47 protein-coding genes are annotated in these 57,277 nt (G+C 67.8%); 22 read left to right on the forward strand and 25 right to left on the reverse strand.

Features of this window, described 5'->3' with window-relative positions; genetic code table 11:
• Positions 1 to 137 precede the first annotated feature (137 nt).
• From ACMZ91_RS10265 to ACMZ91_RS10275, 3 genes are all read left to right on the forward strand, one after another.
• Positions 138 to 2,363 carry a S9 family peptidase gene (locus ACMZ91_RS10265; RefSeq protein WP_032129127.1) on the forward strand — a complete coding sequence of 742 codons (2,226 nt, stop codon included), beginning with the start codon at positions 138 to 140 and terminating at the stop codon, positions 2,361 to 2,363.
• A gap of 25 nt (positions 2,364 to 2,388) precedes the next feature.
• Positions 2,389 to 2,904 (forward strand): cytochrome c oxidase assembly factor Coa1 family protein, encoded by a 516-nt coding sequence (locus ACMZ91_RS10270; RefSeq protein ID WP_277778711.1) that lies wholly within the window; start codon positions 2,389 to 2,391, stop codon positions 2,902 to 2,904.
• Between the two features lie 206 nt (positions 2,905 to 3,110).
• Positions 3,111 to 4,910, forward strand: coding sequence for a DUF885 domain-containing protein (locus tag ACMZ91_RS10275; RefSeq protein ID WP_414576994.1), 1,800 nt, complete (start codon positions 3,111 to 3,113; stop codon positions 4,908 to 4,910).
• Between the two features lie 307 nt (positions 4,911 to 5,217).
• On the opposite strand, the gene ACMZ91_RS10280 is transcribed toward ACMZ91_RS10275, so the two are convergent.
• A complete protein-coding gene (locus tag ACMZ91_RS10280) occupies positions 5,218 to 5,682 on the reverse strand; it encodes a hypothetical protein (RefSeq protein ID WP_014038879.1) in 465 nt (154 codons plus the stop codon).
• Between the two features lie 184 nt (positions 5,683 to 5,866).
• Between ACMZ91_RS10280 and ACMZ91_RS10285 the strand changes: the two genes are divergently transcribed.
• The 4 genes from ACMZ91_RS10285 (at position 5,867) to ACMZ91_RS10300 (ending at position 8,466) form a co-directional block, all read left to right on the forward strand.
• Positions 5,867 to 6,115 carry a hypothetical protein gene (locus ACMZ91_RS10285; protein ID WP_006475755.1) on the forward strand — a complete coding sequence of 83 codons (249 nt, stop codon included), beginning with the start codon at positions 5,867 to 5,869 and terminating at the stop codon, positions 6,113 to 6,115.
• A gap of 122 nt (positions 6,116 to 6,237) precedes the next feature.
• Positions 6,238 to 7,155: a bestrophin family protein gene (locus ACMZ91_RS10290; RefSeq protein WP_010482217.1), complete on the forward strand. Its 918-nt coding sequence runs from the start codon at positions 6,238 to 6,240 to the stop codon at positions 7,153 to 7,155.
• Between the two features lie 19 nt (positions 7,156 to 7,174).
• Positions 7,175 to 8,164 carry a porphobilinogen synthase gene (hemB, locus tag ACMZ91_RS10295; RefSeq protein ID WP_049461677.1) on the forward strand — a complete coding sequence of 330 codons (990 nt, stop codon included), beginning with the start codon at positions 7,175 to 7,177 and terminating at the stop codon, positions 8,162 to 8,164.
• A gap of 32 nt (positions 8,165 to 8,196) precedes the next feature.
• The gene (locus ACMZ91_RS10300; protein ID WP_049461678.1) at positions 8,197 to 8,466 is read left to right on the forward strand and encodes a hypothetical protein; all 270 of its coding nucleotides are present in this window, start codon (positions 8,197 to 8,199) and stop codon (positions 8,464 to 8,466) included.
• A 160-nt stretch (positions 8,467 to 8,626) separates the two neighbouring features.
• On the opposite strand, the gene ACMZ91_RS10305 is transcribed toward ACMZ91_RS10300, so the two are convergent.
• A complete protein-coding gene (locus tag ACMZ91_RS10305; RefSeq protein ID WP_049461679.1) occupies positions 8,627 to 9,499 on the reverse strand; it encodes a TolB-like translocation protein in 873 nt (290 codons plus the stop codon).
• A gap of 48 nt (positions 9,500 to 9,547) precedes the next feature.
• Between ACMZ91_RS10305 and aroE the strand changes: the two genes are divergently transcribed.
• From aroE to dinG, 3 genes are all read left to right on the forward strand, one after another.
• Complete coding sequence (gene aroE, locus ACMZ91_RS10310; RefSeq protein ID WP_049461680.1) at positions 9,548 to 10,393, forward strand: shikimate dehydrogenase; 846 nt, start codon at positions 9,548 to 9,550, stop codon at positions 10,391 to 10,393.
• Positions 10,394 to 10,396: 3 nt separating this feature from the next.
• Positions 10,397 to 10,750, forward strand: coding sequence for a hypothetical protein (locus ACMZ91_RS10315; protein ID WP_005411542.1), 354 nt, complete (start codon positions 10,397 to 10,399; stop codon positions 10,748 to 10,750).
• A gap of 167 nt (positions 10,751 to 10,917) precedes the next feature.
• On the forward strand, positions 10,918 to 13,020 hold the full coding sequence (gene dinG, locus ACMZ91_RS10320) for an ATP-dependent DNA helicase DinG (RefSeq protein ID WP_049461681.1): 2,103 nt from the start codon (positions 10,918 to 10,920) through the stop codon (positions 13,018 to 13,020).
• A gap of 151 nt (positions 13,021 to 13,171) precedes the next feature.
• On the opposite strand, the gene ACMZ91_RS10325 is transcribed toward dinG, so the two are convergent.
• Positions 13,172 to 13,789, reverse strand: coding sequence for a hypothetical protein (locus ACMZ91_RS10325; protein WP_049461717.1), 618 nt, complete (start codon positions 13,787 to 13,789; stop codon positions 13,172 to 13,174).
• 138 nt (positions 13,790 to 13,927) lie between these two features.
• Positions 13,928 to 15,766: a dihydroxy-acid dehydratase gene (gene ilvD / locus ACMZ91_RS10330; protein WP_049461718.1), complete on the reverse strand. Its 1,839-nt coding sequence runs from the start codon at positions 15,764 to 15,766 to the stop codon at positions 13,928 to 13,930.
• A 312-nt stretch (positions 15,767 to 16,078) separates the two neighbouring features.
• On the opposite strand from ilvD, the gene ACMZ91_RS10335 reads away from it, so the two are divergent.
• Together ACMZ91_RS10335 and ACMZ91_RS10340 are read left to right on the forward strand one after the other, a co-directional pair.
• Entirely contained in the window at positions 16,079 to 16,651 is a 573-nt protein-coding gene (locus tag ACMZ91_RS10335; protein ID WP_014038869.1) for a DUF1190 domain-containing protein, read from the forward strand.
• Positions 16,652 to 16,658: 7 nt separating this feature from the next.
• Positions 16,659 to 17,837 (forward strand): glutathionylspermidine synthase family protein, encoded by a 1,179-nt coding sequence (locus ACMZ91_RS10340; RefSeq protein ID WP_049461682.1) that lies wholly within the window; start codon positions 16,659 to 16,661, stop codon positions 17,835 to 17,837.
• A gap of 559 nt (positions 17,838 to 18,396) precedes the next feature.
• Here the strand turns inward: ACMZ91_RS10340 and ACMZ91_RS10345 are convergent.
• The 9 genes from ACMZ91_RS10345 to ACMZ91_RS10385 all read right to left on the reverse strand — a co-directional run bounded on the left by ACMZ91_RS10345 (position 18,397) and on the right by ACMZ91_RS10385 (position 28,973).
• Positions 18,397 to 19,695 carry a DUF58 domain-containing protein gene (locus ACMZ91_RS10345; RefSeq protein WP_049461683.1) on the reverse strand — a complete coding sequence of 433 codons (1,299 nt, stop codon included), beginning with the start codon at positions 19,693 to 19,695 and terminating at the stop codon, positions 18,397 to 18,399.
• Positions 19,692 to 20,678, reverse strand: coding sequence for an AAA family ATPase (locus tag ACMZ91_RS10350; RefSeq protein WP_005411535.1), 987 nt, complete (start codon positions 20,676 to 20,678; stop codon positions 19,692 to 19,694). The genes ACMZ91_RS10345 and ACMZ91_RS10350 overlap by 4 nt, the downstream gene beginning before the upstream one ends.
• A complete protein-coding gene (locus ACMZ91_RS10355) occupies positions 20,675 to 21,859 on the reverse strand; it encodes a DUF4350 domain-containing protein (RefSeq protein WP_049461684.1) in 1,185 nt (394 codons plus the stop codon). Before ACMZ91_RS10355 ends, ACMZ91_RS10350 begins: the two co-directional genes overlap by 4 nt.
• Positions 21,856 to 23,475, reverse strand: coding sequence for a DUF4129 domain-containing protein (locus ACMZ91_RS10360; RefSeq protein WP_414576995.1), 1,620 nt, complete (start codon positions 23,473 to 23,475; stop codon positions 21,856 to 21,858). The genes ACMZ91_RS10355 and ACMZ91_RS10360 overlap by 4 nt, the downstream gene beginning before the upstream one ends.
• Complete coding sequence (locus ACMZ91_RS10365; protein ID WP_032129115.1) at positions 23,465 to 24,457, reverse strand: stage II sporulation protein M; 993 nt, start codon at positions 24,455 to 24,457, stop codon at positions 23,465 to 23,467. The genes ACMZ91_RS10360 and ACMZ91_RS10365 overlap by 11 nt, the downstream gene beginning before the upstream one ends.
• On the reverse strand, positions 24,454 to 25,143 hold the full coding sequence (locus ACMZ91_RS10370) for an RDD family protein (RefSeq protein WP_049461685.1): 690 nt from the start codon (positions 25,141 to 25,143) through the stop codon (positions 24,454 to 24,456). The genes ACMZ91_RS10365 and ACMZ91_RS10370 overlap by 4 nt, the downstream gene beginning before the upstream one ends.
• Positions 25,144 to 25,266: 123 nt before the next feature.
• Complete coding sequence (locus ACMZ91_RS10375; protein ID WP_032129113.1) at positions 25,267 to 25,797, reverse strand: gamma carbonic anhydrase family protein; 531 nt, start codon at positions 25,795 to 25,797, stop codon at positions 25,267 to 25,269.
• A gap of 255 nt (positions 25,798 to 26,052) precedes the next feature.
• Complete coding sequence (gene mnmG / locus ACMZ91_RS10380; protein WP_277778700.1) at positions 26,053 to 27,942, reverse strand: tRNA uridine-5-carboxymethylaminomethyl(34) synthesis enzyme MnmG; 1,890 nt, start codon at positions 27,940 to 27,942, stop codon at positions 26,053 to 26,055.
• Positions 27,943 to 28,490: 548 nt separating this feature from the next.
• Entirely contained in the window at positions 28,491 to 28,973 is a 483-nt protein-coding gene (locus tag ACMZ91_RS10385; RefSeq protein ID WP_049435791.1) for a hypothetical protein, read from the reverse strand.
• Between the two features lie 159 nt (positions 28,974 to 29,132).
• Here ACMZ91_RS10385 and ACMZ91_RS10390 point away from each other — a divergent pair, with 159 nt between their 5' ends.
• Positions 29,133 to 30,095, forward strand: a complete 963-nt coding sequence (locus tag ACMZ91_RS10390) for a pyridoxal-phosphate dependent enzyme (RefSeq protein WP_414576998.1) — start codon at positions 29,133 to 29,135, stop codon at positions 30,093 to 30,095.
• The gene (locus tag ACMZ91_RS10395; protein WP_032127185.1) at positions 30,080 to 30,724 is read left to right on the forward strand and encodes a YdcF family protein; all 645 of its coding nucleotides are present in this window, start codon (positions 30,080 to 30,082) and stop codon (positions 30,722 to 30,724) included. The genes ACMZ91_RS10390 and ACMZ91_RS10395 overlap by 16 nt, the downstream gene beginning before the upstream one ends.
• A 256-nt stretch (positions 30,725 to 30,980) precedes the next feature.
• Here ACMZ91_RS10395 and bioC read toward each other — a convergent pair whose 3' ends face one another.
• From bioC to ACMZ91_RS10425, 6 genes are all read right to left on the reverse strand, one after another.
• Positions 30,981 to 31,865 (reverse strand): malonyl-ACP O-methyltransferase BioC, encoded by an 885-nt coding sequence (gene bioC / locus ACMZ91_RS10400; RefSeq protein ID WP_049461689.1) that lies wholly within the window; start codon positions 31,863 to 31,865, stop codon positions 30,981 to 30,983.
• Between the two features lie 12 nt (positions 31,866 to 31,877).
• Entirely contained in the window at positions 31,878 to 32,657 is a 780-nt protein-coding gene (locus ACMZ91_RS10405) for an SDR family oxidoreductase (RefSeq protein ID WP_049461690.1), read from the reverse strand.
• Positions 32,658 to 32,686: 29 nt separating this feature from the next.
• The gene (bioH, locus tag ACMZ91_RS10410) at positions 32,687 to 33,466 is read right to left on the reverse strand and encodes a pimeloyl-ACP methyl ester esterase BioH (protein ID WP_414577000.1); all 780 of its coding nucleotides are present in this window, start codon (positions 33,464 to 33,466) and stop codon (positions 32,687 to 32,689) included.
• A 17-nt stretch (positions 33,467 to 33,483) separates the two neighbouring features.
• The gene (gene bioF / locus ACMZ91_RS10415) at positions 33,484 to 34,707 is read right to left on the reverse strand and encodes an 8-amino-7-oxononanoate synthase (RefSeq protein WP_414577002.1); all 1,224 of its coding nucleotides are present in this window, start codon (positions 34,705 to 34,707) and stop codon (positions 33,484 to 33,486) included.
• 67 nt (positions 34,708 to 34,774) lie between these two features.
• Positions 34,775 to 35,818, reverse strand: coding sequence for a biotin synthase BioB (gene bioB, locus ACMZ91_RS10420; RefSeq protein WP_201117597.1), 1,044 nt, complete (start codon positions 35,816 to 35,818; stop codon positions 34,775 to 34,777).
• Positions 35,819 to 35,976: 158 nt separating this feature from the next.
• Positions 35,977 to 37,383, reverse strand: coding sequence for a hypothetical protein (locus ACMZ91_RS10425; RefSeq protein ID WP_414577004.1), 1,407 nt, complete (start codon positions 37,381 to 37,383; stop codon positions 35,977 to 35,979).
• Between the two features lie 342 nt (positions 37,384 to 37,725).
• On the opposite strand from ACMZ91_RS10425, the gene ACMZ91_RS10430 reads away from it, so the two are divergent.
• The 5 genes from ACMZ91_RS10430 (at position 37,726) to ACMZ91_RS10450 (ending at position 41,598) form a co-directional block, all read left to right on the forward strand.
• On the forward strand, positions 37,726 to 39,069 hold the full coding sequence (locus ACMZ91_RS10430; RefSeq protein WP_414577006.1) for a chloride channel protein: 1,344 nt from the start codon (positions 37,726 to 37,728) through the stop codon (positions 39,067 to 39,069).
• Entirely contained in the window at positions 39,066 to 39,728 is a 663-nt protein-coding gene (locus ACMZ91_RS10435) for a hypothetical protein (RefSeq protein WP_414577008.1), read from the forward strand. Before ACMZ91_RS10430 ends, ACMZ91_RS10435 begins: the two co-directional genes overlap by 4 nt.
• 97 nt (positions 39,729 to 39,825) lie before the next feature.
• Positions 39,826 to 40,521: a ComFC family protein gene (locus ACMZ91_RS10440; RefSeq protein WP_032127079.1), complete on the forward strand. Its 696-nt coding sequence runs from the start codon at positions 39,826 to 39,828 to the stop codon at positions 40,519 to 40,521.
• Between the two features lie 58 nt (positions 40,522 to 40,579).
• The gene (locus ACMZ91_RS10445) at positions 40,580 to 41,131 is read left to right on the forward strand and encodes an HdeD family acid-resistance protein (RefSeq protein ID WP_049461697.1); all 552 of its coding nucleotides are present in this window, start codon (positions 40,580 to 40,582) and stop codon (positions 41,129 to 41,131) included.
• Entirely contained in the window at positions 41,128 to 41,598 is a 471-nt protein-coding gene (locus tag ACMZ91_RS10450) for a SecDF P1 head subdomain-containing protein (protein ID WP_121504185.1), read from the forward strand. Before ACMZ91_RS10445 ends, ACMZ91_RS10450 begins: the two co-directional genes overlap by 4 nt.
• A 51-nt stretch (positions 41,599 to 41,649) precedes the next feature.
• Here the strand turns inward: ACMZ91_RS10450 and ACMZ91_RS10455 are convergent, their stop codons facing one another.
• The 6 genes from ACMZ91_RS10455 to ACMZ91_RS10480 form a co-directional block, all read right to left on the reverse strand.
• Positions 41,650 to 43,428: an MFS transporter gene (locus ACMZ91_RS10455; RefSeq protein ID WP_414577010.1), complete on the reverse strand. Its 1,779-nt coding sequence runs from the start codon at positions 43,426 to 43,428 to the stop codon at positions 41,650 to 41,652.
• A 152-nt stretch (positions 43,429 to 43,580) separates the two neighbouring features.
• Complete coding sequence (gene nagA, locus ACMZ91_RS10460; protein WP_414577012.1) at positions 43,581 to 44,708, reverse strand: N-acetylglucosamine-6-phosphate deacetylase; 1,128 nt, start codon at positions 44,706 to 44,708, stop codon at positions 43,581 to 43,583.
• A complete protein-coding gene (locus tag ACMZ91_RS10465; protein WP_014038836.1) occupies positions 44,705 to 45,481 on the reverse strand; it encodes a DeoR family transcriptional regulator in 777 nt (258 codons plus the stop codon). The genes nagA and ACMZ91_RS10465 overlap by 4 nt, the downstream gene beginning before the upstream one ends.
• Before the next feature lie 33 nt (positions 45,482 to 45,514).
• A complete protein-coding gene (locus ACMZ91_RS10470) occupies positions 45,515 to 46,849 on the reverse strand; it encodes a D-tagatose-bisphosphate aldolase, class II, non-catalytic subunit (RefSeq protein WP_414577014.1) in 1,335 nt (444 codons plus the stop codon).
• A gap of 16 nt (positions 46,850 to 46,865) precedes the next feature.
• Positions 46,866 to 47,804: an ROK family protein gene (locus ACMZ91_RS10475; protein WP_414577016.1), complete on the reverse strand. Its 939-nt coding sequence runs from the start codon at positions 47,802 to 47,804 to the stop codon at positions 46,866 to 46,868.
• Entirely contained in the window at positions 47,797 to 48,951 is a 1,155-nt protein-coding gene (locus tag ACMZ91_RS10480; protein WP_005411499.1) for an SIS domain-containing protein, read from the reverse strand. Before ACMZ91_RS10480 ends, ACMZ91_RS10475 begins: the two co-directional genes overlap by 8 nt.
• Before the next feature lie 322 nt (positions 48,952 to 49,273).
• On the opposite strand from ACMZ91_RS10480, the gene ACMZ91_RS10485 reads away from it, so the two are divergent.
• The 3 genes from ACMZ91_RS10485 (at position 49,274) to ACMZ91_RS10495 (ending at position 57,163) form a co-directional block, all read left to right on the forward strand.
• The gene (locus ACMZ91_RS10485; protein ID WP_414577019.1) at positions 49,274 to 52,633 is read left to right on the forward strand and encodes a TIM-barrel domain-containing protein; all 3,360 of its coding nucleotides are present in this window, start codon (positions 49,274 to 49,276) and stop codon (positions 52,631 to 52,633) included.
• Positions 52,634 to 52,766: 133 nt separating this feature from the next.
• Positions 52,767 to 55,742, forward strand: a complete 2,976-nt coding sequence (locus ACMZ91_RS10490) for a TonB-dependent receptor domain-containing protein (RefSeq protein WP_414577021.1) — start codon at positions 52,767 to 52,769, stop codon at positions 55,740 to 55,742.
• Between the two features lie 65 nt (positions 55,743 to 55,807).
• On the forward strand, positions 55,808 to 57,163 hold the full coding sequence (locus ACMZ91_RS10495; RefSeq protein ID WP_106469419.1) for a Gfo/Idh/MocA family protein: 1,356 nt from the start codon (positions 55,808 to 55,810) through the stop codon (positions 57,161 to 57,163).
• The last annotated feature ends 114 nt before the right edge of the window (positions 57,164 to 57,277 follow it).

The raw sequence follows: 57,277 nt of genomic DNA on the forward strand, positions 1-57,277 counted from the left end.
GGGGGGGGGCGGCGGGTGGGCCGCCACGCCTCATGGGCAGAAGGTCATGCTGCCTTCCCGCACCGGCTTGGTTAGGATGGAGGCTGACCGCCCCGCGTCCATCGCGGTGGCGGACCTGCCGTTTGCCGGGATCCTCCATGCGCCACCTGTTCGCTTCGCTCGCCCTCATGCTCGCCACCAGTACCGCCGCCCACGCTGAAAAGCTGACCCTGGAAGCCATCACCGGCCCGCTGCCGCTTTCCGGCCCGACCCTGATGAAGCCGAAGGTCGCCCCCGATGGTTCGCAGGTCAGTTTCCTGCGCGGCAAGGACAGCGACCGCAACCAGCTGGACCTGTGGACCTATGACATCGGCAGCGGCCAGACCCGCCTGCTGGTGGATTCCAAGGTGGTGCTGCCCGGCACCGAGACCCTCAGCGATGAGGAAAAGGCCCGCCGCGAGCGCCAGCGCATCGCCGCGATGACCGGCATCGTCGATTACCAGTGGTCGCCGGACGCGCAGCGCCTGCTGTTCCCGTTGGGCGGCGAGCTGTACCTGTACGACCTCAAGCAGCAGGGCCAGGCCGCAGTGCGCCAGCTGACCCACGGCGAGGGCTTCGCTACCGACGCCAAGCTGTCGCCCAAGGGCGGTTTCGTCAGCTTCATCCGTGGCCGCAACCTGTGGGTGATCGACCTGGCCAGCGGCAAGCAGCTGCAGCTCACCCGCGACGGCAGCACCACCATCGGCAACGGCGTGGCCGAGTTCGTCGCCGACGAGGAAATGGACCGACACACCGGCTACTGGTGGGCGCCGGATGATTCGGCCATCGCCTTCGCGCGCATCGATGAAGCACCGGTGCCGGTGCAGAAGCGCTACGAGGTCTACGCCGACCGCACCGACGTGATCGAGCAGCGTTACCCGGCCGCCGGCGACGCCAACGTGCGCGTGCAGCTGGGCGTGATCGCACCGGCCGCCGATGCGCAGCCGCGCTGGGTCGACCTCGGCAAGGAACAGGACATCTATCTGGCCCGCGTCGACTGGCGCGATGCGCAGCACCTGAGCTTCCAGCGCCAGTCGCGCGACCAGAAGCAGCTGGACCTGGTGGAAGTGGCGCTCGATTCCAACCGCCAGCGCGTGCTCGCCCACGAGACCAGCCCGACCTGGGTGCCGTTGCACAACAGCCTGCGTTTCCTCGATGACGGCAGCGTGCTGTGGTCGTCCGAGCGCACCGGTTTCCAGCATCTGTACCGCATCGACAGCAAGGGCAAGGCCACCGCGTTGACCCACGGCAACTGGCCGGTGGACGAACTGCTGGCGGTCGATGAGAAGGCTGGCAAGGCCTACTTCCGCGCCGGCATCGAGACCTCGCGCGAAAGCCAGATCTACGCGGTGTCGCTGCAGGGCGGTGAGCCGCAGCGCCTGTCGAAGGCACCGGGCATGCACAGCGCCAGCTTCGCCCGCAATGCCAGCGTCTATGTCGACAGCTGGTCCAACAGCACCACGCCGCCGCAGATCGAACTGTTCCGCGCCAATGGCGAGAAGATCGCCACCCTGCTCGAGAACGATCTGGCGGACCCGAAGCATCCGTATGCGCGTTACCGCGATGCACAGCGCCCGATCGAGTTCGGCACGCTGACCGCGGCCGACGGCAAGACCCCGCTCAACTACAGCCTGATCAAGCCGGCCGGCTTCGATCCGTCCAAGCGTTACCCGGTGGCGGTGTACGTCTACGGTGGCCCGGCCAGCCAGACCGTCACCGACAGCTGGCCCGGCCGTGGCGACCACCTGTTCAACCAGTACCTGGCCCAGCAGGGCTACGTGGTGTTCTCGCTGGACAACCGCGGCACCCCGCGCCGTGGCCGTGACTTCGGTGGCGCGTTGTACGGCAAGCAGGGCACGGTGGAAGTGACCGACCAGCTGCGCGGCGTGACCTGGCTGAAGCAGCAATCGTGGGTGGACCCGGCGCGCATCGGCGTGCAGGGCTGGTCCAACGGTGGCTATATGACCCTGATGCTGCTGGCCAAGGCCTCGAACCAGTACGCCTGTGGCGTGGCCGGTGCGCCGGTGACCGACTGGGGCCTGTACGACAGCCACTACACCGAACGCTACATGGACCTGCCGGCGCGCAACGAAGCGGGTTACCGCGAAGCGCGCGTGCTGACCCATATCGACGGCCTGCGCTCGCCGCTGCTGCTGATCCACGGCATGGCCGACGACAACGTCTTGTTCACCAATTCGACCAGCCTGATGAGCGCGTTGCAGAAGCGTGCACAGCCGTTCGAGCTGATGACCTACCCGGGTGCCAAGCATGGCCTGTCCGGCGCCGATGCCCTGCATCGCTACCGCGTGGCCGAAGCCTTCCTGGGACGCTGCCTGAAACCCTGATCCACAGCCGGGAAGGAGCCCGCCGATGACCCTGCCACCACCGATTCCCGCCCATCGACAGACGTCCGCCGGTTGGTGGTACCGTCATTGGCGCTGGGCGATGCCGTTGACGGTGGTGCTGGTGCTGGGCGGCGCCGGTGGCGTGGTGACCTGGAGCGTGCTGCGCTGGAGCGAGGCGGCACGCGAGAGCCCGCCGATGCGCGAAGCGTTGCGCCGCGCGGGCTGCAGCATCGAACTGGTGGAAGCCTTTGGCGAGCCGCTGCATATCGAATCGATGCCGCTGGGCAGCATGCAGACCGCGATGAACGGCCAGCGCGACGTCGGCCTGACCGTTGCGCTGGAAGGACCGCATGCGCACGGCCGGCTGTTCGTGCAGGGCAGCCGTCGCGATGAAGTCTGGGATTACCCGGTGATGTATGTACTGGCCGAAGACAAGCAGACCTTCGACCTGACTGCACTGGATGACGACGAGGCTGCGGGGGAGTGCGAGCTGCAGGCCTGCCGTGAGCGTGGCGAATGCCCGCTGACCGCCGCGCTGTGACCGCAGGTCGCGCGGCCGGGTAAGGGCGGCCATGTAGAGTCGACTGTTAGTCGACTGCTTTCCACAAGACGCCTGAAAAACCCCGCGCTGCGCGCGATAGTCGACTGACAGTCGACTCTACCCATCAGCCGCGCCGTGACCTCCAGCCGATTGTCGCCATCGCCGTGAGCGCGTAAGTTGCGGGCAACCCTTTGCTGGAGTGTCCCATGAAGCCGATTGCGCTCGCTGTTGCCCTGGCCCTGACTGCCGCCCCGTTGCTGTCCGCACCGCCGGCGCTGGCTGCACCCGCCGCCAAGGCCGCCACTCCTGCCAGCCCTGCCTGGGTCGCCCGCAGCAATGCACTGGCGCAGATCCTGCTTGATGCACAGGGTCCGTTCCAGCCGGAGGAAACCGGCTTCTTCGGTGTTCCCGGCTACGACGACAAGGTGGCCGACCTCGGCCCGGACAACGGCAAGCGCTACCGCGCCGCGATGGCCAAGGCCCGCGACGAACTGAAGGCGAAGCTGGCCACCGAGCAGGATCCCAATGTCCGCCAGGACCTCGAGATCATGATCCACGCCGCCAGCCAGAACATCGAAGGCAGCGAGCTCAACGAGAAGTACCTGTTGCCGTGGAGCGATGCGCCGCAGACCGTGTTCAGCGGCCTCAACCTGCTGCTGTCCGACCAGGTGCCGGCGGAGCGTCGGGCCAAGGCGCTCGACCGCCTCAAGGCCTACGCCGGCCTGCAGCCGGGCGGCACCGCCTTCACCACGCTGGCGCGCCAGCGCTATGAAGAGCGCTTGAAGGACAGCAGCCTGCTGCAGCCGACAAAGATCGAAGTGCAGCAGTCGCTGGACAACGTCGAGACCTACATCACCGGTATCGAGTCGCTGCTGAAGAAGTACCAGATCGCCGGTGCCGATGAAGCAATGAAGGCGCTGGCCGGGCAGATGAAGGACTACGCCGCCTGGACGCGCACGACCGTGCTGCCGAAGGCTCGCACCGACGCACGCCTGCCGGCACCGTTGTACGCGTACCAGCTCAAGCAGGTCGGCATCGACATCGACCCGAAGCTGTTGATGCAGCGCGCGCAGCTGGAGTTCATGGAAACCCGCTCGGCGATGCAGCAGCTGGCGCCGCTGGTGGCGAAGGACAAGGGCCTGAAGGTGGCCGACCCGAGCGACCCGGTGGCGGTGATCCGCGCGCTGAAGGCTGACAAGATCGCCGACGATCATCTGGAAGGCCACTACCGCAAGGTGATCGACGCGATCGATCCGCTGATCCGCGAGCACGCCATCGTCGACGTGCCCAAGCGTGCCATGCAGATGCGACTGGGTTCGGCCGCCGAGAGCGCCGCCAGCCCGGCGCCGCACTTCCTGCCGGCGCCGCTGGTCAACAACACCGGGCAGCAGGGCACCTTCGTGCTGCCGCTGGGCAATCCGGCCGCCGGTCCGGGTGCGCAGTACGACGACTTCAACTTCGGTGCGGCGGCGTGGACGCTGAGCGCGCATGAGGGCCGCCCGGGTCACGAGCTGCAGTTCACCGCCATGGTCGAGCGCGGCGTGTCGCTGGCACGCACCATGTTCGCGTTCAATTCGGTGAACGTGGAGGGCTGGGCGCTGTATGCCGAGGCCGAGATGGTGCCGTACGAGCCGCTGGACGGGCAGATGATCGCCCTGCAGTTCCGCCTGCTGCGGGCTGCGCGCGCGATGCTGGACCCGATGCTCAACCTCGGCCTGACCGATCGCGCCAACGGCGAGCGTGTGCTGATCGAGCAGGTCGGCCTGTCCAAGGCGATGGCCACCCAGGAACTGGACCGCTACATGGTGCGCATGCCGGGTCAGGCCGGCAGCTACTTCTACGGCTACACCCGCATCCTGGAACTGCGCATGCAGACCGAGCTGGCACTGGGCGCGAAGTTCGACCGCCTGGCGTTCAACAACTTCCTGCTCGACCAGGGCCTGCTGCCGCCGGACCAGCTGGCCGATGCGGTGAACAAGGTGTTCGTGCCGAAGTACAAGCGCTGAGCATCACCGGTAGTGCCGGCCACTGGCCGGCGCTGCGGGTTTCGTGCCAACCAAGGTTGGCACCTACCAGAGCGATGCGTCGGTTATTGCAGGGGTAGTGCCGGCCGCTGGCCGGCAATTGCCGTTGGTAGATGCCGACCTTGGTCGGCGCTGTGGGTTTCGTGCCAACCAAGGTTGGCACCTACCAGAGCGATGCGTCGGTTGTTGCAGGGGTAGTGCCGGCCGCTGGCCGGCATTTCCCTTGGGCGAAGAGGATTTCTGAGGTTGCCGGCCAGCGGCCGGCACTACCCACGGTGACGCCGCCGCGTCACCGCTGCGGTTGCGGCGTAATCACCTGTGTCGGCAACCGCGCGGGCGGTGCCGGATTCGGCACCCAGATCGCGACGCCGGCGGCGCGCTTCTGCGTGGTCGGAATACCGATGCCGACGCCGCCACCGACGTGCGAGCCGAACGTGCCGGCGCCGACCGACATGCCCACCGGCGAGCCACTGCTGCCCACGCCCATCAACACCACGCCATTGGCGCCGAGCGCGGCGGCCTCACGCTTCAGGCGTGCCACGGCGGCATCGGTCTGGCCCTGGGTGCCGAAGCCGACGGCGGACGCCGATTCCAGCTGGGCGATTTCCTGTGAACCGGCCGGTGGCGTCGAATAGATCTGCACCAGCGCCGGATCGATCGGTGCGCGGGCGCGGCCCAGCATCACCTTGGAGGTACTGGCACAGCCAGCGGCGACCAGCAGGATGGCCGCCAACGCGGCCCAACGGATGTTCATGGCACGACCCCTGTAGGACTGGTTGCGATCATCGGCGGGCCACTCTGAATCGGCGCCAACACCCGGGCCAGGGCACGCACGGCAGCACGCTAGCACGGCGGGGGTGACAGCCCCGCCAATGGCAGTAGGCGGCGGCAGCGGGAACGTCTATGGTTGGGGCAGGAACCAACTGCGGGAGAGCGGCATGGGTGTGATCAGTCTGTTGTGGGGCGTACTGGCGCTGTTGTGGATGATCCTGGCGCTGATTCCACTGCTGGGCTGGGGCAACTGGTTCCTGATCCCGTTCGCTGCGGTGGGCGCGGTCATCGCCGCGCTCGGCATCCTGTTCACCCACCCGAGCAAGCGCGGCCGGGCCTGGGCCGGCCTGGTCCTGAACGGCATCGTGGTGGTGGTCGGCATCCTGCGCCTGGGCCTGGGTGGCGGCGTGATCTGAGCCCGCACCCGGGTGCGACAGGGCGTCGCAGGCGCACGGCCCATGGCCGGGCAGGGGCGTACAATGAATGGCTGCGCGAGCCCCCCGCGTGCCTGTGAATCCGCGCCCGGCGCGGCTGCCCCATGATCATCCGACCCCGTCCCCACGGCTGGCAACTGCTTTACATCCTGCGCGGTTCGATCGTCAAAGCGATCGCGCCCAAGGTGCTGGCCATCCTGATCCTGTCCATTGCCGTGGCTGCGGTGGTGGAACTGGCGCCGCCCACCGGCATCGAACGCGTTTCCGTCACGCCGTTCACCCTGCTCGGCCTGGTCCTGTCGATCTTCCTCAGCTTCCGCAACAGCGCCTGCTACGAGCGCTGGTGGGAAGGCCGCAAGCTGTGGGGCCAGCTGGTCTACGAATCGCGCTCGCTGGCCCGCCAGGTCAACCTGCTGCTGGCCGATGACACCGGCCGCCGCCGCCGCATCGCCTACCTCACCACCGCCTTCGCCCATGCACTGGCCGGTCGCCTGCGCGGGCGCATCGTGGCGCTGATGGCCCTGCCGTGGCTGGACAAGCGCCAGCGCGAACAGCTGGGCCAGCGCGAGAACGTGCCCGACGCGCTGTTGTCGATGATCGCCGCCGAGCTGGCCCAGGCCCTGCGTGCCGGTGACCTCGACCCGATCCTCTACACCCAGCTGGAAGAACGCCTGCACGCGATGTCGTCGATCCAGGCCGGCTGCGAGCGCATTCTCACCACACCGCTGCCGTTCGCCTACACCCTGCTGCTGCACCGCTGCGCGTGGATGTTCTGCGTGCTGCTGCCGTTCGGCCTGGCCAGTTCGCTGGGCTGGGGCACGCCGGTGCTGTCGGCGGTGCTGGCCTATGCCTTCTTCGGCCTGGACCAGCTGGGCGAAGAAATGGAAGACCCGTTCGGCCTGGAGCCGAATGACCTGCCGCTGGACGCGCTGGTGCGCACGATCGAGATCGACCAGCTCGATGCGCTCGGCGAACGCCCGTTGCCCGAACCCCTGCTGCCGCAGGGCTACCTGTTGCAATAGCCACTCTTCGGAGCCTGCCATGTCCCATCCGCTTTACCGCCCGCGCCGCATGCGCCACGACGAGTTCTCGCGCCGCCTGATGCGCGAGAACACGCTGACCACCGACGACCTGATCTACCCGGTGTTCGTGCACGAACTGGCCGGCCGCACCGCAGTGCCGTCGATGCCGGGCGTGGAGCGGCTGTCGATCGAAGAACTGCTGAAGGTGGCCGAAGAGGCGCTGGAGCTGGGCATTCCGGTGATCGACCTGTTCCCGGTGATCGACCCGTCGCTGAAATCGCTGGATGCATCGGCGGCGTGGGCCGAGGACGGCCTGGCGCAACGCGCGATCCGCGCGCTGAAGTCGCGCTTCCCGGAACTGGGGGTGATGACCGATGTGGCGCTGGACCCGTACACCACCCACGGCCAGGACGGCATCATCGACGACAAGGGCTATGTGCTGAACGACATCACTGTCGAAGCGCTGGTCAAGCAGTCGGTATCGCATGCCGAAGCCGGCGTCGACATCGTTTCGCCGTCGGACATGATGGACGGCCGCATCGGCGCGATCCGCCGTGCGCTGGATGCCGACAACCACGTCAACGTGCGCATCATGGCTTACTCGGCCAAGTACGCCTCGGCATTCTACGGTCCGTTCCGTGATGCGGTGGGCAGCGCCGCCAGCCTCGGCAAGGCCGACAAGAAGACCTACCAGATGGACCCGGCCAACGGCGACGAGGCCCTGCGCGAGATCGCGCTGGACCTGGAAGAGGGCGCCGACATGGTGATGGTCAAGCCGGGCATGCCCTACCTGGACCTGGTGCGCCGGGTGAAGGACACGTTCGGCGTACCGACCTTCGCTTACCAGGTGAGCGGCGAGTACGCGATGATGAAGGCGGCCTTCGCCAACGGCTGGCTGGACGAGCGCGCCTGCGTGCTGGAGTCGCTGCTGGGCTTCAAGCGCGCCGGCGCCGACGGCGTCCTGACCTATTTCGCGCCGCAGGTGGCGCGATGGCTGCGCGAGCGCTGACAATAGCGCCACGATAGACGGAGGAATGCGCGATGGGACCCGAACTGGGATGGATGCAATGGCTGATCTGGGGCATCGGTACGCTGGTGTTCGGCGCCATCATCGTCGGTGTCTTCATCGCCGCCTGGCGGGCCGGCAAGCGCCCGCCGGAGCAGCTCTCCGCCGCCCGCCACGTGGCCCGTGAGCAGGCCCTGCCGGACAGCGTGCAGGCCGAGCTGGCCGCGCTCAACCAGCGCAAGGACAACGGCCAGCTGAGCGAGTTGGAGTACGAGCAGCAGCGCGCCAAGGTGTTGTCGCGCTGACCCTCACGTTCTGGTAGCCGCCAACCTTGGTTGGCACTTTCCCGCATGCCAACCAAGGTTGGCATCTACCAAACGGCCATTCACGCACGGTGTGGATCTACCGCACGCACCTGGCGCATCCATCGCCCTGGTAGTCGCCAACCTTGGTTGGCGTTTGCCGTCACCGTGCGCCCGGCACGCACCCCGCAACCGCCGCCACCTTCGGCACCGCCAACCGGTACACGTCCACGCCACCGGCACGCGGTGCCCTGGCCGCGCTGCTGGCCACCATCATTTCGCCTGGCTTGGCGTTGTCGATCACCGGCGCGCCGGTCCAGCCGCCGGTCTGGTTGAACGACAGTCCCAACGGTTGCAGGGCCGCGCCACTCCACGCGCAGCCGCTGCTCCACACCTGTGCGGTCGTGCCGTTGCCGCGGCTGAACACCACCGCGCCATCGTTGCCCAGCCAGTCGCCGTCGGTCTCGTCATCGGCGCTGTTCAACGCTGTCAATGCGGTGGCAGGGCCGCGCATGCCCTGCGCATCCAGCGTCGCCACGAACAGGTTCCAGCCGGCGCCACGGCCCTGTTGGCGGGCAAACAGCAGCCGCGTGCCGTCCGCGCTCAGGGCCGGCCCGCGCTCTTCGTGGCGTCCACCGTCGCCGGCCATGGGGTGCGCCTTGCCCAGCCGGCCATCGGCTTCCACCGCGGCCCGGTACAGCGCCAGCGCGCCTTCGCGGCCGGCGGCGAACAACAGCCAGCGGCCGTCGCGGCTGAAGTACGGATCGCGGGCCTCGCCGGCCACGCCCACCGCCAGGGCCTGCGCCTGCTGCCAGCGGCCATCGACCACGCGCGCCTCCCACAGGCCCCAGCCGGCTTCGCGGCGGCGGGCGAAGACGATGCGCCGGCCATCGGCACTGATCGTGGCGCGGCCCTCGTCGGCGCGGGTCGAGACCATGCCCATGCCTTCGATGCCGTACTCGTTCAACGCCATCGCCACGGGGGCAGAGAGTAGACTGGCGGCAAGCACCAGCAGGGGCGGGGTGATGCGCATCATCCGGGTCCGTGCACGAAAGAGCATCAGTCTAGCCAGCTTGAGGATTCCATGACCGACCGTTACGCCGTCTTCGGACACCCCGTTGCCCACTCGAAGTCGCCGCAGATCCACGCGACGTTCGGTCGCCAGGAAGGCATCGCGGTGGATTACCGCGCGATCGACCTGGCCCCGGAGGCGTTCCTGGCCGGCCTGGAGGCCTTCGCCGCCGACGGCGGTGTCGGCGCCAACGTCACCTCGCCGCACAAGGAGGCCGCGTTCTCGGTGTGCACCACCCTGACCGCACGCGCGCGCCGCGCCGGTTCGGTCAACACGCTGCTGCGCAAGGGCGACCGCTGGCATGGCGACACCACCGACGGCATCGGCCTGGTGCGTGACCTGACCGACCGCCATGGCCTGGACCTGCGTGGCCGCCGCATGTTGCTGATCGGTGCCGGTGGCTCCGCGCGCAGCGTCGCCCCGGCGCTGCTTGATGCCGGCATCACCGAGCTGGTGGTGGTCAACCGCACGCCGGAACGCGCCGATGAACTGATCGATGCGATGGGTGAGCCGGGTCGCGCGATCAGCCGCTACTGGGAAGACCTGCGTGATCTGGGTGACTTCGAACTGATCGTCAACGCCACCTCGGCCGGCCGCGACCGTGACGTCGAGTTCAAGCTGCCGCTGTCGCTGGTCAACTCGATGACCACCGCCGTCGACCTCAACTACGGCGAAGCGGCGATCGCCTTCCTGGCCTGGGCGCGCGCCGCGGAGTGCCGCAATACGGTCGATGGCCTGGGCATGCTGGTCGAGCAGGCCGCTGAGAGTTTCCTGCAGTGGCACGGTGTGCGCCCGCAGACCGACGAGGTCTACCAGTCGCTGCGCCGGGGCTCGGCCGTGCTGGCCGGCGAGGACTGATCGATGGACGGCACAACCCTGCTGGTCACGGTGCTGAGCATGGTGGGCGTGCGCCTGCCGGTGCTGATCGCGCTGTGCGTGGGCCTGGTCTGGGTGGTCGGCGCACCGCGCGATGCCACCCGCACCGGTGCCCTGGTCGGCCTGCTGCTGTTGCTGCTGGCCAGCCTCGGCGGCATGGCGGCGGGCATCCTGCCGATGTGGATGGTCCGCAGCGGTGATTTCAGTGCCGTGTCGAGCTTGAGTGCCATCCTCGGCGTACTGCATTTCGCGCTGGCGATGGTCGAGGCCATCGGTGTGGTGCTGGTGGTGTGGGCGCTGGTGCGCCTGCTGCGTACCCGTACGCTCCCGGCCGCCTGACCGGTCGCGCCGGGCCATGCCCGGCGTATCTGCCCCTGGGATGGTCCGGTCATTGGACCGGGACCGCCAGCGGGCGTCGTCGCTGGCCCGTTCAGGGTCCCAGCGGCGGTGAATGCGGCCGGCCATGCGACAATGCCCGGCCTGATCCAGCTACGGCAATTCCCGGCGTGACCGAAACCGTCGCCGCTCCGCGCACCCTCGATGACACCTTGAAGGACGCGATCCGCAAGGCGTACACGACGCTGCAGGCCAATACCCCCGGCTTCTCCACCCGTCGCTCGCAGAGCCAGATGATCGGCGTGGTGTCGCGTGCGCTGTCGAAAAGTGGTGGCGTCGGCGTGGTCGAGGCGCCCACCGGCGTCGGCAAGAGCCTGGGCTACCTCACCGCAGGCGTGCCGATCGCATTGGCCAGCAAGAAGAAGCTGGTGATCAGCACCGGCACCGTGGCGCTGCAGTCGCAGCTGGTCGAGCGCGATATCCCGAATTTCCTGAAAGCCACCGGCCTGGAGGCGACCGTGGCGCTGGCCAAGGGCCGTACCCGCTACCTGTGCACGCGCAATGCCGCCGAGGCGCAGGGCGAGGGCTCGCAGGGCGGCATGTTCGAGGATGACGCGCCGCTGTTCGACCGGCCGCTGGCGCCGATCGAAATGGACATCGCCAAGCGCCTGACCGACGCCTTCACCAGCGGCAGCTGGGATGGCGATATCGACAACGCGCCGGAGACCATCAGCCCCGGCCTGCGCAGCCGCATCACCACGCCGGCTTCGGGTTGCGCCGGGCGCCGTTGTGCGCACTCGGCACAGTGCGCGGTGCTGCGTTCGCGCAACACCGTGCGTGATGCGCAGATCGTGGTCACCAATCACGCGCTGCTGCTGTCGGCGCTGTCGATCGGCGACAGCGACAACGGCCAGCCGTTGATCGCACCGCCGTCGGACATGCTGCTGGTGCTGGACGAAGGCCATCACATCGGCAACGTGGCGATCGACCAGGGTGCGGCCAGCCTCGCGCTGGACGAGATGGCCAAGCGCACCGGTCGCCTGCAGATCCTGATCGCCGGCGCCTACCGCGCGGTCGACAAGGATCGCCTCGGCAACCTGCTGCCGAATGAAGCGATCGAGGTGGCCAGCAACGTGGCCAAGCAGCTGCGCGCGTTCCGCGATCATATCGAGCGCGTGTGGATGCCGGCGCCGGCGGACGAAGAGCCGATGTGGCGCGCCGCCAATGGACGCCTGCCCGAGGCCTGGCGCGAGCCGATCGAAGCACTGGCCGACGATACCCGCAGTCTCTACAACTGGGCGCATGCCGCTACCGCGCAGGTGGCCAAGGGCAAGCCGGACGATGCCGCGCGCGAGCGCCTGCAGCGCAACCTGGGCATGGCGCTGGAAATGATCGAGCAGCAGTACAACCTGTGGCAGGCCTGGCGTCGCGAAGACAAGGACGGTGCGCCGCCGATGGCGCGCTGGGTCACCGCCACCCGCGACGGCGACCTGGTGCTGCACGGCTCGCCGGTTTCGGCCGCGCACGTGCTGCGCAAGCTGCTGTGGGATGAAGTGGACTCGGTGGTGATGACCTCGGCGACGCTGACCGGCGGTGGCGACTTCCAGTCGCTGGCGATCGACAACGGCATTCCGGAAGAGGCCGAGATGGTCTCGCTGTCGTCACCGTTCGACCTGCCCAACCAGGCCGAGCTGATCGTGCCGAAGTTCCCGGTCACCCCGGACGACCGCGAAGGCCACCCGCGCGAAGTGGCGCGCTACCTGGACACCGAACTGGACTGGGCCAAGGGCTCGATGGTGCTGTTCACCTCGCGCTGGAAGATGGAGAAGGTGGCCGGGCTGATGTCGGCCGCGCGCCGCAAGCAGGTGCTGGTGCAGGGCGAGATGTCCAAGACCCGGCTGATCGACGAGCATCTGCGGCGCGTGGCGGCAGGCGAAGGCTCGGTGCTGTTCGGGCTGAATTCGTTCGGCGAAGGCCTCGACCTGCCCGGCGAAGCCTGCACCACAGTGGTGATCACCCAGGTGCCGTTCGCGGTGCCGACCGATCCGCAGACCGCCACGCTCAGTGAATGGTTCGAGGGACGTGGGCTCAATGCCTTCAACCTGATCGCCATTCCGCACGCGCTGCGCACGCTGACCCAGTTCGCCGGCCGCCTGATCCGCACCTCCACCGACACCGGCCGCGTGGTCATTCTTGATTCGCGACTGCTGACCCGCCGTTACGGCAAGCGCATCATCGACGCGCTGCCACCGTTCAAGCGCGTGATCGGCTGACCGGTAGCAAAAAGGGGACGGAGGGAATTAAGTCGTTTATGGCAAAAACGACTTAATTCCCTCCGTCCCCTTTTTTGCGAGCACTGTACAGATGCCGGCCAGGGGCCGGCACTACCGCACGGGCTGACGATCGGACAGCGGCGCTTGGTGGTTACCGGGTGCCTGTTTCAGGCGTCCGGCAGCCTGGCCCATAGGCCTCCATGTAGGGTTTGCCGAAGCAGCGCAGTAGCCCATCAAGCACATCCAGGTTGGGCGGCCACGGCATCTGCACCTGCTGCCCGCCTTCGGTGGTGAACTGGTAGCGACCGTCCTTGATGTTCTCCGCCATCGCGGTGGGCGTCGGTATCGCGACCAGCCTCGCACGAGCCTTCTCCAGGGCGCTGCGGTCCTGGCGCAGGAACGCGACCATGCCGTCCACGTAGGCATTCCAGTAACCCGGGTCGCCCGCGTTCACGGGTTTGTGGCTGCGTTCCATCAGCGTGATCGCCTGCGCGGTCTGCCCCAGCTCCGCGCGCAGCTGGCCCTCGTGCCAGGTGATGATGACGTTGCCTTCTGCCTTGGGCAGAGCGCCGTAGGCGGACAGCAGGTCGGCCGCTTCGCGGGTACAGCCACGGTCGGCCAGCGGGCGCCAGCCACCTGCCAGATCCTGATCGAATCGGCCAGGTTCCATCGCCAGCATCGCGGCACGGTCGTAGCTGCAGTCCGGGGCTTTGGGCGGTTCGGCTGACGTGCCCATGGCAGCGGCCAGCGCTAAGGAAAGCAACATCATCTCAACCTCCGTGTTGGTGACTTCCTGGACCACCATAACGGATCAGGAGGGGTAGCGCCGGCCGCTGGCCGGCAACCTCATTGATGTGGGGCGTCGCAGTGCAGATGCCGGCCAGCGGCCGGCACTACCGCGCGGGGGTCAATCGCCGAGCAGCGCGGTGTTGCGTACGGCACCCTTGTCAGCGCTGGTGGCCAGCAGCGCGTAAGCCTTCAGTGCACTGGTGACCTTGCGCGGGCGCGGTGCGCGCGGCTTCCAGCCGCGGGCATCGGCGTCGGCGTGGCGCTGGGCCAGCGTGGCCTCGTCCAGCAGCAGGTCGATGCGGCGGGCCGGGATGTCGATGCGGATGCGGTCGCCGTTTTCCACCAGGCCGATGACACCGCCGCTGGCGGCTTCCGGCGACACGTGGCCGATCGACAGGCCCGAGGTTCCGCCGGAAAAGCGGCCATCGGTGAGCAGCGCACATTGCTTGCCCAGCCCCTTCGATTTCAGATAGCTGGTCGGGTACAGCATCTCCTGCATGCCGGGGCCGCCCTTCGGGCCTTCGTAGCGGATCACCACCACCTCGCCCGGCTGCACCTCGTCGGCGAGGATGCCGGCAACGGCGGCGTCCTGGCTTTCGTAGACGCGCGCGGGGCCTTCGAACACATGGATCGACTCGTCCACGCCGGCGGTCTTCACCACGCAGCCATCGATGGCCAGGTTGCCGCGCAGCACGGCCAGCCCGCCTTCCAGCGAATACGCGTGCTGCAGCGAGCGGATGCAGCCCTCGGCGCGGTCCACGTCCAGCGTCGGCCAGCGCGTGGCCTGGCTGAAGGCCTCCTGGGTGGGGATGCCGGCCGGGCCGGCCTTGAAGAAGGTATGCAGGGTGTCGTTGTCACTGCGCACCACGTCCCAGCGTTCCAGTGCTTCGGCCAGGCTGGCGCTGTGCACGGTCGGCACCGTGGTTTCGAGCAGGCCGGCGCGGTCCAGTTCACCGAGGATGCCGAACACGCCGCCGGCGCGGTGCACGTCCTCGATGTGGTACTTCGGCGTGTTCGGCGCCACCTTGCACAGCTGCGGTACGCGCCGCGACAGCGCGTCGATGTGGGTCAGGTCGAAGTCGACCTCCGCTTCCTGCGCGGCAGCCAGCAGATGCAGGATGGTGTTGGTGGAACCGCCCATGGCGATGTCCAGGGTCATCGCGTTGGCGAACGCGGCCTGGGTGGCGATGCCGCGCGGCAGCGCGCTCGGGTCTTCGCCGCCATACCAGCGGTGGCAGAGTTCGACGATCAGGCGGCCGGCGCGGCGGAACAGCGCCTCGCGGTCGGCATGGGTGGCCAGCGTGGTGCCATTGCCCGGCAGCGACAGGCCCAGCGCTTCGGTCAGGCAGTTCATCGAGTTGGCGGTGAACATGCCCGAGCAGGAGCCGCAGGTGGGGCAGGCGCTGCGCTCGAACGCGGCGACCTTCTCGTCGGAGGCGCTGTCATCGGCGGCCACCACCATCGCATCGACCAGGTCCAGCTTGTGCTCGGACAGCTTGGTCTTGCCCGCTTCCATCGGCCCGCCGGAGACGAACACCACCGGGATGTTGAGGCGCAGCGCGGCCATCAGCATGCCGGGGGTGATCTTGTCGCAGTTGCTGATGCACACCAGCGCGTCGGCGCAGTGCGCGTTGACCATGTACTCCACGGCGTCGGCGATGATCTCGCGGCTGGGCAGCGAATACAGCATGCCGTCGTGGCCCATCGCGATGCCGTCGTCCACGGCGATGGTGTTGAATTCCTTGGCGACGCCGCCGACCTGTTCGATCTCGCGCGCGACCAGCTGGCCGAGGTCCTTCAGGTGCACGTGGCCGGGCACGAACTGGGTGAAGGAGTTGGCGATGGCGATGATCGGCTTGTGGAAGTCGCCGTCCTTCATGCCGGTGGCACGCCACAGGGCGCGGGCGCCGGCCATGTTGCGGCCGGCGGTGGAGGTGCGGGAGCGGTATTCAGGCATGGCTGGCGGAACGGGCGGGCCGTACAACGTGGGGGTCGCCCGATCATGGCCAATTTTTTCGGTTGCTGCTGCAACCACCCGTTTTCGGTAGATGCCGACCTTGGTCGGCGCCGTGCCGTGTGTGCCAGCCAAGGTTGGCACCTGCCAGAGCGGTGCGCCGCCCGGGGTCGGATCCCATCGCGGCGCGATGGGCTCTGACCCCAATGCCCGACGAAAATGAAAGTCCGTTCATCTTTCGGACTTTGCCGATTCCGGTTGCTGGTCCGGATTTGGCATCATTGGGGCATTGATCCGTCGACAGGGCATGAGGCCATGAAACGTTCCCGCACCACCGCGCTGCTGCTGATGAGCGCTGCGCCGCTGCTGTTCACCGCCTGCCAGAAGGAGCCGGAGGTGAAGGTGCAGGAAGGCCTGTACACCTCGGTGGAGGCCTGCACCGAGGCCACCGGCGATCCGTCGTCGTGCCGCAATGCCTTCGCCGAAGCGCAGAAGCAGGCCGCCGATGCTGCGCCGAAGTACGCCAGCAAGGAAGCCTGCGAGAAGGACTACAAGCCGGAACAGTGCGTGCAGCAGCACACCTCGGCCGGTACCTCGTTCATCGGCCCGATGATGATGGGCTTCTTCATGTCGCAGATGCTGAGTAACCGCGGCGGCCTGGCTCCGCAGGCGCCGGCGGCGTCGCCGGCCTACCAGGACAAGAGCGCTGGTTGGGCGCGTCCGGCACCGGGCGGCAGCGGCGGCCTGAACACCGCCAGCGGCATCGGCGCCGGCAAGGCGGGCCTGGCGCCGGTCACCAGCGAACCGAACCGTGCGGTCACCGCCAGCCGTGGTGGCTTCGGCAACACCAGCGCACGCCGCAGCACCAGCGGCAGCTACGGCGGCTGATCGACCCATGCAGCGTATCCGGATTGCCGAGCGTGCCCAGTGGCGGGCACGCGCGGAAGAGGCGGGTTTCCGCTTCCACACCATCGACGGCCAGCCGTACTGGGATGAAAGCGCGTATTACGCTTTCACCCTGCGCCAGATCGAGCAGGACATCGAAGACCCCAGCGCCGAGCTGCACCAGATGGCGCTGGACCTGGTCGGCGATGTCATCGGCAGCGAACGCCTGATGGACCAGCTGGCGATTCCGTCGCATTACCGCGACTGGATCGCCGACAGCTGGCGCCAGCGCCAGCCGCATCTGTACGGTCGCCTGGACCTGGCCTACGACGGTACCGGCCCGGCCAAGCTGTACGAGTTGAACTACGACACGCCGACCTCGCTGTTCGAGGCCAGCTTCTTCCAGTGGCAGTGGCTGGAGGACCAGCGCAATGCCGGGCGCCTGCCGCAGCATGCCGACCAGTTCAACGCCATCCATGAGGCGCTGGTCGAGCGCTTCGGCGAACTGGCCACGCAGCTGCCGCCGCCGCTGTACTTCAGCGCGGTGGGCAGTTCCGAAGAAGACCGTGGCACGGTCGATTACCTGCGCGACTGCGCCTCGCAGGCCGGCCTGCATGGCCAGGCCATCGCCGTCGAGGATATCGGGCTGTCCGAGGATGGCCGCTTCACCGCGCTGGATGATTCGGTGATCGGCACGCTGTTCAAGCTGTACCCGCTGGAAGACCTGATGGCGGAAGAGTTTGGGCGCGCACTGCCCGGCTCGGGCGTGCAGCTGCTGGAGCCGGCGTGGAAGGCGGTGCTGAGCAACAAGGGCATCCTGCCGCTGCTGTGGCAGCGCAACGTGGGCCATCCGAACCTGCTGGAAGCGCATTTCGATGACGGCAGCACGCTGGCGTCGGGCTGGGTGCGCAAGCCGCTGTTCTCGCGCGAAGGCGCGAACATCGAGATGCACCTGGCCGATGGCAGCACCCAACGCAGCGACGGTCCCTACGACGGCCCGGCGATCATCCAGCGTGCGCATCCGCTGACCCGCTTCGAAGGCGGCTACCCGCTGATCGGAAGCTGGGTGGTCGGTGACCACGCCTGCGGCATCGGCATCCGCGAGGACGACAGTGCGATCACCCGCGACAGCGCGCGCTTCGTGCCGCACGCGATCGTTGATGAGGCGCCGACGCGGATCTACGTCTGATGACGGTGCGGCGCCCCCGGGCCGGCGTGGGCAACCGACGCCGGTCGTAGAACAACCGCTGTGGGTAGTGGCCGACCTTGGTCGGCGCCGTTGATTCCGTGCCAACCAAGGTTGGCACCTACCAGAGCGGTGCGTCGGTTGTTGCAGGGGTAGTGCCGCCCGCTGGCCAGCAACCGCCGTTGGTAGATGCCGACCCTGGTTGGCGCTGTGGGTTCGTGCCAACCAAGGTTGGCACCCACCAGAGCGATGCGTCGGTTGTTGCAGGGGTAGTGCCGGCCGCTGGCCGGCAACCGCCGTTGGTAGATGCCGACCCTGGTCGGCGCTGTGGGTTTGTGCCAACCAAGGTTGGCACCTACCAGAGCGATGCGTCGGCTGTTGCAGGGGTAGTGCCGACCGCTGGCCGGCAACCGCCGTTGGTAGAGGCCGACCTTGGTTGGCGCTGTTGATTCCGTGCCAACCAAGGTTGGCACCCACCAGAGCGATGCGTCGGCTGTTGCAGGGGTAGTGCCGGCCGCTGGCCGGCAACCGTTGTTGGCTCCCACCAGATCGATCGCTGGTATCAGAGCAGCCCTTCGCGCTTCACCGCCAGGTAGCGTTCCACCAGCGCACCGGGCAGGGCATCGGCGGTTACGTCCAGCACCATCACCTTCTCGCTGCGCAGCGCCTCATGCGCCTTCGCGCGCTGCTGCAGGTACAGCGCCGCTGCACCGGCCTGGGTGGCGTCTTCCAGTGTCTGCACTTCGCTGTCCAGCACACCGTCCAGCTCACGCTCGCGCAGGCTGGCCACGCATACCAGGTGGCGCTGCTGCAGCAGGCGCACCGCCGCCAGCAGGTCTTCGATGTCTTCGTCGCGCACATTGCTGACCAGCATCACCAGCGCACGCCGGCGCTGGCGCAGCGACACTTCGGTGGCGGCGGCCAGGTAGTCGGTGGCCACCGCGCGTGGCTGCAGGTCGTAGCTGGCGCGCAGCAGGTGCTCGACGGTGCCCATGCCGCGCTGCGGCGCCACCCAACGGCGCTCGCCACCGGTGGCGAACAGGCCGGCGGCGTCGCCCTGGCGCAACGCCAGGTAAGCCACCACCAGCGAGGCGTTCAAGGCATGGTCGAAGTGCGAGAGCCCGCCTTCGCTGGCCAGCATGCGCCGACCGCTGTCGAGCATCAGCAGCAGCTGCTGGTTCTTCTCGTCCTGGTATTCGCGCGAGATCAGCTTGCGCGCACGCGCGGTGGCCTTCCAGTCGAGCTGGCGCAGGCTGTCGCCGATGCGGTACTCGCGCATCTGGTGGAAGTCGGTGCCTTCACCGCGGCGGCGCTTCACGTGTGCACCGACCAGCCGCGAGGCCTGGTCGGCACTGAACAGGGCAAAGCGGGTGAGCGGCACGAAGTTCGGATAGACCCGCACGTCCAGTGCGGGCGGCAGCGTGCGTTGCTGCCACCACAGCCGCCACGGCGAACGCATGCGCAGGTGCACGCCTTCGAAGCGGAAATGCCCACGCTGCAGCGGCTGCAGGTGGTAGTGGAGGGTGGAAGCACTGCCCGCCTGCAGGCGCACGCGCTGCGGCAGTGATTCCAGCGGCCAGCCGCCGGGGACCAGGTCGAACACCTGCACCGTCATCGGTGCGTCCGCCTGCAGCCGCAGTGCAGCCTCGCGGCGCACGCCCAGTGCCAGCGCTTCGGGCAGTTCGCGCTGCACCTGCGGCGACGGACGCCGCCACTGGCGCCACAGATCCATCAGCGCCGGCACGGCAATCGCCAGCGCCGCCAGCGCCCAGCTCCAGCGCGGCAGCAGACCGCCCAGCACCAGACCGCCCAGGGCAGCCCAGGCCAGCAGCAGTGCCAGCAGCAGCGGGGCCGGCCTCATCGGCGCGGCGCTTCCACCTTGGCCAGCAGCGCGCCCAGCACGTCGTCGGCGTCCTGGCCTTCGATCTGCAGTTCCGGGGCCAGCGCGATGCGGTGGCGCAGCGCCGGGCGTGCGATGTCGCGCACATCATCCGGAGTGACGAAATCACGACCGGCCAGCACCGCCTGCGCGCGCGAGGCACGCACCAGCGCGATGCTGCCACGCGGGCCAGCGCCGACCGCGATACCCGGCCACTGCCTTGTGGCCGCCACAATCCGCACCGCGTAGTCGATCACTTCGTCGTCGACGGTGATCGCCGCAGTGGCGCGCTGCAGTTCCAGCAGCTCACCAGCACCGAGCACGCGTGGCACCTGGCTCAGGTCGAAATCGCTGGCGGCACGGCCGCTGGTGATCGCGGTCACCATGCGCTTCTCGTCCTCCAACTGCGGGTAGTCGATCAGCACCTTCAGCAGGAAGCGGTCCAGCTGTGCTTCCGGCAGCGGGTAGGTGCCTTCCTGCTCCAGCGGGTTCTGCGTGGCCAGCGCCATGAACGGCGGCGCCAGGGTGAAGGCCTTGCCTTCGATGGTCACCTGGCCTTCCTGCATCACTTCCAGCAGCGCCGACTGGGTCTTGGCGGGTGCACGGTTGATCTCGTCGGCCAGCAGCAGGTTGGTGAACACCGGGCCGCGGCGGATCTTGAAGCTCTCGCTCTTCGGGTCGTACACCGCGTGGCCACTGACGTCGCTGGGCATCAGGTCGGGGGTGAACTGTACACGCCCGTAATCCAGCTCCAGGGCCTGTGCCAGTGCGCGCACCAGCAGGGTCTTGCCCAGCCCGGGCACGCCCTCGATCAGCACGTGACCACCGGCAAGCAGCGCCACCAGGATCTGGTCCAGCACATCGGCCTGGCCGATGAAGGCGTGGCCGACGGCATCGCGGATGGCATCGACGCGTTCGATCAGGCGGGCGTTGGCGGCCGCCGGCAGCTCGGGGACTTCGGTCATAGCAGGGATCTCATCTGGAGCAGCAAGCGGATGCGCTCGCGCAGGGCGGAGGAATCGTGCGGCGGTGGGGGCGTGAGTGCGCTGGCGACGCGGCCCTGCGGCCACTTCAGCAGCTCGGCGATGGCCTGATCGCGCGGCGCACCATCCAATGCGGCGGCAATCGGTGCGCGCAGGCGCAGGCGGTGCAGGAACAGGGCGAGCACGGCCTCGTACAGGCGTATGCCGTGACCGAAGCGCAGCAGCAGTTCTCCACTGGCACGCACGTGCTCCAGCAGTGAACGACGTTCCAGCACCGGCGACGGCAGCAGGCTGCCGAAGCGCTGTGAACGGCCCCACAGCCAGCCCAGCAGGGCCAGCAGCAACGGCACCCACAACGGCCAGCCCTGATAGAACATGCGCGACCACAGCGACGGCGGGCGGCTGGCATAGACCAGCCAGACCGCACCCTTGCCATAGTTCGGATCGAGCAGGTAGCGGGTCAGGTCGCGATGCGACGCGTCGTGCAGGCCGTCGCTGGCCCCGCCACCTGCCGACGCCAGGCGCGCTGCCGGTGAGTCCACTTCGCTGCGCATGAACTCCATGTCGGCCAGCACGCTCACTCTGCCCTGGCCGTGGCGCAGGCGCGCGAACACCAGGTCGCGATCAGTGCCCCAGCGGCGTTCGGCCTGCGCACTGGCGGCAAAGCCCAGGGTGAAGCGGCGGCCACCACAGAATTCGACGTGGCCCGGATCGTCGTCGACATGGAAGGCCTGGCAGTCGCTGCGCTGGAACAGGCTGTCTACGCCCAGCCGGTCCAGCAGGGGGCCCTGCGTGCTGCCGGCATCGTCCTCGGCCGGCGGCGGCGTACGTACCAGCAGGTGGCCACCCCCGTCGACCCAGTCCAGCAGTGCGCTGGCGACGGGCGGCGGCAGTTCGCTGCTGTCCTGCAGCAGCACTACCGTGTCGTGGCGCCCCAGCGTCATCTGCTGCAACTCCAGCCGCGGTCGCGAATGCACGTCGATGCCATCGGCGCGCAGGGCCTGGCCGAGTACGTACAGCGGGTTGTAGGCGGCCTCGCCCTGTGGCGGCAGCCGGATCGTCTCGGTCACCCGTTCGTGCGTGCGCAGGTAGAGGATGGTCAGCGGTACGCCGAACAGCACCAATGCACCGAGCAGCAGCGACCAGAACAGGCGCGGACTCATGCCTGCCACCCGTACTGCTGGCGCAGGGTATCGGCCAATGCATCGAAATCGGCGCGGCTGGGCAGGCGGCCACCGTAGGCGGCGTACTGCCACATGCGCACGATGCGCGCGAACAGGTCACGGTCGCTGGCCTGGGGCATGCGTCGCGATGCGCGCAGGCATTGCGCTTCGGTGGCACCGGGTGGAAGCGCGATACCGCTGCGCTCGCCCACCGTGCGCACGCTGGCGCGGTACAGCAGGGCCAGCGCCTGCCGCGGCCGGCCCTGGTCCCAGAGCAGGCCAGCCTGGGTGGCCACGTCCGGCGGCAGCACCACCGGCAACTCCACCTGCTCCTCCAGCACCTTCGGTGCAGCGTCGGCCTTGCGCCGGCCACTGCCACGCAGCCACGGTAGCCACAGCCGCGCGGTCAGCAGCAGCACCAGCAGCAGGATGCCGAGCAGGCCCCACAGGCCCCATTCGGCCAGCCGTGCCAGCCAGGCGATGCCGTCCTTGCGCGCCTTGCGTTCACCTTTGCTGTTGGTGTCACGCTGCAGCTGCTTGTCTTCCTTCCTTTTTTTTTCCTCGGCCTGCTCGATCGGCTTCCAGCGGGCCACCTGGCGGGTCGGGCGCTGCAGCGGGTCTTCATAGGCGCGGTTCACTGCCTGACGGAAACCGGCGGTGTCCACCGGCGCTGTACCGAAGATCATTGCCGGCGTATTGGCGGGGTCGTTGGCCGCGGTGGCCGGTTCTTCTGCACTGTCTTCGTCCTCTTCGGCATCGCCGGCCTGCTCCGCGACCGTCTGCGCGTCCTGCGCATGCACCGGTGCGGACACCAGCGGCAGTGCCAGCCACAGCAGCAGCGCCAGCGTCGATGCTGCCGGCAGCAGCCGCTCGCGTAGGCGGCGCAGGGCGATTTCGACGTCCCAGGCTTCCATCTGCGTTCGACGGTTCAGGTACAGGCCAAAGCCCGCACCGACGAAGAACGGGCCGATCAGCACCGAGGCCAGCCAGCACGCCAGGTTGAAGCCCAGCCGTGCCCATGCGGGCGTGTCCTTGCCAATCATGTCCCACGCCGCACGCCACGATTCGGACATCAGCTCCAGTGGCATGAACATGAACACCGCACCGATCGCGCCGGATACCAACACGGCTTCGAACGCCAGGCAGGTCACCGTCAGTACCAGTGCCGCGCCCGCTGCGCCGGCTGCCACCGCACGACGGCGTGGGCCGCGCTGGCCCGGTGTGTTGCCTTCCAGCAGGTTCACCGGCAGGCACAGGCTGCGCAGCACGCTGAAGCGACGCCAGCCCAGGTAGCCCCAGAAACCGGTGTTGCCCCAGTGGCGCTGCGCGCGCAGGGCGGCCAGCGTGCCGACCGGCTCACCGAAAATGCCGCGCGACAGCACGTACAGCGGCGCGCGTTCGAACAGCGGCTTGCACCACCACATCGCCAGCCAGGCCCAGCCGAAGGCATCCAGCCACCAGCCCAGCGCGTTGAAGATCACGAACAGCGGTGCACTGGCCAGCAGCCAGCTGCCCCACAGCGCACGCGCGTGACGGCGGGACAGGGCGGTGCCCAGCTCCATCGCTTCCCAGCCACTGCGGGCGCGCAGCGCCACGTCCAGGCGGTCAATGCGCATGGCCGCCCCCACGTCCGCCGCGCCACAGCCACAGCAGCACGCCGGCCCACAACACACCGGCCACGCTGAACTTGCCCCACGCCGGTACTTCGGCAAGCGAGGACCAGAAGGCTTCGATGAAGGCGGCCACCAGCAGCATGAAGGCGACGCCGAGGCACAGCCGTGCGCCGATGCGGCCGCCTTCGACCAGTGCATCCAGGCGGCTGCGCCGGCCTGGTGCCAGCAGCTTCATGCCCAGCTGCAGACCGGCACCGCCGGCGATCACGATCGCGGTCAGCTCGAAGGCACCGTGGCCGACCACGAAGCGCCAGAACGGGTCGCCATGGCCGATGTGCTGCAGGTGACCGGCCACCGAACCGATGATCACGCCGTTGAACAACAGCACCAGCAGCGTGCCCAGCCCAGCCAGCAGCCCGCTGGCAAAGGTGCGCAGGGCGATGCTGATGTTGTTCATGATGTAGTGGCCGAACATCATCCAGTCGGTGCCGCTGTCACGCCCCAGGCGCTCGGCGGCGGGATCGTACATGCGCTCCATCTCGGCGATCTGGCGGTTGTCCATCAGCATGTGGATCAGGTCCGGATAGACCTGCACCAGCACGAAGCAGGCCACCGCCGGCAGCGCGAACATCGCCAGCGCCACCCACATGCTGCGCGCCTGGCTGCGCACCAGCAGCGGGAAATCGGCCACCAGGAACTCCAGGGCACCCCGCCAGCGCGTCGGCGGCGTGCGGTACAGCACGCTGTGGCCCTGCTGCATGAGCTGCTGCAGGCGCTGCACCAGCTGCGGGCTGTAGCCGCGTTCGCGGGCCAGTGCCAGTTGCTGGCACAGCCGCCGGTAGCGCTGCGGGAAGGTGGTGTCGTCCAGTGCCAGGCCGCTGGCCTTGCGGCGCGTGCGGCGTGAGGCACCGGCACGCAGCAGCAGCCACTGCTCCAGGTCCTGCCATTCCTGCTGGTAGCGGGCGACGAACTGTTCCTGCTTCATCGCCGCCCCAGCAGCCAGTTGGCCATCGCATACAGGCGCAGCACGCCGACCTGGCCATGGGTGCCGGTCAGTGGCTCGGCAATACCGGCCAGCTCCTGCTGGCGCGCCGCCGACAACCGTGGCGCGCGCTCGGCGAAGGCCATCAACGCAGCCTGTTCCTCTGGTCGCAGCGGCTGCGGCGGGGCCAGCACGCTGTCGATGGTCGGCGGCGGTGGCAGGTACAGCGCGGGTGCGTGCACCACCACGGTGCCCGCCACCAGGTCGCCAAGGCGGCGGCCATGCGGATCGAACAGGCTGCTGATCAGGCCCAGCGCATAGCCGAACGGCAGCATGTCCACCGTGCGCAGCAGGTTGCGGGTGATCGCCGCCATCCAGCCTACCGGCGCGCCATCGCGGGACAGCACGCGCAGCCCCAGCGCACGCTTGCCCAGCGTGCGCCCCCACAACGCTTCGCAGACGATCGGGTAGGCCCAGTAGACCAGGAACATCAGCACCAGGTAGAGGCCGGAGCCGAACTTGTCCAGCAGCGCCAGCGGAATGGACACCAGCACCAGTGCCGCGATGCGCACGCCAAGATCGACCAGCCAGGCCATCGCCCGCGGTACCGGGCCGGCGGTAGGCAACTGCAGCGGCACACCCTCCGGCGTCACCACCTCGCGGTAGGTATCGAGCATCGGTGCGGCCATCAGCGCGATGGCCTTCGTTGTGGGCGCCGGAGTCCTCTCCGGCGGGCAGCCACAGGCATGGGGGTCTCGACAGGTCCTGGTCGGGCCAAGACTTTAGCAGAGCCGCATGGCAGCGACGGGGGCTCAGCCCCGGTATTCGTCCTTCAGCCGCACGTAGTGGTCGGCCGAGTAATGCAGCGCCTCGATCTCCTTGTCACTGAGCGTGCGTGCCGGTCGTGCAGGGTTGCCGACCCACAGCTCGCCTTCGCCCACCACCTTGCCGGGGCCGATCACCGCACCGGCGCCGACGAAGCCATGGCGCTCCACGCGGGCGCCATCGAGGATGCAGGCGCCCATGCCGATCAGGCTGTAATCGCCGATCGTGCAGGCATGGATGATGCAGCCGTGGCCAACGGTCACGCCTTCGCCGATCAGGGTCGGGTAGCCGGCCTTGTTGTACGGGCTGTGGTGGCTGACGTGGATGATGGTGCCGTCCTGCACGTTGGTGCGTGCACCGATGCGCACATGGTTGACGTCGCCGCGGATGACCGTGCCCGGCCATACCGACACGTCATCGGCCAGCTCCACGTCGCCGATGATGGTGCAGGCCGGATCGATGTACACGCGTTCGCCGAGGACGGGCATCTTGTCGCGGAAGGGGCGCAGCGGGTTCATCGAAGTCTCCGGAAATCAGGGCGTTCACGACGATGATACCTGCGTGGTCTGCACGCCGCGCGCGCACCGCAGGGTAGTGCCGGCCGCTGGCCGGCAACCTCATGGGCGTGTCTGGAGTTCTGCGATTGCCGGCCAGCGGCCGGCACTACCCGCTACGGTTCGTAGTTGTAGCCGATGCTGTATGCGGAACAGCGGATCGCGCGCAGCATTGCAGTAGATCCACGCCATGCGTGGATGGCATCTACCGCGCTCGTGTTATGCCACGCGTCCCCGGCGTGCGCGCTCCAGGTGCACCAGCAGCAGCGAGATCGCTGCCGGGGTCATGCCCGGAATGCGCTGTGCCTGGCCGATGGTCTGCGGGCGTACGCGCTCCAGCTTCTGCAGCGCTTCGGCCGACAGCCCGCGCACCGTCGCGTAATCGAAGGCTTCAGCGATCGGCGTGGCTTCGTGCCGCTGCTGGCGCTCGATCTCCTCGCGCTGGCGGTCCAGGTAGCCGGCGTACTTCAAGCCGATCTCCACCTGCTCGGCAACCTTGCCATCGGCCACCGCCGGGCCCAGCGAGGGCACCTGCATCAGCTTGGCGTAATCCAGCTCGGGGCGCTTGATCAGGTCCAGCACGTTGGTCTCGCGACTGACCGCCACGCCCAGCGTCTCGTTCACTTCGCGGCCCAGTGCATTGGCCGGGGTTGCCCACAGCGCACCCAGGCGTGCGCGCTCGGCAGCGACGGCGGCCTGCTTGGTCTCGAACGCGCTCCAGCGGCGATCATCCACCAGGCCCATTTCGCGGCCGGTCGGGGTCAGGCGCTGGTCGGCATTGTCCTCGCGCAGCTGCAGGCGGTACTCGGCGCGGCTGGTGAACATGCGGTACGGCTCGTTGGTGCCGTGGGTGATCAGGTCATCCACCAGCACGCCCAGGTAGGCCTCGTCGCGACGCGGGCACCAGCCGTCCAGCCCGCGCACCTGGCGTGCGGCGTTGAGGCCAGCCAGCAGGCCCTGCGCGGCGGCCTCTTCGTAGCCAGTGGTGCCGTTGATCTGGCCAGCGAAGAACAGGCCGTTGACCAGCTTGGTCTCCAGCGAGGCCTTCAGCCCGCGCGGGTCGAAGAAGTCGTACTCGATCGCGTAGCCGGGGCGGGTGATGTGTGCGTTCTCGAAGCCACGGATGCTGCGCACCATCTCCAGCTGCACGTCGAACGGCAGCGAGGTGGAGATGCCGTTGGGATAGATCTCGACGATGCCCAGGCCTTCGGGTTCGACGAAGATCTGGTGGCTGGCCTTCTCGGCGAAGCGCACCACCTTGTCCTCGATGGACGGGCAGTATCGCGGGCCGATGCCTTCGATCTGGCCGCTGTACAGCGGCGAACGGTGCAGCGCGTCGCGGATGATCTGGTGGGTCTGTTCGGTGGTGTGGGTGATCCAGCAGCTGACCTGCTGCGGATGCTCGTCCACCGAGCCGAGGAAGGACATCACCGGCCGCGGCGAATCGCCGGGCTGCTCGTCCATCACGCTGTAGTCCAGCGAGCGGCCATCGATGCGCGGCGGCGTGCCGGTCTTCAGGCGGTCCACCTGGAACGGGCGCTCGCGCAGCCGCGCGGCCAGCGTGGTGGCCGGCGGGTCGCCCATGCGGCCGGCGGCGTACTGGGTCGGACCGACATGGATCTTGCCGGCCAGGAAGGTGCCGGCGGTCAGCACCACGGCCTCGGCATCGAAGCGCAGCCCGGTCTGGGTGATGACCCCGCGCACGGCGTCGCCTTCGATGACCAGGTCGTCCACGGCGGCCTGGAACACGGTCAGGTTGGCCTGGCCCTCGACGATGGCGCGGATCGCCATGCGGTACAGGTTGCGGTCGGCCTGGCAGCGGGTGGCGCGCACGGCCGGGCCCTTGGAGGCATTGAGCGTGCGCCACTGGATGCCGGCGCGGTCGGCGGCATGCGCCATCGCACCGCCCAGCGCGTCGATCTCCTTGACCAGGTGGCCCTTGCCGATGCCGCCGATGGCCGGGTTGCAGCTCATCGCACCCACCGTTTCGATGTTGTGGGTCAGCAGCAGGGTGCGCACGCCGGTGCGGGCCGCGGCCAGCGCGGCTTCGGTGCCAGCGTGGCCACCGCCGATGACGATGACGTCGTAACGATGGAAGGACGGATTCATGGGGGCTGTTCAGCTGGGGGCGGGCGCGGCCGGAGGCGGCGCCGGGGTGGCGATTTTAGCGCCATTCGGGGCCGGGACGTCGCCGCCGGCCGGCCAGCGCCGAAATCAGCCCTAAAGTTGGCAGGATTTTTGCAGATAACCCAATAGCACCCATCGTGGCTGGCGCCGTAGGCGCCCGTGACCGGAATTGGAACAGGGGCCGGTACAGGCGCACGGTGGGGGAGCAGAGGGCCGGCAGTCGGGGGACTGTCCGGCCCTGTTTTTTTGCGGCTGTCGGGAAGGCGCCATCCACGCATGGCGTGGAGCTACTGACGCTGGGGCCCTCGGCGGTTGGCGACCCAACAAAACAAACGGCCCCGCATTGCGGGGCCGTCTGTCTTCAGAGGTGCCGACATCCGACAGGGCCGGAACAGGGGGGATCCAGATGTTCCTGTCGGATATCGACGTAGAGCTTTTTGCGGCGGCCCGTGTCGTTTTTGTCACTTTGTGACGTGGGCCGTCACTGTCCGCGTAGATTGCGGCTTAGACCGTGTGAAATGCAAGACGGTTCAGCGCTCAACTGTGCGCTGCGTCGCACGATCCATGTTGCGCCAGGGGGAACCGTTCATCCTCGGCGCACTCGGTGCCGGTGCCGGACGGGCCTGCGGCGGGGGCGCCGACGGCTGGGCGTTCGATTGCGGCGGGCGGCGCATGGAGTCCATGTTCCGCCACGGCGAACCCCCGTTGTACGACGGACGCGACGGCGGCGGACGGTGCTCGCCGCCATTGCCCGGACGCGGCGGCGGGCGGTGGTTGTGCGGCGGACGGTAGATCGGGCGCGAGTAATACGGGTTGCCGTAGCCGCCGTAGTAGCCGCCATAGCCACCGTAGTAGGGGCCGTAGTTGTAGGGATAGCCGGCCGGGTAGCGGTATTCCACCGACGGCGCACCGTGGTAGTAGCTGCCGCTGCGGCCGCCGCCGACATAGTCGTAGGTGGTGCAGCCGGTCAGGGCCAGCAACAGGCCACCGGCAAGCATCAGGCGCATTTTCATGGTGGGTCCCCCCAGAGGACGGGTGTGCAGTCAGCTTCGGGCGCCAGCGTTGAATCGGCCCTTAATTCCGCCGGCCAGGATGAATGGAGGCGTAGGGCTGCATGCTGGCATGACCTGTGTCCCGGTCGCCAGCGCGGGGGCATACGTTAATCTTGCGTCATGAGCGATTCACTGTTGCCCCGCGCCGACGACGTCCTGCTTGCTGCCGCGAGGATCGCCCCGCATGCCAGCGTGACCCCGGTGCTGCGCTCGCACACGCTCGATGCGCTGGCCGGGGCACAGCTGGCCTTCAAGGCCGAGCACCTGCAGCGTGGTGGTGCGTTCAAGTTCCGCGGTGCCTGCAACGCGGTGTGGTCGCTGGAGGCTGATTCCGGCAGTGCCGGCGTGGTCACCCACTCCTCTGGCAATCACGGCGCCGCCCTGGCGCTGGCCGCACGTACCCGGGGCATTCCCTGTCACGTGGTGGTGCCGGAAGGTGCGGTGGCGGCCAAGCTGGCCAATATTGCGCGCCATGGCGCCACGCTCTGGCACTGCCCGCCGACCATTGCCGACCGTGAGGCCACCTGCGCCAAGGTGCAGGCCGACACCGGCGCGACCCTGGTGCATCCCTATACGAATCCGGCGGTGATGGCCGGGCAGGGCACCGCCGCCCTGGAACTGCTGCACAGCGACGGCCCGTTCGATGTGCTGGTGGTGCCGGTGGGCGGCGGTGGCCTGGCCAGCGGTACCGCGCTGGCCCTGCAGCTCGCCAGCCCGCAGACCCGGCTGGTGCTGGCCGAACCGGCCGGTGCCGATGACACCGCACGCTCGCTGGCCGCAGGCGAGCGCCAGGACGCGTTCACCCCGGACACGATCTGTGATGGCCTGCGTACCCTGATCGGCGCGCCCAATTTCGAACTGCTGCGCGCGGCCGGTGCCGAGGTGGTCGTGGTCGATGACGCGGCGACGATGGCCGCGATGCGCCTGCTGTGGGAGGTGCTCAAGCAGGTGGTCGAGCCGTCCTCGGCCACCGTGCTGGCTGCGGTGCTGGCGCAGCCGCAACGTTTCGCCGGACTGCGCGTGGGCCTGGTGCTGTCCGGCGGTAACGTCGACCTGCCAGCGCTGCGCTGGGGCGCGCCGTGAGCCGCGACCGGCAGCGGCCTCGCACCGGCCTGCTGGGCTGGCTATGGCGGCTGTTTGTCCTGCTGGTGATCTGGCTGCTGGGCGTGACTGCCTGGATCGTCTGGGTCGGCGAGCGTGACCAGGCCGCCAAGGCCGACGCCATCATCGTGCTGGGTGCGGCCGCCTATGACGCCAAACCGTCACCGGTGTTCGAAGAGCGTATCCGGCATGGGCTGGACCTGTACGAGGCCCAGTACGCGCCGCTGCTGATCTTCACCGGCGGCTACGGTGGCACCGGTGCGCGTTTTTCCGAATCGCAGGTGGCGCGGCGTTATGCGCTGAAGCATGGTGTGCCGGACGATGCGATCCTGATCGAAACCGCCTCGCGCAATACCGTGCAGAACCTGGTTGAAGCCAAGCGGCTGATGGACCAGCGCGACCTGCACCGGGTGATCATCGTCAGCGATCCGCTGCACATGGCGCGCGCGCTGCGCCTGAGCAAGGCGCTGGGCATCGATGCGCTGGCCTCGTCCACGCCCAGCACGCGCTTCCGCAGCTTCCACACCAGCTGGCGCTTCCTGGTGCAGGAAATCTATTTCTTCCACCGTGACCTGGTGCGCCCGCCGCTGAGTTCGCCGGCCAATACCTGAGGGTGCCGCTGCGCTCGCCGGGCATGGCCCGGCGCTACCCGGTCCACGTGCCGGCCCATACCCGCCTTTGGTAGGTGCCGACCTTGGTCGGCACACTGCTGGCGGCATCGCGATCTGATGGGGTGTGCCAACCAAGGTTGGCACCTACCAGAGCGATTCGCGTACGGCGTGGCATGCGGTAGTGCCGGCCGCTGGCCGGCAGATGCCCAGCATGGAATCATGAAGTTGCCGGCCAGCGGCCGGCACTACGGGACGATCAGCTCTGCTTGCGCCGGATCGGAATTGCCGACACCGGCACCGAGGCCACGTCATGCCCGCCTTCGCGGATCGGCGCGCCCGGGTCCGGCGCCCAGGCGTGCGCATAGATCACTTCCCAGCTGCTGGGCAGCTTGCCGTCGGCACGACGCATCGGTTCATACGCCGCTGCCGCAGCGGCGAAACGGCCACGCCCGGTCAGCGTGTGGCGACGGTCGACGCGGGCATTGGTCGCGCCCATCGCGCGCAGCTCGCGCATCAGCGAGGGCAGGTCGTCGTAGGTCAGGGTGAACAGATCGCGGTCCAGCACCGGGTCGCGGAAGCCGGCCATCATCAGCGCATCGCCGAACTGGGCGATCTGCGCGAAGCGGCTCACGTGCGGGCGGTCATCGGCGGCCGCGAACGCTTCATTGAGTTCAACCAGCGTTTCCGGGCCGAAGGTCGAGCACACCAGCAGGCCCCCCGGCTTGAGTACGCGACGGAACCCGGCAAACACCGCCGGCAGGTCGTCCACCCACTGCAGGCACAGGTTGCTGAAGATCACGTCCACGCTGTTGTCGGCCAGCGGCAGCGCGGCGGCATCACCGCACAGGCGCTGGAACGGCTTCCACCAGCCGGCCTGGCGCTTGGCCTGGTCCAGCATCGGCAGCGCCACGTCCAGCGCGATCACCTGCGCCTTCGGCCAGCGCTTCTTCATCAACGCGCTGGCATGGCCGGTGCCGGCACCAATGTCCAGCACCACCTCGGGCTTGCGTGCCTCCAGGTAGTCCAGCGATTCGATCAGCCGCGACTGCACTTCGCGCTGCAGGGCGGCGGCGGCGTCGTAGCTGTTGGCGGCACGGGCGAACGCGCGGCGGACGTGGCGGGCATCGAAGTGGGACGGCATTGCGAAAGTCTCTTAGAACGTACCAGGGTAGGCGCCGCCATCGATCAGCAGGTTCTGCCCGGTGAGGTAACCGGCCTGTGCACTGCACAGGAAGGCGCAGGCGGCGCCGAATTCGTCGGGTGTGCCGAAGCGGCCGGCGGGGATCTGCTGGCGGCGGCGTTCGGCCACTTCGTCGGCGTCGCCGTCCTTGCCCGCACTGTGGGCGAAGTTGGCGCGCAGGCGGTCGGTGTCGAACTGGCCGGGCAGCAGGTTGTTGATGGTGACGTTGTGGGCCACGGTGCGGCGCGACAGGCCGGCGACGAAACCGGTCAGGCCACTGCGCGCGCCGTTGGACAGCGCCAGGATATCGATCGGGGCTTTCACCGCCGACGAGGTGATGTTGACGATACGGCCGAAGCCGCGCTCGATCATCGCGTCGACGGTGGCGCGGATCAGCGCGATCGGCGCCAGCATGTTGGCGTCCAGCGCGGCAATCCAGTCGTCACGCTCGAAATTGCGGAAATCACCGGGCGGCGGGCCACCGGCGTTGTTGACCAGGATGTCCACCTGCGGGCATGCGGCCAGCGCCGCGACGCGGCCGGCTTCGGTGGTGACGTCGGCGGCGATCGCGCGCACCTCGGCGGCACCGGCCAGCGCGCGCAGCTCTTCAGCGGCGGCCTGCAGGGCGGCTTCACCGCGGGCCACGATCACCACGTTGACGCCTTCACGCACCAGCGCACGCGCGCAGCCCAGGCCCAGCCCCTTGCTTGCGCCGCAGACCAGTGCCCAGCGGCCATTGATACCCAGATCCATGCGTCAATCCCGCGGAATTCGGAAGGCGCTCATTGTCCGCCATCGGCCGGTGACAGGCCGGCAACGAAGTGTTGCAGGGCGACGGCGACCTCGTCGGCATGGCCGAGGAAGGGCGCGTGGCCGCCGTGGGCGATGGTCAGCGCCTGCCCGCCCGGGGCCAGTGCCGCGGCGGCCTGCATCGCCGCCGGAGACACCAGCCGGTCGCGTTGGCCGGCGATCCACAGGCTGGGTTTACCCAGCGTCGGCAGTGCGCCGCGCAGGTCGGTGCCTTCCAGCAGGCGCAGGCCCTCCAGCAGCGCGCGTTCGGTGGGTGCACCGCGCTCGACCAGGCGCTGGCGCAGCGTGCGCAGCTCCTCGCGGGCGTGTGCCGAGCCCATCACATCCAGCGCCAGGAAGCGCTCCAGGGTGCCACCGAAGTCGCTGGCCAGCTCGCGCCCGAACTGCTCGAACACGGCCGGTTCCACCGCGTCCGGCCAGTCTTCGCCACGCACGAAGCGCGGCGTGGCCGCGATCATCGCCAGCCCGCGCACCTTTGGCAGCGTCGCGGCAGCATGCAGCGCGAACAGGCCGCCCAGCGACCAGCCGCACCACACCGCCGGCGGCGTGGCCGCAGCAATGGCATTGACCACGAACGGCAGGCGCAGCGGCGTGGTGTCCTCGCGGCTGTGGCCATGGCCGGGCAGGTCTACCAGGTGCAGGGTGAACTGGTCCGCCAGGCGCTGCACCAGTGGTGCGAACACACCGCCCTGCAGGGCCCAGCCGTGGATCAGAACCAGGTCCGGCCCACGGCCGGTCACTTCAATATGCATGGGGAACTACACGGAACTCAGGCAAAAGCGGGCAGCGGCGGTGGCGCGGCTTCACGCACGGCCAGGGTCACGCGATCGCGCGCGCTGGCGATGGCCTCCACCAGGCCACGCACCTGTTCCGGCGTATGCAGCGCGGACAGGGTGACGCGCAGGCGTGCCTTGCCTTCCGGCACCGTCGGTGGGCGGATCGCGCCGACCAGCCAGCCGGCCTGCTCCAGCGCCGTGGACATCGCCACGGCGGTATGGTCATCGCCGCACAGCAGCGGCTGGATCGGCGTTTCCGAAGCCATCAGGTCCAGGCCGTGACGACGCGCTTCACTGCGGAACAGCGCGATCAGGTCGGTCAGTTTGGTGCGGCGCCAGTGGTCGCGGCGCGCCAGGCGCACTGCTTCAAGCGCCGCAGCGGCCATCGCCGGTGGCACGGCGGTGGTGTAGATGTACGGGCGCGCGGTTTCGGCCAGATGCTCGATCAGGTCGTCACGGCCCAGCACCAGTGCACCGGACCCGCCCAATGCTTTGCCCAGCGTGACCAGTTGCAGCGGTACGTCGTCCACGCCCAGCCCGGCGGCGGCCACTGCACCACGGCCATCACCGACCACGCCCACGCCGTGCGCGTCATCGACGTAGAACAGCGCCTGCTGCAGGCGTGCCACAAGCGACAAAGCGCGCAGCGGTGCGATGTCGCCATCCATGCTGAAGACACCATCGGTGGCCAGCATCGCCGCGCCATCGGGCGTGTGCTTGAGCTGACGCATCGCGCCTTCCGCATCCAGATGTGGATAGCGGCGCAGGCGTGCACCGGCCAACCGCGTCGCATCGAGCAGGCTGGCGTGGTTGAGCTTGTCCTGTACGCAGACATCGTTCTCTTCGCTCAGCAATGCCTGCTGCACCGCCAGGTTGGCGGCGAAGCCACTGCCGAACAGCAGCGCACGCGGATAGCCCAGCCACTCGGCTACTTCGCGTTCCAGCGCTTCGTGCAGGGCGTGGTGGCCGCAGACCAGGTGCGAGGCACCGGCGCCAGCACCTTCGCGCGCGGCAGCATCCTGCAGCGCATTGACCACGCTGAACTGCTGGGCCAGGCCCAGGTAATCATTGCTGCAGAAGCCGGTCAGCCACTGGCCGTCCACTTCCAGGCGCACGCCATCACGACGGCTGACCGTGCGTCGCGGGCGGCGACGGCCTTGGGCATCGCGCAGGGCGCGTTGGGCGTGGAGGCGGGCGGTCAGGTCGGGGCGGGCCATGGTGGCTGAATGCGACGACGGGGCGGCTAGGGTAGCGCGTTGCCGCGACGCCTGCTTGCGGCCCGTCTCAGGCCGCGTGAGCGCAGCCACAGCCGGGCGTATCGGCACTGATATCGGCGTGCACGGTGCCGCCGTGGTCGTGGCCCTCTGCATCTACCTGCACCGCCATCGGTTGCAGTCCCAGCCGCGCGAACAGCGCCAGGTCACGCTCGCTTTCCGGGTTGCCGGTGGTCAGCAGCTTGTCGCCATAGAAGATCGAATTGGCACCGGCCAGGAAGCACAGCGCCTGCAGCTCATCGTTCATCGCCTCGCGCCCGGCCGACAGCCGCACCATCGAGCGCGGCATGGCGATGCGAGCCACCGCGATCATGCGCACGAACTCGAACGGATCCAGCTCGGCACTGCCATGCAGCGGCGTGCCCGCCACCTGCACCAGCTTGTTGATCGGCACCGAATCGGGATGTGCCGGCAGCGTGGCCAGCGCCAGCAGCAGGCCGACGCGCTGCGCGCGCGTCTCGCCCATGCCGACGATGCCACCGCAACAGGTCTTCAGGCCGGCATCGCGCACGTGCTCCAGCGTATCCAGGCGGTCCTGGTACTGGCGCGTGTGGATGATCGAATCGTAGTAGTCCGGCGCGGTGTCGAGGTTGTGGTTGTAGTAGTCCAGGCCGGCGTCCTTCAGCGCACGTGCCTGTTCGCCACTGAGCATGCCCAGCGTGGCACAGGTCTCCAGGCCCAGTGCCTTCACCCCGGCGATCATTGCCGCCACCTTCGGAATGTCGCGGTCCTTCGGCGAACGCCACGCGGCACCCATGCAGAAGCGCGAGGCACCGGCGGCTTTGGCCTGGCGTGCCTTGGCCAGCACCGCATCGGTCTCCATCAGCTTCTGCGCGTTCACCCCGGTGCTGTAGCGCTGCGCCTGCGGGCAGTACGCGCAGTCTTCCGGGCAGCCGCCGGTCTTCACCGACAGCAACGTGGAGACCTGCACCTGCGAGGGGTCGAAATGCTCGCGATGGACCGCTGCGGCGCGGAACAGCAGCTCGGGGAACGGCAGATCGAACAGCGCCTGCAGTTCGTCGTGTTGCCAGTCGTGGCGGATGGCAGCAGCCATGGCGGGACCTTGGGTACGAGTGGAGCGAGGGCGGCAGTGTGGGTGGGCGTGCGCAGGCTGTCAACAATATTTATGTTCACATGGTTTACAGTGTTTGCACTCCGGGCGATCCCGCCCGGAGCGTTGCTTCTGTCGTCGAGCGCGAAAAGCGATCGGCATCAAGGCGTGTGCGGTGTTTCGCTGATCAGCGCGGTCACCTTGCCGAGGATGAAGGGACCGTCATCGAAGTAGCCGTGGCCCCAACCTTCGCGCTGGTCGGCATTGAGGTCATCAAGGGTCCACCAGCTCACCGCGCTTTCTCCCTTCCGGGCGAAGAACGCCTGGCAGGCCGAGATGTCTGCCCACGCCGCAGAGTTGCGATAGACGTTCTCCCGGGTGAAGAAGCGTTCCATGCCGAGCAGAGGCTCATCGGCAGCATCTTCGAAGATGTTGGACACGATGTAGAGCAGCGAACCGGGAAAGAACAGTGAGCGCTCGTTGGCTTCGTCGGCATCCCTCATCGCCAATTGCCGGAACCTCCCGATGCGGTTCTCGTGCTTCGAGATGGCATGCGCGAACCGACGACACGTCACCGCAGGCGCTTCGAGAATAAGGTCGAACGTCAGATCCGGAAGGATCTGCGCTGCCTGGTCCAACAGCTCGCACAGGAAGATGCTGCCGGCGCTGTGGCCGACGAGCGTGATGCGGGGAACAGAGGCTTCGGACTGCAACTGCCTGTGCAGCTCGCGCAGGAATCTGACGCCACCCGATGCCGGGCCGTCGAATGAATCCTGTGCATCCTTCTTCATGGGATTCCACCAGCCGATGCGCCCCACGTCATCGAGATAGAACTCACGCAGCACTTCTTCCACGATCACGGCAGAGACGGCGCCTGGGCGCCCTCGACCACTCTGCTGGCGCTGCCATACGCGTATCACCAGTCTGGCCACCTTGATGGCCAGCGCGATCCAATTCAATGCCATGGCCTTGTTGGGTGACGGAGTGCCAAACAGTTCCCTGGCCGTGCGCTCGTTGACGATGGCCGCGCGTTCGGCTGGCGGTTCGTGTGCCAGCATCTTGTTGGCGGGCGCCAGCGTCGCCTCCCTGTAATCGTCACGGGCCTCGGCAATGGCTTGGTTCACCTCGGGATCATCAGCGAATTCCTGCGCGAGATCTGACGAAAGGCTCTCCTCGTCGGGTGGCGCGGCGTTGAGGATCTTCATGCCGGGCGTGAGAACCTGCCCGCCGCCTAGCTTTTCCAGGATCTTGTCGTGGACTTTCCTGAAGAGAAGTTTGGCGAGTACTGCACCCAGGATCTCGCCCAGGTTGTTCAACGGAGCTTCGATGTCACCCGTTTCCCAGACGAAGAACAAGGGGTAGGCCTGTGCCCGCACATAGGGGTCATGCAAGGCTTCTGCGATGCGCCGTCCACGCTTCTGCGAAACGCGGCCGCCATGTACATGGATAACGATTCCGGAAGGTGACCTGGCCTGCAGCGCGCGACCGACAATCCGGCGAAGGTCTGATTCCTGCAGCGTGCCATCACGAAGATGGATGATGTGATCCAGCGGGTCGTAGGCATTCATCTCACACTCCATTGTCATTGAGGATGTCGAGAACGAAGCAATTCACGCAGATGTCGGCACGCAGGTGCTGGCAAGCGCTACCGCGATGACGAGCGGTGGCGGCCTTTCGTTGCCGGCGGAGCTGCACCCTCTCCCCAGAGGGCAGCGGCTGCAATGCTACCTCCACGAGGCGCGTTGGACGAACCCGGCAGGAATCGGCCGGCCTTCACGCATGTGGGACGGCGTGCCATTGCTGCCAAAGCATGCGGTTCCCGGCGCGTGAGCGTATTCACCACATCCTGCAAGGCCTTCAGCCACAGTACCCGCTGTCCGCCTTCCTCCGCAGCGTCCAGACTGCCCCGCATGACCGATCTCGACCGCCTCCGCGGCCGCATCACCGCGCTGGTTCTCAGTGAGGCCTGGCGTCGCCGTGCCGCGCTCTGGGGCGGCGCTGTGGCCGTGGCGCTGGTGGCCATCCTGTTCGCCAAGGCCAGCGACGCGGCCTTCCATCTCTTCCAGCGCATTACCTCGCACTCGCCGTGGTGGGCCCTGCTGCTCACGCCGGGCATCTTCGCGCTGCTGGCCTGGCTCACTTCCGGTGTGCTGAAACCCACGCGGGGCAGCGGTATTCCGCAGGTCATCGCCGCGTTGGACAAGGCCGATGAGCCGTTCCGGAAGACTAATCTTTCACCTGCGGTCTCGGCCGGCAAGCTCCTGCTGACCTCGTTGTCGCTGCTCGGTGGCGCATCGGTGGGGCGCGAGGGTCCCACGGTGCATGTGGGCGCCAGCCTGATGTACCTGTTCGGCCGCTGGTTCGGTTTCAAGGATCCCCGCGAGCTCTCGCACTTCCTGCTGGCCGGTGGTGCGGCGGGTATCGCGGCGGCGTTCAACACGCCGCTGGCCGGCATCGTCTTTGCCATCGAAGAGCTCAGTGGCCGCTTCGAGCATCGCTTTTCCGGCACCCTGCTGACCGCGGTGATCGTCGGTGGCGTGGTGTCGCTGGGCCTGCTGGGCAACTACACCTACTTCGGTCATGTCAGCGCGCGCCTGCCACTGGGCCAGGGCTGGCTGGCGATCCTGCTGTGCGGCGTAGTGGCCGGGTTGCTGGGAGGCCTGTTCGCGCGCGCGGTGCTGGCCAGTGCGGCGGGCCGCCCGCGTTGGCTGGGCCAGCTGCGGCAGCGGCATCCCGTGCTGCTGGCTGCAGGCTGCGGCCTGGTGGTGGTGGCGCTGGCGTTGACGTTCGGCGAAGGCGCGTTCGGCACCGGCTACGAGCAGGCGCGAAGCCTGGTGCAGGGGCAGGCGATGGTCGGCCACGAGTTCGGGTTGATGAAGCTGCTGGCGAATCTGGCGTCCTACGTGGCGGGCATCCCCGGTGGCCTGTTCTCGCCGGCGCTGGCGGTCGGTGCCGGCCTTGGGCACAACCTCGCGGTGCTGATGCCGGGTGTGGATCCGCGTGCGTTCGTGTTGTTGGGCATGTGCGCCTATCTGACCGGCGTCACCCAGGCGCCACTGACCTCGGCGGTGATCTCGCTGGAGCTGACCGACAGTGGTGATCTGCTGCTGCCGATCCTGGCCACGGTGCTGATCGCGCGCGGCGTGTCCGGGTTGGTGTGCCGGGTGCCGATCTATCGCGGGCTGGCGGAGGTGTTGATGATGCCCGCCGTCGTGCCACACTCGCCTTCCAGCGGAAAGGATTTCACGAAGTGAGTTACACCATCGCCCCTGAACAGGTCATCGATTACCCGCCCGAGCGCTTGCGCGAGTTCCATGGCAGCGTGGTCGAGTACATCGACAACCGGGTGTTCATGCTGGATCCGGGGCAACTGGTCGGCGAACCTGCCGCGCAGGCCTACCGGGAGATCGCAGCCGGGATGTTCACCGCGCTGGGCTGGCAGGGAGATGGCCGCATCGAGCTGTTGTGGCTGCCCGCCTTCGTTTTCCCGCTGTCCGAGCACATGGCGGATGTCGGTGTTGGCGTCTGGCATGTCAAGCAGGACGAAGACGGCATCTCCTACCTGTTGTCGCCGGTGCCGATGCCGTTCGAGGCACTGCACAACACGCCACACTGGAAGGAGGTCCGCCAGGCGGCACACCGCAGGCGCGGTGCACTGGGCCGAGCGGTGGATGAAGTCCTGCACTATGTATGGGATCCAATAGGCATCCAGGCCAATCCGGACTGCCGTGGCGAGTACGCCGCCTACGCAGATCGCATCGAGTCCCAGCTGCTGCGCGGTGCAGGCGAACAGGACCTGTGTGCGGCCCTTGCCGGCATGGCGCGCAATGAGATGGGCGTCAATCCGGATGAGCGCAGGACCCAGCGCGCCGCCGCCGCCCTGGTGGCCTGGCGGGCATCCCTGCGTGACTGACCCGATGAGACGGCCGACAGCACTGCGTCCGCTTTCCTGACCGTCCGGTGTGGTTGCCGGTGATGGTTCCGGCATCGCTGCGCGGGCAGGTTGGGGTATGCCTCTTGCCTACCTCCCTCTACCGGCGGATTGGCCCGCAGTGCTGCTTCGCGTTCTGCTGCCACTGCGTTGCCTGGTCTGCAACGACCCGGGCCACGATGATCTTGACCTGTGCCGCGCCTGCCTTGCCGAGCTGCCGTGGGCCGGCCGCGCCTGCCTGCGCTGCGCATTGCCGCTGCCCGACAACGCCCTGATCGTCTGCGGCAGCTGCCGCGAGGAAGCGCCACCGCAGGCCGCTACCCATGCCAGCCTGTTGTACCTGCCGCCGGTCGACCAGCTGCTGGTGCGCTACAAGTTCCATCAGGATCTCGCCGCCGGTCGCCTGCTGGCGCAGTTGATGCAGCGCGCACCGCCGCCGTGGTCATGCCTACCTCTGGTGCCGGTACCGCTGCACCGGCGCCGCCTGCGCCAGCGCGGCTACAACCAGGCGGCAGAACTGTGCCGCCTGCTGCCGATGCCGGTCTGGCAGGGGCTGTACCGGCGGCGGCATACCGCGCCGCAGTCTGAGCGTACGGCCGAACAGCGCAGGGAAAACCTGTTCGATGCGTTCGATGTACGTGGTCCGGTGCCGCCGCGACTGACCGTGGTGGACGATGTGATGACCACCGGCAGCACGGTGATGGAGGTTGCGGAGACGCTGCGGTGGGTGGGAGCGGACGAGGTGCGGGTATGGGTCTGCGCGCGGGCGCCGTGATCGCCCTCTTCATCCCCAGGGGCTAGGATGAGCCCGGTTCCGGATCGAAGGAGTGGCGATGAATTCCCCCTTGTCTCCCCTGTTGTCGGCGGTTGGTCGTAGCTGGTGGATCCTGCTGCTGTATGGGCTGGTTGCGCTGGGCTTTGGCATCGTCGCCATCGGCTGGCCGCTGTCTGCAGCCATGGCATTGGCATGGACGCTGGGTGTGATGGCCATCGTTGAAGGTGTCATCAGCCTGTTCGCACTGGTCAGCGGCGGCAGCGGTGCCTCGCGTGGCTGGCTGGCGCTGTATGCCATCGCCTCGCTGGGCTTCGGCATCCTGGCGGTGATCAATCCGCTGGCCACCGCCAGCGTGCTGGTGCTGTTCCTGGCAGCGTGGCTGCTGGTGGCCGGCATCTATCGCATCGTGTTCGCGATCCGCGTGCGCAAGCAGATCCAGGGCGAGTGGCTGCTGATCCTCAGTGGCGTGCTGGCGGTGGTGCTGGGCGTGCTGTTCGCGGCCAACCCGTATGCGGGTGTGGCAGTGACCACGCTGTGGATTGGCATTGGCAGCCTGCTGTATGGGCTGCTGCAGGTGCTGGTGGCATTCAAGTTGCGGAAGTTGAAGTGAGGGCTGCGCTTCCCCTGTTGCTGGGCATGGCGTTGATCCTGACCGGATGTATGCCGGGCGCCACACCCGGTGTCTTGGCAGGCAAGGATCATGCACCACGCCCCGGCGTGGATGTGCGCCTGAGTGCGGTCGATGCAGCCGGCAAGGGCACATCGGTGCAGTGGCAGGGCGAGACCCTCGCCCTGCGCGAGCCCCCGATTGCCGGCAGCGCGGATATTGCCGATGTGCGCTATGTGCTGGATGAAGGCAAGCAGCCGGGCCTGCAGATCCGCTATCGGCCGGAGGCGCATCAGCGCATCCACGATGGCACCGCGGCACTGGTGGGCCAGCGTGCGGCGATCAGCGTGGATGGCCGCGTGCTGATGGTGGCGACGGTGCAGGGGCCGTTCGGCGAATCGATGATGCTGAGCGGCTTGTCCAGCGTTGCCGAAGCGCGGGAGCTGGCCAAGCACATCACTGGCGAATGACGGGCGCGCCATGAACCCGCGCTGCGCGCGGAGGTCGACCAAAGTCGACCGCTACCGGGCGAAGCGGGCCTCGATCTCTTCCAGCGACTTGCCCTTGGTCTCCGGCAGCCAGAACGCGGCCACCAGGAAGAACACGAAGGTGCAGGCCGCCCAGAACACGAACATGCTGGCGTAGCCATAGTGGCCCACCGTGGGCAGGAAGATCGCGGCGATAGTGGTCGACACGAACTGGTTGATCAGCAGCGCGATGCTCATGCCGTTGGAGCGGATGCGGTTCGGCATCAGCTCGGACAGCGCGAGCCACACGCAGACGCCGGGCCCGACCGCGAAGAATGCGACGAACACCAGGATGCAGGCGGCCACTGCCCAGCCGTGTGCCGGTGGCGGCACCGGGCCGATGCGGGCCTGCTCGATACGCAGCGGTGCCTGCGCTGCAGCGGCCGGATCGGCGAACGGGTTCAGATGCAGTTTGCGGAAGAACGCGCCGATCACGCTGTCCGGCTGCACGGTGCCGGCACGCTCGATGCGCAGCTCGCGGTCGGTCAGGTTGTCGCTGCGCAGGGCGCGCACATTGGTGAAGTCGCCGTAGGCGTAGGAGACGGTCAGCTGCAGCGGCCGGCCCTGGCTGTCGATGCCATTGCTCAGGCGCTGCCACTGCGCATCATCCAGCACCAGCTGCAGGCCGTCGCCGCTGACCGCCGCCTGCAGCTGCGGCTGCACGTCGGTGCGGCCGCGTTCGGCCTGGAAGAAGAGGGTGGCGGCGGCCAGCAGGGCCACGCAGATGCCGCCACTGCCGAGCATCAGCAGGAACTTGCGGCCCTTGCGGTCGACCAGCAGCAGCGCGACCACGGTCATCACCGCATTGAGCAGCTTGATCGCCACATCGGCACCATTGGCCACCGAGCCGGACAGGCCGGCCTGGTTGAGAATGTTCACCGCGTAGGCCAGCACCGAGTTGATGCCGGTGGCCTGGGTGCAGGCCAGCACTACGCAGGCGAGCAGGAACGGCACCACGTAGCGGCGGCTGAGCAGCGGGTCGCGCTTGCCGCTGCCGCTGCTCGATTCCGGTGCCTGGATCTGTGCAAGCGTCGGCTCCACCTCCGAAGCGGGCAGCACGCGCTGCAGGCTGCGGCGCGCATCATCGATGCGGCCGCGACGCACCAGCCAGCGCGGCGATTCGGACAGCCAGAAGATGCCAGCGCAGAACAGCAGGCCCGGTGCCAGGCAGGTCCAGAAGATGGTGCGCCAGGCGTGGTCCTTCACCGTGAACAGTTCCTGCGCCTGCTGCGCGACCGGCAGTGAGCGCACGGCTTCGGCGGCGGCATCCACGGCGTGGGCGTGGTAGAGGCCGATCAGGGCAGCCAGCACCAGGCCAACGGTCAGCAGCAGCTGGAACATGGCCGCGCCGCGCCCGCGTCGCTCGGGGCTGAGCACTTCGGCCAGGTACAGCGGAATCACCACGCCGATCAGGCCGCCACTGATGCCCTGCAGCAGCCGGCCGAGCAGCAGGGGCGTGTAGCCGGATGCCAGTGCCATGATCGGGATTGAGGCAGTGAACAGCAGGCCGGCCAGCAGCATCGCACCGCGGCGGCCGATCAGGTCGGCGACCATGCCGGCGAACAGCGAGGACAGCACGCTGCCCAGCAGCACTGCCGCGACGACGAAGCCGAGCTGCTGGCTGCTGAGCTGCCAGGCGTGGCTGGCAGTCGCTTCAAGATAGGGCAGGGCGCCGGCGATGATGCCGATGTCGATGCCGTACAGCAGGCCACCGAGGCCGCCGATGAAGAGCAGGTAGCGTACGGGCCAGCGCGGAGCGGTGCTTGCAGTCATCGGCATATCCCAGGAGGCGTTTCGGTGCGGATTGCCTTCGTAGAGTCGAGCTTGCTCGACTGACCGCGCGGGGCGCGGCAGAGCAGTCGAGCAAGCTCGACTCTACAAAGGCGGTGCGTCAGGCATTTCCGGCGTTAAGGAGCGGCGGCACGTCAGGCGTTTGCGGCGTTCAAATCAACTACGCGCCCGCCCACCACCACCTGCTGCAGGCGCAGCTCGGCGTCCAGCACCACCAGGTCGGCGCGGGCGTCGGGCGCGATGCGGCCGCGATCGTCCAGGCCCAGGTAGTCCGCCGGGAAGGTGGAAACACGTTGCGAGGCATCGGCCAGCTCCAGGCCGACGCGCACCAGATTGCGCAGCGCCTGGTCCATGGTCAGTGCGCTGCCCGCCAGCGAACCGGTAGCGAGGCGCACGCAGCCGCCGCACTTGTGCACGCGCTGCTCGCCCAGCGCGTACTCGCCGTCGGGCATGCCGGTGGCGGCAGTGGCGTCGGTCACTGCGTACAGGCGCGGGATCGCGCGCGCGGCCAACCGGATCACGCCGGGGTGGATGTGCTGCAGGTCGGGAATGATCTCGGCGTACTGCGCATGTGCCAGCGCCGCCGCCGCAATGCCCGGGCGATAGTGATCGACGCCGGTCATGCCATTGAACAGGTGGGTGAAGCCGGAGGCGCCGGCCTGCAGTGCCGCCACGCCTTCCTCATAGGTACCGGCGCTGTGGCCGAGCTGTACGCGGATGCCCATCGCCGAGAGCGCGGGAATCAGCGCGGTGTGCTCACCGATTTCCGGTGCCAGCGTCATCACCCGGATCGGTGCCAGCGCATGCAGCTGCTGCACCAGTGCCAGCGTCGCCTCGATCGTGCGGTTGGGCTGCGCACCCAGACGCTGCGGGCTGATGAACGGTCCTTCCAGATGCACACCGACGATGCTGGCGGCGTCGGCATCGGGTGCCGCCATGGTGGCGGCCACGCCCTGCAGCGCGTGCTCGATCTCGTTGAGCCCGGCGGTCATGGTGGTCGCCAGCAGCGTGGTGGTACCGAAGCGCAGATGGGTGCGGGCGATGGTGCGTGCTACGTCGCCGCCCTGCATCAGGTCCACGCCGGCCGCGCCATGCACATGCAGGTCGATGAAGCCGGGCAGGATCACCGGCAGCTGCAGGTCGTCAGCGCCGCTGTGGTCATCCACCTGCAGCTGGCGCACGTGCGAATCGAAGTGGACGTGGCCACGCCGCCAACCCAGCGGAGTGAGGATGCGGCCATGCAGGGATCGGCTGTCGGTCATGCGGTGGGCTCGGCGATGATCACTTCGATGCCCAGCCGCTGCAGCCCCTCACGGGTTGCGTCGTCAATGCCGGCGTCGGTGATGATGGCGTGGATCTGATCCAGCAGGGCGATGCGGTGCAGGCTGACGCGGCCGAACTTGGAGGCGTCGGTCAGCACCACGATGCGGCGCGCACGCTCGACCATGCGGTGGTTGAGGCGGGCTTCGGCCTCGTCGTGGGTGGTCAGGCCGAACTGCAGGTCCAGGCCGTCCACACCCAGGAACAGGGTGTCGAAGCTGTACGAATTGAGGCTGGCCTCGGCCTGGCTGCCCTGCAGCGACAGCGACTGCTGGCGCAGCAGGCCACCGGTCAGCAGCACGGTGATGCCCGCGGCATTGGCCAGTTCCCAGGCGATGTTCAGGCCGTTGGTCATCACCGTCACGTCGCGATGCGCGCGCAGGTGGCGGGCCAGGGTCATCGTGGTCGAGCCGGAGTCGATGATGATGTTGTCGCCGGGCTGCACCAGGCGCGCAGCGCGCGCACCGATCGATTCCTTCAGCGGCAGGTTCAGCGCGTCTTTCTCGTGGATGTCCTGTTCCTGCGGCGGCGTACGAACGAGCGTGGCGCCGCCGTGGGTACGGTTGGCCAGGCCCTGCGACTCGAAGTGGGTCAGGTCGGCACGGATGGTCACCGCCGACACGCCGAAGCGCTCGACCAGATCGGCCACCTGCACCGAGCCATGCTCGATCAGCAGCTGCAGGATCTGTTGCCGGCGGGAGCGGGTGTTGCGCATGGCCATTCTCGGTTTCGCGGGAAAAGGTAGAGATTAGCCGTTCGCAGCAACGCCGGCAGCCGAGCCCGCGTTCTGCGTGCGGGGGCCGGCCTGGTTGGCGCTGCAGGCGCGGGCGTATTCGCCCAGGCACAGGCCGATACGGTGCTGCACCAGTGCGGTGGGCGTGTTGGCCAGGCGGCCCTCGCGCACGGCGCGGTACTGCTCCGGCAGGTACTGGCTGAGCAGCACCAGCGGCGGCGCATGCTGCTCCAGGTTGGCGAACAGGGTCTGCACCGCCTGCACCAGCGCCGGCTCGCCCCAGTAGTAGCGGCAGCGGTCGCTGAAGGAGTAACTGCGCAGCAGGCGCAGCGCCGCCTCATCGCCCTGGTAATAGGACTGCCAGTACTTCGGCTGCGCCAGCATCACCTCGTCCAGCACCTGCGGCAGGCGCGAGCACTGCGCGGCTGGCAGCAGCTCGGCCTCGATCGCGGCCAGCGCGAACAGCGCCTCGCGATAGGCGAAGGTGGCGGCCGGGCCGACCTTGAGGATGGCGAAGTGGTCGCGTACCAGCGCGTGTAGGCCACTTTCGCGCTGGTAGTCGGTGGAATGCGCCTCGAACACGATGCGCGGCTGCTGTTCGAGGAAGCCGGCCAGCGCACTGGCGGCGGCCGCGTCGTATTCGTGCACGCTGCTGTGGTCGAAATCCACGCCGGGCTGCACCACCATCGCGATCACGCGCTGCCACGCATCGCGCAGCTGCGGGGTATCGAACGCCTGCTGGTGGATGGCCAGGGTCTGCGCGGCGGCGGCCGGCGTGGTCACCTGCAGGCCTTCGGCCAGCGAGGCTTCGCCACCCGGAATCGGCACTTCGGTACCGATCACGTAGACCGGCGGCGGCAGGCCGTGTTCGGCGGCGGTACGCTCGGCAATCTCGGCCAGCTCGGCCGAACGCGCGGCAACGATGGCGTCGGGCAGCGGCACCGGGTCATCGGCGCAGGACATGCTGCAGTCCAGGTGGATCTTGTGGAAGCCGGCGGCGACGTAGGCTTCGATCAGCACGCGCGCGTGGGTCATCGCTTCGGCGGCCGGGCGCTTCTGCCAGGCATTCGGGCCGAGGTGGTCACCGCCCAGGATCAGCCGTTCGCGCGGGAAGCCTTCCTCATCGGCCAGCGTGCCCACGTAATCGCGGTACTGCGGCGGGGTCATGCCGGTGTAGCCGCCGAACTGGTCGACCTGGTTGGAGGTGGCCTCGATCAGCAGCACGGTGCCGTGTGCCAGCGCCACGTGCATGGCCGCGCGCAGCACCTGCTCGTTGCTGCAGCAGACGCTGTACAGGCCGATGTTGGCACCGGCGCGGTGGGAGGCAAGCAGGGTCTGCAACGGGGACATGGTCAGGCTCCGGACATCAGGAAAACGAGGGTTGGCAGGCGAGCAGGGCAGCACCACGTGCGCCACCGGCATCGCCGAAGCGTGGCGGCACGATCGGTGGCACCTGCACACCCTTGAACAGATGGGCGGCGATGGCGGCGGGCAGGTGCTCGTACAGCGGCGCGTACTGCGAAAGACCGCCGCCGAGCACGATCACGTGCGGGTCCAGCGCCAGCACCAGCGCGGCCAGACTATGGCCGAGCAGGTCGCGATGGATGTCCAGCGCCTTGCGCGCGCGCGCATCGCCGGCTTCGGCCAGAGCGATCACCGCGCTGGCGTCGGCGGCGCTGCCACCGAGGTGACGCTCGATCATCGCCACGCCACTGCCGGACACATAGCGCTCCACGCAGCCCTGCAGGCCGCAGGCGCAGTCGATCAGCGGCAGGCCGTGGCGCTGCAGCAGATGACCGGGCACGCTCCAGTGGCCCCATTCGCCGGCCAGCCCGTTGAAACCGGACAGCAGGCGGCCGTGCAGGCAGAAACCACCGCCAGCGCCGGTGCCGAGGATGGCGCCGAACATGCTGGGATAGCCGTCGGCGGCACCGCCGTGTGCTTCCGACAGGGCAAAACACTGCAGGTCGTTACCGAAATGCAGCGGCCGCTGCAGGCGTGCCTGCAGGTCGGCGGCCACGCTGTGGCCGGTCAACGCAGGCACGTTCGCGCTGAGCTGGCGGCCGCTGCGGCGGTCGCGCACGCCGGGTAGAGCGATGCCGATGGCCGCATCACTACGGCCCAGCGCGGCATCGGCCTCGGCGACCAGGGTCACCACCGCCTGCAGGAAACCGCCGTAGTCGCCCTGCGGCGTGGCCACGCGGCGGCGCCAGGTGACCTGCATCGCCGCATCGCACGCCACCAGCTCGATCTTGGTGCCGCCGATGTCGATGCCGTAGCAGGCGTGGGCGATCAGCTCAGCCATGGTGGATGGTGACGCCCTTGACCACGCGGTTGACGGTGCCATCCGGGAACGGATTGTCCGGGGTCAGGCCGAGTGCGGCCGAGCGCTGCAGCGCGAACAGCTGCGCAAAGCCCAGCCACACCGGTGCCAGCCACGGATCATCCAGTGCCGGTACGGTGAGGGTGTACTCGTCGTCCGCACCGATGTCCGAATGCGGGCCGATCGCCAGTACCTGGCCGGCCACGCCATCGCGGCGCAGTTCTTCCAGCAGGTCCTGTTCGTAGCGGCGCGCCAGCGGCTGCACGCTGCGCAGCACCACCACCAGGGTGTTGCCGTCCAGCGTCGACTTCGGGCCATGGCGGAAGCCCAGCGGGGTGTTGGCCAGCGCCAGCACGCGGCCGGCGGTCAGTTCCAGCACCTTCAGCGCACACTCGCGTGCCAGCGCTTCCAGCGGGCCGCTGCCGAGGTAGATGATGCGGTTGAACGGGCGCTGTGCCAGCGCGGCCACCGGTGCATCCCACTGTGCCTGGCCTTCGCGGGCCAGCGCGGCGATCTGCTTCAGGCGCGCCACGCGCGCGTCCCACGGCGAACGATCGAACACGGTTAGCGCGGCCAGCAGCATGCAGGTCAGGCTGCTGGTCATGGCGAAGGCACGGTCGCAGCTGGCCGAGGGCATCAGCAGGGTGCAGGTATCGGCACGGCCGGCGCCACGTCGGGCCAGTTCGCCATCGGCATTGCAGGTGATGTCGAGGAAGCGCGCGTCATCCACGTCGCTGCGCACGCGGTCGACTGCCGCCACGCTCTCCGGGCTGGAACCGCTGCGGCCGAACGAGACCAGCAGGGTCGGGCGGTCGCGCTGCAGGTACAGCGCCGGGTGGGTCAGCAGGCTGGTGGTGTGCACCACGCGCACATCGGCTGGCCACTGCGCGTTGATCGCATCGGCCACCATTTCGGCGATGAAGCCGGAGCTGCCGGCGCCGGTGAACAGCACGCGCTGGTTGGGATCGTTGAGGCTGTCGCCGAGGAAGGCCTGCAGGCGGTCGCGGGCACGCGACAGGTCCTGTGCGAGGGCTTCCCACAGCGCAGGCTGCTGGGCGATTTCGGTAGCGGTATCGGCTCCGCCAAGGCGCTGCCAGGCGGACACATCGGAAAGCAGGGTGACGTCCATTCGGAGGTTCCAGTTGGGCCAGCGCACCATCTGTGTTTTCTTTCGAAATGTCAAATAGCGAAAGTAAAAAGAAAGAAAATGGCGTGGTGACTTTTCCCGCCCGGGTGTGCTCGGGAAAACGAAAGAACGGGCCGGATGCCGTATCGCACAATGCTTAACAGGCGCCTGCAAGCGCTTACACAAAGTATTGCGGTGCAACAACTTTCGTTTCAATAGAATATATCTTCCTTTTTCCTTTCAATTTGTTGACATCTTTCGAATCGCTGCCCTAGAGTCGGCCCAATCGCTTTCGAAACGCCCGGTGAACGGGTTGGGAGTCCGCGTGGAAATCTGCGTTCGTCGCTCGCCGCTGATGCTGGCCCTGTTGCCGGCATTGATGCTGGCGTCCATGCCGGCCCGGGCCGAGCCGGTCGGCAACCTGCGTTCGGTCAGCGCCAGCGCCAGCCGCGACGGCGTGCAGGGCTGGGATCTGCAGACCGACAAGGGCGCGCGCATCCGCATCGAACTGCCGGCTACCGACATCATCCGCGTGCAGGCCGGCCGCAACGGCACGCTGACCGGCGCCGGCGACAAGGCCGCACCGATCGTGTTGCCGCAGCCCAAGGCGAACGTACAGGCGCAGCTGGAAGAAGACGCGCAGGAAATCCGCGTGCGTACCGATGCACTGGTGCTGCATGTGCAGCGGCAGCCGTTGCGCCTGCGCCTGGAGCGCCTGGACAACGGCCAGCCCACCGCGCTGTGGCAGGAACTGCAGCCGCTGGACCTGGATGCCACGCAGAGCGTGCAGGTGCTGTCCTCGCAGGCCGATGAAGGCTATTTCGGTGGCGGCCAGCAGAACGGCCGTTACCAGTTCAAGGGCCGCGAGCTGGAAGTGTCCTACTCCGGCGGCTGGGAAGAGGGCGACCGCCCCAGCCCGGCGCCGATGCTGCTGAGCAGCCGCGGCTGGGGCATGCTGCGCAATACCTGGAGCGATGGCAGCTACGATCTGCGCGAGGCCGACCAGGCCACGCTGCTGCATCGCGAAGACCGCTTCGATGCGTACTACTTCGTCGGCGCCGACCTGCCGAAACTGATCGAGCGCTACACCCAGCTGACTGGTCGCCCCAACATGGTCGCGCGCTGGGCGCTGTCCTACGGCGATGCCGATTGCTACAACGACGGCGACAACAGCAAGAAGCCCGGCACCGTGCCCGAAGGCTGGAGCGACGGCCCGACCGGCACCACCCCGGATGTGATCGACAGCGTGGCCAAGCAGTACCGCGCCCACGACATGCCCGGTGGCTGGATCCTGCCCAATGATGGTTACGGCTGCGGTTACAAGCAGTTGCCGGAAACAGTGAAGGGCCTGGCCGGCTATGGTTTCCGCACCGGCCTGTGGACCGAGAACGGCGTCGACAAGATCGCCTGGGAAGTGGGCAAGGCCGGCAGCCGCGTGCAGAAGCTGGACGTGGCCTGGACCGGCAAGGGCTACCAGTTCGCGATGGACGCCAACCGCCAGGCCTTCAACGGCATCCTCGACAATTCCGATTCGCGCCCGTTCCTGTGGACGGTGATGGGCTGGGCCGGCATCCAGCGCTATGCCGTAGCGTGGACCGGCGACCAGAGCAGCAGCTGGGACTACATCCGCTGGCATGTGCCGACCCTGGTCGGTTCGGGCCTGTCCGGCATGGCCTACGCCAGCGGCGATGTCGATGCGATCTTCGGCGGCAGCGCCGAGACCTTCACCCGCGACCTGCAGTGGAAGGCGTTCACTCCGGTGCTGATGGGCATGAGCGGCTGGTCGTCGAACGCGCGCAAGCACCCGTGGTGGTACGACGAGCCCTACCGCAGCATCAACCGCGACTACCTGAAGTTGAAGATGCGCCTGACCCCGTACATGTATGGGCTGGTGCACGAGGCCGCGCAGAGCGGCGCGCCGCCGGTGCGTGGCCTGATGTGGGACAACCCGCGCGATCCGCATGCGCAGGATGAAACCTACAAGTATCAGTTCCTGCTCGGCCGCGACCTGCTGGTGGCACCGGTGTATCGCAGCCAGGCCGCAAGCCGTGGCTGGCGCCGCGACATCCACCTGCCTGCCGGCGGCTGGATCGACTACTGGGATGGCCGCCGCGTGCAGGCCGCCGCCGATGGCCGCCAGCTCGACCGCCAGGTGGACCTGGCCACGCTGCCGGTGTTCGTGCGTGCCGGTGCGATCCTGCCGATGTACCCGTCAATGCTGTTCGATGGCGAAAAGCCACTCGATGAGGTGACGTTCGACCTGTACCCGCAGGGCGAGTCGCAGTACACGCTGTACGAAGACGATGGCAACACCCGCCGCTACCAGCAGGGTGAATCGAGCACGCAGCAGATCCGCGTGCAGGCGCCGGCGCAGGGCAGCGGCCCGGTGCAGGTGCAGATTGATGCCGTGCAGGGCCAGTACAACGGCCAGCTGGCGCAGCGTCGTTATGGCCTGCGCGTGCTCAGCCGCCAGGCGCCGCGCGCGGTACAGGCCGGTGGTCGCGCGCTGCCGGCGCTGGCCGATGCCGCTGCGTTCAACAACGCCAGTGAAGGCTGGTACTTCGATGCCAAGGAGCGTCGTGGCACCGTGCATGTGCGCACCGCCGCCCAGGACATCCGCCAGCCGTTGCAGTTGCAGCTGGACTTCGCGGTGGCTGCCGCGGCCGCCGACGATGCCTATCCGGCCGCGCCGGTGCTGGGCCGCGAACTGCCGGCCGACAGCCTGCTGGTGGTCAATCGCCCGGCCGAAGAACCCGGCCATGCGCTGGAGAATGCCTTCGATGATGATCCGGGCACCTGGTTCCGCAGCGTGCGCAACCAGGCCGTGCGCACCGGTGCGCACGAGTGGGTGATCGGCTTCGGCGAGCGCAGGATGATCGACGGCATCGACATCGCGCCGCGCAACGATAAGAACTGGAAGCACGGCCAGGTACGCGACTACGAGGTCTACCTCGGCGACAGCAATGGCGAGTGGGGCGAGCCGATCGCCCGCGGCCGCCTGCAGCTGAAGGAAGGCGTGCAGCGCATCGACTTCCCGGCCCACGCCGGCCGCCTGCTGCGTTTCCGCGTGCTGAGCGTGCAGAACCCCGAAGGCGACGGCGCCAGCAGCACCGACCCGATGGTGACCGCCGCACAGGGCAGCGCCCGCGCCTTCGATGCATTGCAGCCGCGCGATGTCGGCCCGATCGCCTTGTCCACCTTCCACATTCTTGAACACCAGGAACCGGAGCGACCGGCCCGGCAGCGCTATCTCTCCGAGCTGCCGGTGCCGGCCGCGCTGGCCAGCCAGGTGCGCACCGACCAGTCGTTCCGTGGTGACGCGGGCATGCGCATGAATGGCCTGCAGTTCCGCCGTGGCCTGGGCGTCGGCGCCAACAGCCGCATCGACCTGCGCCTGCAGGGTGGCTGGCACCTGCTGCGTGCCGACCTCGGCATCGACGACGCCTGCCGCACCGCCGGTGGCCTGCAGTTCCAGGTCTGGGGTGACAACCGCCTGTTGTATGACAGCGGCCTGGTGAAGGCACCCGGCGTGGTCAAGCCGGAGCTGGACATCCGAGGCCTTTCCACCCTGAGCCTGCGCACGCTGGGTGCGCAGGGCAGTCAACCCGCCCAGGTCTGCGCCAACTGGGCCAATGCCGTACTGATCGGCCAGGAGGGCGACTCCGCCAGCATCGTCGCCCCATGACCCCCTCGTAACACCGCTCCTCCCCCCGCCCATTCCGACTACGGCCCTCGTGGCCGTGGCCCGGGAGCGTTTTGCCCGCCGAACGCCCACGCGCTCACTTATTGCGCTGCACCCCTGCCAGGAGAGAACCCCGATGTTGCCCGCCCGCCACCACCGCCCCCCCTGTCGTTCGATCGCTCCGCTGTCGCTGGCCATCGCCGGCGTGCTGCTGTCGGTCGCCGTTCCTGCCTTCGCCCAGGAGAGCAAGGACAAGGCCACCGACCTGGCCCGCATCGAGGTCACCGGTTCCAACATCCGCCGCACCGACGTGGAAACCGCCTCGCCGGTGCAGGTGATCAGCAAGCAGGATATCCAGAACATGGGTGCGCGCACGCTGCTGCAGGTGCTCGACAACCTGCCGGCCGCCCGCCCGGCGCAGCAGGACGCGCGTTCGCTGTTCACCGGTTCCGATGGTGCCTCGCAGGCCAATCTGCGTGGCCTCGGTGCCCAGGGCACGCTGGTGCTGCTGAACGGTCGCCGCCTGTCGTACTACGGTGCACCGGCCGGCTTCCAGACCCAGTTCGTCAACATCGATGCGATTCCGGCCGCGGCCATCGAGCGCATGGAAGTGCTGACCGACGGCGCCTCGGCGGTGTACGGCACCGACGCGGTGGCCGGCGTGATCAACGTGATCACCAAGCGCAACTTCCAGGGGGCCGAGGTCAGCTTCACCAACGACACCTCTTCGCGCATCGACTCCTACGGCGAACGCCAGGCCAGCATCACCGCCGGCTTCGGTGACCTGGCCGAGAACCGCTTCAACATCTACGGTGCGGTGAACATGTACCGCCGCGACGCGATCCCGCTGAGCGATTTCTACGACAAGCGCCCCGACCAGTACTACGTCAACAACCCGAATTACCTCAACAACCTGCGCCTGGGCGTGGGCAGCAAGCCGGGCGAGTTCAACCCGGGCAGCTACTTCGCGTTCGATCCGGTCACCGGCCGCCGCGTGCAGGAGGCTGCGCCGGGCTGCAAGAACGTGCTGACCAGTGAAGCGGCCGGTCCGCGTTGCGTCTGGGAAACCTGGATGAACAACGAGATCGATGCCGGCGCCAAGTCCGAGCGCAACACCGCCTATCTCAACGGCACGTTCCTGGTCGGTGACAGCACCGAGATCTTCGCCGAGGCGACCTACACCGACATCGACCTGCGCGCCAACGGCGGTACGCCGCGCACCTACGGCACCACTACCGGCAACCCGACCAGCTGGTTCTCGCGCAACACCGGCAACACCGTCAACCAGTTCCTGTACCCGTTCCTGGGCCCGAACAACGAGTACAACCACGCCAGCCCGGAAATGAAGGCGATGATGGGCGGTGTGGTCGGCCTGAATTACCTGCTGCAGGATGCCGGCCCGAACTACTTCGGCCAGCGCAACACCGACAAGAGCTACCGCGTGCTGGCCGGTGCGCGTGGCAACCGGGGTGACTGGAACTGGGAGACCGCGTTCGCCAGCGCCGGTACGCACTCCACCACGTACCAGACGATCAACGTCAACATCAAGGGCTTCGAGAAGGCGTTCGGCCCGTACTCGATCGATCCGGGCACCGGCCGCGTGATCATCTCTGATCACCCGGCGTACAAGTTCGGCGAGATCAGTGAAGCCAACGCCGCACTGATCCGTGAAGCGTTCCCGACCTTCGACATCCAGTCGTGGACCCGCCTGCACACCCTGGACGGCAAGATCGAAGGCCCGCTGTTCCAGCTGCCGGCTGGTGAGATGCGTGCCGCGTTCGGCTTCAATGCCAGCCGTGAGACCTTCTATACCCCGGGCAACGCCGATGCGGCCAACGGCCTGATCACCCAGCAGGGCGGCTCCTGGTTCGACGGCAAGCGCAACACCTACGCGCTGTTCGCCGAGACCGTGGCGCCGATCACCGACAAGCTGGAACTGGACGCGGCGGTACGCGTGGACAAGTACCCGAACTTCAGCGCCAACGTCGCGCCGAAGATCGGCTTCAAGTACCAGGCGTTCGATCAGCTGATGCTGCGCGGTACCTACTCGACCGGTTTCCGTGCACCGAGCCTGGCCGAATCCGGCAACGGCGGCGTGTTCGCGCAGCTCGGCGGCTACCGTGACGAGCTGCGCTGCAACGAGACCAACGCCATCGCCAACCTGCTGCTGAAGTCGCAGCGGCCGGGCGATGTCGATCTGGGCAAGACCATGCTGAACGTCGATTGCAGTCGCACCGTGGCCCGCATGACCCAGCCGAACAAGGACCTGAAGCCGGAGAAGGCGAAGATCGCCACCCTCGGCTTCGTCTACGAGCCGGCAACCTGGCTGTCGGTGTCGGCCGACTACTGGTTCATCTACCGCGACAATGAAATCGTCGCGCCGGACTACCGCCGCATGGAAGACATCATCTCCTCGTCGCGTTCGCCGATCACCGACAGCGACCGGGCCAACCTGGCGCAGCTGGCGGCGATGTGTGCCGACCCGGCCAGCGGCGTGAACTGCCCGTCGGCACTGCCAGGCTATTCCGCCGGCAACGTGGCCAGCGTGGTGGGCCAGTACAAGAACCGTGGCAAGACGCTGATCGACGGCTTCGACATCGATGCGCGCAGCCGCTTCTCGCTGGGTGACTGGGGCAACCTGAACATCGGTCTGGCTGCCACCATCGCCAACCGCAACCGCTTCTACATGGACGAAGCGAGCGGCTGGTATTACGGCGACGTGGTGGGCTACTACAACAACCCGCGCCTGCGTGCCACGCTCAACGCCGACTGGACCTACAAGCAGGTCACCACCAGCATGTTCGTCAACTACGTGGGCGGCACCAAGTGGGCCACCGACCAGGTTGATGAGGTGAGCAACAACAAGGAAACCTGCACCGGCGGCTACCTGGCCCTGCAGAAGAGCAAGTGCGACGGTGCACCGTCGTGGTGGACCGCCAACATGAGCGTCACCTGGCGCCCGGATGATGCGTGGAACCTGAGCTTCACCGTCAAGAACCTGTTCAACCGCCTGCCGTTCTACGACCCGAACAGCTTCCTGGGTGACTCCAGTGACTACGCAACGATCTTCGGTCGTGGTTACAGTGTGACTGTCGGTTACCGGTTCAAGTAATTCCGTTTGCGTGACCTGGCGTGCCGGCTTCGGTCGGCACGCTGCCAAGAGGAGAGATGTTTGCCATGAAGCGTAGGGAATTCATCGCGGCCAGCGCCGCTGTCGCCGCCAGCAGCCTGCTGCCGCAGACCCCGGCCTGGGCACGCGGGCGCAAGGTGCGCCTGGCCATGATCGGTACCGGCATGCGTGGCCTGGTGCTGCTGAAGGAACTGGTGCGCCGCGATGACGTCGAGGTTGTCGCCGTCTGCGATATCGAGCCGATCATGCTCGGCCGCGCCGTGGAGATGGTCAGCAAGGCCGGCAAGCCGGCCCCGAAGACCTATGGCCAGGATCGCGACACCAATGCCTGGAAGCGCCTGCTGGAACAGAAGGGCATCGATGGCGTGATCATCGCCACACCGTGGGAGTACCACGCGCCGATGGCGATTGCCGCGATGCAGGCCGGCGTGGCAGTGGGCTGTGAAGTAGTGGCCGGCATCACCCTGCAGGACCACTGGGACGTGTTGAAGACCCAGTTGAGTACCGGCACGCCCTACATGCTGCTGGAGAACGTCTGCTACCGCCGCGACGTGATGGCCGCGCTGCAGATGGTGCGCCAGGGCCTGTTCGGCGAGCTGGTGCACCTGCAGGCCGGCTACCAGCACGACCTGCGCGGCGTGAAGTTCAATTCCGGTGACCCGAACCAGCCCTACGACAGCGGCGTGGAATTCGGTCCCAAGGGCTGGAGCGAAGCCCGCTGGCGCACCGAGCATTCGGTCGAGCGCAACGGTGAGCTGTATCCCAGCCACGGCATCGGCCCGTGCGCGATGTATACCGGCATCAACCGTGGCAACCGCTTCACCCACATCAACGCCTTTGCGACCAAGGCGCGCGGCCTGCACGAATACACCGTGGCCAAGAGTGGCGGCACCACCCATCCCAGCACCAAGGTGAAGTTCAAGCTGGGCGACATCGTGACCACCACGCTGGCCTGCGAGAACGGCGAGACCATCCTGCTGCAGCACGACACCTCGCTGCCGCGCCCGTACTCGATGGGCTTCCGCGTGCAGGGCACCAAGGGCCTGTGGATGGATGTGAACCATTCGATCCACATCGAAGGCCGCAGCCCGCCGCACCAGTGGGAGGAGTTCAAGAAGTACCAGGACGAGTACGAACACCCGCTGTGGAAGCAGAATGCCGAGACTGCTGCCAGCGCTGGTCATGGTGGCATGGACTGGTTCGTCATCCATGCGTTCGTGGAAGCGCTGAAGGCCAAGGCACCGATGCCGATCGACATCTATGACGCAGTGACCTGGAGCGCGATCACCCCGCTGAGCGAGCAGTCGATCGCCAACAGCTTCCAGACCCTGGAGTTCCCGGACTTTACTGCTGGTGCGTGGAAGCAGCGCAAGCCTATCTTTGCGTTTGATGGGAAGTACTGATCTGCTCTGTGTAGAGTCGAGCCATGCTCGACTGCTTTGAACACAACGCCGGGCCATGCCCGGCGTTGCTGTCTGCATCGGTGCATTGGCACCCGTAGAGCCGAACCCACGCCC

Source organism: Stenotrophomonas sp. FR024 (genome assembly GCF_047500745.2).
Taxonomy (GTDB): domain Bacteria; phylum Pseudomonadota; class Gammaproteobacteria; order Xanthomonadales; family Xanthomonadaceae; genus Stenotrophomonas; species Stenotrophomonas maltophilia_A.

Bases quoted from the DNA above. Each gene is read 5' to 3' on its own strand.
- ACMZ91_RS10475 (WP_414577016.1), bottom strand. From the start codon at position 47,804: ATGGCTGAGCTGATCGCCCACGCCTGCTACGGCATCGACATCGGCGGC.
- ACMZ91_RS10265 (WP_032129127.1), top strand. From the start codon at position 138: ATGCGCCACCTGTTCGCTTCGCTCGCCCTCATGCTCGCCACCAGTACC.
- ACMZ91_RS10440 (WP_032127079.1), top strand. From the start codon at position 39,826: ATGCCTCTTGCCTACCTCCCTCTACCGGCGGATTGGCCCGCAGTGCTG.
- ACMZ91_RS10360 (WP_414576995.1), bottom strand. From the start codon at position 23,475: ATGCGCATTGACCGCCTGGACGTGGCGCTGCGCGCCCGCAGTGGCTGG.
- ACMZ91_RS10275 (WP_414576994.1), top strand. From the start codon at position 3,111: ATGAAGCCGATTGCGCTCGCTGTTGCCCTGGCCCTGACTGCCGCCCCG.
- bioB (WP_201117597.1), bottom strand. From the start codon at position 35,818: ATGGCTGCTGCCATCCGCCACGACTGGCAACACGACGAACTGCAGGCG.
- ACMZ91_RS10465 (WP_014038836.1), bottom strand. From the start codon at position 45,481: ATGCGCAACACCCGCTCCCGCCGGCAACAGATCCTGCAGCTGCTGATC.
- ACMZ91_RS10365 (WP_032129115.1), bottom strand. From the start codon at position 24,457: ATGAAGCAGGAACAGTTCGTCGCCCGCTACCAGCAGGAATGGCAGGAC.
- ACMZ91_RS10335 (WP_014038869.1), top strand. From the start codon at position 16,079: ATGAAACGTTCCCGCACCACCGCGCTGCTGCTGATGAGCGCTGCGCCG.
- ACMZ91_RS10285 (WP_006475755.1), top strand. From the start codon at position 5,867: ATGGGTGTGATCAGTCTGTTGTGGGGCGTACTGGCGCTGTTGTGGATG.
- mnmG (WP_277778700.1), bottom strand. From the start codon at position 27,942: ATGAATCCGTCCTTCCATCGTTACGACGTCATCGTCATCGGCGGTGGC.
- ACMZ91_RS10280 (WP_014038879.1), bottom strand. From the start codon at position 5,682: ATGAACATCCGTTGGGCCGCGTTGGCGGCCATCCTGCTGGTCGCCGCT.
- ACMZ91_RS10405 (WP_049461690.1), bottom strand. From the start codon at position 32,657: ATGGATCTGGGTATCAATGGCCGCTGGGCACTGGTCTGCGGCGCAAGC.
- ACMZ91_RS10470 (WP_414577014.1), bottom strand. From the start codon at position 46,849: ATGTCCCCGTTGCAGACCCTGCTTGCCTCCCACCGCGCCGGTGCCAAC.
- ACMZ91_RS10315 (WP_005411542.1), top strand. From the start codon at position 10,397: ATGGACGGCACAACCCTGCTGGTCACGGTGCTGAGCATGGTGGGCGTG.
- ACMZ91_RS10430 (WP_414577006.1), top strand. From the start codon at position 37,726: ATGACCGATCTCGACCGCCTCCGCGGCCGCATCACCGCGCTGGTTCTC.
- ACMZ91_RS10340 (WP_049461682.1), top strand. From the start codon at position 16,659: ATGCAGCGTATCCGGATTGCCGAGCGTGCCCAGTGGCGGGCACGCGCG.
- ACMZ91_RS10290 (WP_010482217.1), top strand. From the start codon at position 6,238: ATGATCATCCGACCCCGTCCCCACGGCTGGCAACTGCTTTACATCCTG.
- ACMZ91_RS10455 (WP_414577010.1), bottom strand. From the start codon at position 43,428: ATGACTGCAAGCACCGCTCCGCGCTGGCCCGTACGCTACCTGCTCTTC.
- nagA (WP_414577012.1), bottom strand. From the start codon at position 44,708: ATGACCGACAGCCGATCCCTGCATGGCCGCATCCTCACTCCGCTGGGT.
- ACMZ91_RS10270 (WP_277778711.1), top strand. From the start codon at position 2,389: ATGACCCTGCCACCACCGATTCCCGCCCATCGACAGACGTCCGCCGGT.
- hemB (WP_049461677.1), top strand. From the start codon at position 7,175: ATGTCCCATCCGCTTTACCGCCCGCGCCGCATGCGCCACGACGAGTTC.
- ACMZ91_RS10385 (WP_049435791.1), bottom strand. From the start codon at position 28,973: ATGAAAATGCGCCTGATGCTTGCCGGTGGCCTGTTGCTGGCCCTGACC.
- ACMZ91_RS10325 (WP_049461717.1), bottom strand. From the start codon at position 13,789: ATGATGTTGCTTTCCTTAGCGCTGGCCGCTGCCATGGGCACGTCAGCC.
- ACMZ91_RS10495 (WP_106469419.1), top strand. From the start codon at position 55,808: ATGAAGCGTAGGGAATTCATCGCGGCCAGCGCCGCTGTCGCCGCCAGC.
- ACMZ91_RS10305 (WP_049461679.1), bottom strand. From the start codon at position 9,499: ATGATGCGCATCACCCCGCCCCTGCTGGTGCTTGCCGCCAGTCTACTC.
- bioH (WP_414577000.1), bottom strand. From the start codon at position 33,466: ATGCATATTGAAGTGACCGGCCGTGGGCCGGACCTGGTTCTGATCCAC.
- ACMZ91_RS10375 (WP_032129113.1), bottom strand. From the start codon at position 25,797: ATGAACCCGCTGCGCCCCTTCCGCGACAAGATGCCCGTCCTCGGCGAA.
- bioC (WP_049461689.1), bottom strand. From the start codon at position 31,865: ATGCCGTCCCACTTCGATGCCCGCCACGTCCGCCGCGCGTTCGCCCGT.
- aroE (WP_049461680.1), top strand. From the start codon at position 9,548: ATGACCGACCGTTACGCCGTCTTCGGACACCCCGTTGCCCACTCGAAG.
- ACMZ91_RS10390 (WP_414576998.1), top strand. From the start codon at position 29,133: ATGAGCGATTCACTGTTGCCCCGCGCCGACGACGTCCTGCTTGCTGCC.
- ACMZ91_RS10490 (WP_414577021.1), top strand. From the start codon at position 52,767: ATGTTGCCCGCCCGCCACCACCGCCCCCCCTGTCGTTCGATCGCTCCG.
- ACMZ91_RS10445 (WP_049461697.1), top strand. From the start codon at position 40,580: ATGAATTCCCCCTTGTCTCCCCTGTTGTCGGCGGTTGGTCGTAGCTGG.
- ilvD (WP_049461718.1), bottom strand. From the start codon at position 15,766: ATGCCTGAATACCGCTCCCGCACCTCCACCGCCGGCCGCAACATGGCC.
- ACMZ91_RS10425 (WP_414577004.1), bottom strand. From the start codon at position 37,383: ATGAATGCCTACGACCCGCTGGATCACATCATCCATCTTCGTGATGGC.
- ACMZ91_RS10370 (WP_049461685.1), bottom strand. From the start codon at position 25,143: ATGGCCGCACCGATGCTCGATACCTACCGCGAGGTGGTGACGCCGGAG.
- ACMZ91_RS10355 (WP_049461684.1), bottom strand. From the start codon at position 21,859: ATGAGTCCGCGCCTGTTCTGGTCGCTGCTGCTCGGTGCATTGGTGCTG.
- ACMZ91_RS10480 (WP_005411499.1), bottom strand. From the start codon at position 48,951: ATGGACGTCACCCTGCTTTCCGATGTGTCCGCCTGGCAGCGCCTTGGC.
- ACMZ91_RS10345 (WP_049461683.1), bottom strand. From the start codon at position 19,695: ATGAGGCCGGCCCCGCTGCTGCTGGCACTGCTGCTGGCCTGGGCTGCC.
- bioF (WP_414577002.1), bottom strand. From the start codon at position 34,707: ATGGCCCGCCCCGACCTGACCGCCCGCCTCCACGCCCAACGCGCCCTG.
- ACMZ91_RS10350 (WP_005411535.1), bottom strand. From the start codon at position 20,678: ATGACCGAAGTCCCCGAGCTGCCGGCGGCCGCCAACGCCCGCCTGATC.
- ACMZ91_RS10300 (WP_049461678.1), top strand. From the start codon at position 8,197: ATGGGACCCGAACTGGGATGGATGCAATGGCTGATCTGGGGCATCGGT.